Source organism: Actinoplanes sp. NPDC004185, assembly GCF_053603475.1.
The window spans coordinates 1-55,314 of record NZ_JBSGFR010000029.1; the positions used below are offsets into that span (position 1 = coordinate 1).

Annotated in this window: 55 protein-coding genes and 5 pseudogenes (1 of these 60 only partly in view); 34 read left to right on the forward strand and 26 right to left on the reverse strand. The window is 72.0% G+C overall.

The features are described from left to right. Positions 1-91: 91 nt before the first annotated feature. The 3 genes from ACWEOZ_RS27325 to ACWEOZ_RS27335 all read right to left on the reverse strand — a co-directional run bounded on the left by ACWEOZ_RS27325 (position 92) and on the right by ACWEOZ_RS27335 (position 4,571). The gene (locus tag ACWEOZ_RS27325) at positions 92-1,273 is read right to left on the reverse strand and encodes a S8 family peptidase (protein WP_451913520.1); all 1,182 of its coding nucleotides are present in this window, start codon (positions 1,271-1,273) and stop codon (positions 92-94) included. Between the two features lie 72 nt (positions 1,274-1,345). Next, positions 1,346-2,932: a diguanylate cyclase gene (locus tag ACWEOZ_RS27330; RefSeq protein WP_451913521.1), complete on the reverse strand. Its 1,587-nt coding sequence runs from the start codon at positions 2,930-2,932 to the stop codon at positions 1,346-1,348. A gap of 139 nt (positions 2,933-3,071) precedes the next feature. After that, positions 3,072-4,571 carry a S8 family serine peptidase gene (locus ACWEOZ_RS27335; RefSeq protein ID WP_451913522.1) on the reverse strand — a complete coding sequence of 500 codons (1,500 nt, stop codon included), beginning with the start codon at positions 4,569-4,571 and terminating at the stop codon, positions 3,072-3,074. A 194-nt stretch (positions 4,572-4,765) separates the two neighbouring features. Here ACWEOZ_RS27335 and ACWEOZ_RS27340 point away from each other — a divergent pair, with 194 nt between their 5' ends. Both ACWEOZ_RS27340 and ACWEOZ_RS27345 read left to right on the forward strand, forming a co-directional pair. Then, on the forward strand, positions 4,766-5,092 hold the full coding sequence (locus ACWEOZ_RS27340; protein WP_451913523.1) for a hypothetical protein: 327 nt from the start codon (positions 4,766-4,768) through the stop codon (positions 5,090-5,092). 4 nt (positions 5,093-5,096) lie between these two features. Beyond that, positions 5,097-5,390: a hypothetical protein gene (locus tag ACWEOZ_RS27345; RefSeq protein WP_451913524.1), complete on the forward strand. Its 294-nt coding sequence runs from the start codon at positions 5,097-5,099 to the stop codon at positions 5,388-5,390. A gap of 13 nt (positions 5,391-5,403) precedes the next feature. On the opposite strand, the gene ACWEOZ_RS27350 is transcribed toward ACWEOZ_RS27345, so the two are convergent. The 3 genes from ACWEOZ_RS27350 to ACWEOZ_RS27360 all read right to left on the reverse strand — a co-directional run bounded on the left by ACWEOZ_RS27350 (position 5,404) and on the right by ACWEOZ_RS27360 (position 7,902). After that, positions 5,404-6,360 (reverse strand): anti-sigma factor RsbA family regulatory protein, encoded by a 957-nt coding sequence (locus ACWEOZ_RS27350; protein WP_451913525.1) that lies wholly within the window; start codon positions 6,358-6,360, stop codon positions 5,404-5,406. Further along, positions 6,357-7,169 (reverse strand): MEDS domain-containing protein, encoded by an 813-nt coding sequence (locus ACWEOZ_RS27355; RefSeq protein WP_451913526.1) that lies wholly within the window; start codon positions 7,167-7,169, stop codon positions 6,357-6,359. Before ACWEOZ_RS27355 ends, ACWEOZ_RS27350 begins: the two co-directional genes overlap by 4 nt. Positions 7,170-7,260: 91 nt before the next feature. Then, entirely contained in the window at positions 7,261-7,902 is a 642-nt protein-coding gene (locus tag ACWEOZ_RS27360) for an isochorismatase family protein (RefSeq protein WP_451913527.1), read from the reverse strand. A 110-nt stretch (positions 7,903-8,012) separates the two neighbouring features. Between ACWEOZ_RS27360 and ACWEOZ_RS27365 the strand changes: the two genes are divergently transcribed. Continuing rightward, positions 8,013-9,005, forward strand: coding sequence for a GlxA family transcriptional regulator (locus ACWEOZ_RS27365; RefSeq protein ID WP_451913528.1), 993 nt, complete (start codon positions 8,013-8,015; stop codon positions 9,003-9,005). Here the strand turns inward: ACWEOZ_RS27365 and ACWEOZ_RS27370 are convergent, their stop codons facing one another. Together ACWEOZ_RS27370 and ACWEOZ_RS27375 are read right to left on the reverse strand one after the other, a co-directional pair. Next, a complete protein-coding gene (locus tag ACWEOZ_RS27370) occupies positions 9,006-10,100 on the reverse strand; it encodes a tartrate dehydrogenase (RefSeq protein WP_451913529.1) in 1,095 nt (364 codons plus the stop codon). After that, the gene (locus ACWEOZ_RS27375; RefSeq protein WP_451913530.1) at positions 10,097-10,786 is read right to left on the reverse strand and encodes a GntR family transcriptional regulator; all 690 of its coding nucleotides are present in this window, start codon (positions 10,784-10,786) and stop codon (positions 10,097-10,099) included. The genes ACWEOZ_RS27370 and ACWEOZ_RS27375 overlap by 4 nt, the downstream gene beginning before the upstream one ends. Positions 10,787-10,881: 95 nt before the next feature. Between ACWEOZ_RS27375 and ACWEOZ_RS27380 the strand changes: the two genes are divergently transcribed. The 8 genes and pseudogenes from ACWEOZ_RS27380 to ACWEOZ_RS27415 all read left to right on the forward strand — a co-directional run bounded on the left by ACWEOZ_RS27380 (position 10,882) and on the right by ACWEOZ_RS27415 (position 19,731). Further along, a complete protein-coding gene (locus ACWEOZ_RS27380) occupies positions 10,882-12,150 on the forward strand; it encodes an MFS transporter (protein ID WP_451913531.1) in 1,269 nt (422 codons plus the stop codon). A gap of 11 nt (positions 12,151-12,161) precedes the next feature. Continuing rightward, positions 12,162-13,103 (forward strand): NAD(P)-dependent oxidoreductase, encoded by a 942-nt coding sequence (locus ACWEOZ_RS27385; protein WP_451913532.1) that lies wholly within the window; start codon positions 12,162-12,164, stop codon positions 13,101-13,103. A gap of 5 nt (positions 13,104-13,108) precedes the next feature. Further along, entirely contained in the window at positions 13,109-14,488 is a 1,380-nt protein-coding gene (locus ACWEOZ_RS27390; RefSeq protein WP_451913533.1) for an acyclic terpene utilization AtuA family protein, read from the forward strand. After that, positions 14,481-14,819 carry a DUF4387 domain-containing protein gene (locus tag ACWEOZ_RS27395; protein WP_451913534.1) on the forward strand — a complete coding sequence of 113 codons (339 nt, stop codon included), beginning with the start codon at positions 14,481-14,483 and terminating at the stop codon, positions 14,817-14,819. The genes ACWEOZ_RS27390 and ACWEOZ_RS27395 overlap by 8 nt, the downstream gene beginning before the upstream one ends. A gap of 201 nt (positions 14,820-15,020) precedes the next feature. Beyond that, the gene (locus ACWEOZ_RS27400; protein WP_451913535.1) at positions 15,021-16,244 is read left to right on the forward strand and encodes a low temperature requirement protein A; all 1,224 of its coding nucleotides are present in this window, start codon (positions 15,021-15,023) and stop codon (positions 16,242-16,244) included. A gap of 67 nt (positions 16,245-16,311) precedes the next feature. Beyond that, positions 16,312-17,358, forward strand: a pseudogene (locus tag ACWEOZ_RS27405) (serine hydrolase domain-containing protein); the annotation flags it as partial. A 652-nt stretch (positions 17,359-18,010) separates the two neighbouring features. After that, positions 18,011-18,679: a response regulator transcription factor gene (locus ACWEOZ_RS27410; RefSeq protein ID WP_451913536.1), complete on the forward strand. Its 669-nt coding sequence runs from the start codon at positions 18,011-18,013 to the stop codon at positions 18,677-18,679. Then, a complete protein-coding gene (locus ACWEOZ_RS27415) occupies positions 18,676-19,731 on the forward strand; it encodes a HAMP domain-containing sensor histidine kinase (protein WP_451913537.1) in 1,056 nt (351 codons plus the stop codon). Before ACWEOZ_RS27410 ends, ACWEOZ_RS27415 begins: the two co-directional genes overlap by 4 nt. A gap of 45 nt (positions 19,732-19,776) precedes the next feature. On the opposite strand, the gene ACWEOZ_RS27420 is transcribed toward ACWEOZ_RS27415, so the two are convergent. From ACWEOZ_RS27420 to ACWEOZ_RS27430, 3 genes are all read right to left on the reverse strand, one after another. Beyond that, positions 19,777-20,367: a TIGR03086 family metal-binding protein gene (locus ACWEOZ_RS27420; protein ID WP_451913538.1), complete on the reverse strand. Its 591-nt coding sequence runs from the start codon at positions 20,365-20,367 to the stop codon at positions 19,777-19,779. 46 nt (positions 20,368-20,413) lie between these two features. Next, positions 20,414-21,568, reverse strand: a complete 1,155-nt coding sequence (locus ACWEOZ_RS27425; RefSeq protein WP_451913539.1) for an epoxide hydrolase family protein — start codon at positions 21,566-21,568, stop codon at positions 20,414-20,416. A 372-nt stretch (positions 21,569-21,940) separates the two neighbouring features. Further along, on the reverse strand, positions 21,941-22,594 hold the full coding sequence (locus ACWEOZ_RS27430) for a TetR/AcrR family transcriptional regulator (protein ID WP_451913540.1): 654 nt from the start codon (positions 22,592-22,594) through the stop codon (positions 21,941-21,943). 93 nt (positions 22,595-22,687) lie between these two features. Between ACWEOZ_RS27430 and ACWEOZ_RS27435 the strand changes: the two genes are divergently transcribed. From ACWEOZ_RS27435 to ACWEOZ_RS27450, 4 genes are all read left to right on the forward strand, one after another. Further along, on the forward strand, positions 22,688-23,176 hold the full coding sequence (locus tag ACWEOZ_RS27435; protein WP_451913541.1) for a nucleoside deaminase: 489 nt from the start codon (positions 22,688-22,690) through the stop codon (positions 23,174-23,176). Next, positions 23,173-23,580, forward strand: a complete 408-nt coding sequence (locus tag ACWEOZ_RS27440) for a VOC family protein (protein WP_451913542.1) — start codon at positions 23,173-23,175, stop codon at positions 23,578-23,580. Before ACWEOZ_RS27435 ends, ACWEOZ_RS27440 begins: the two co-directional genes overlap by 4 nt. Positions 23,581-23,589: 9 nt before the next feature. Beyond that, positions 23,590-26,520, forward strand: a complete 2,931-nt coding sequence (locus tag ACWEOZ_RS27445) for a BTAD domain-containing putative transcriptional regulator (protein WP_451913543.1) — start codon at positions 23,590-23,592, stop codon at positions 26,518-26,520. A 368-nt stretch (positions 26,521-26,888) separates the two neighbouring features. Beyond that, positions 26,889-27,026 carry a hypothetical protein gene (locus ACWEOZ_RS27450; protein ID WP_451913626.1) on the forward strand — a complete coding sequence of 46 codons (138 nt, stop codon included), beginning with the start codon at positions 26,889-26,891 and terminating at the stop codon, positions 27,024-27,026. Positions 27,027-27,160: 134 nt separating this feature from the next. On the opposite strand, the pseudogene ACWEOZ_RS27455 reads toward ACWEOZ_RS27450, so the two are convergent. After that, a pseudogene (locus tag ACWEOZ_RS27455) lies at positions 27,161-27,673 on the reverse strand (epoxide hydrolase family protein); the annotation flags it as partial. Here ACWEOZ_RS27455 and ACWEOZ_RS27460 point away from each other — a divergent pair. Then, a pseudogene (locus tag ACWEOZ_RS27460) lies at positions 27,606-27,764 on the forward strand (hypothetical protein); the annotation flags it as partial. The pseudogenes ACWEOZ_RS27455 and ACWEOZ_RS27460 sit on opposite strands and share 68 nt — an antisense overlap. A 53-nt stretch (positions 27,765-27,817) precedes the next feature. On the opposite strand, the gene ACWEOZ_RS27465 reads toward ACWEOZ_RS27460, so the two are convergent. Then, entirely contained in the window at positions 27,818-28,066 is a 249-nt protein-coding gene (locus ACWEOZ_RS27465; protein ID WP_451913544.1) for a hypothetical protein, read from the reverse strand. 43 nt (positions 28,067-28,109) lie between these two features. Here ACWEOZ_RS27465 and ACWEOZ_RS27470 point away from each other — a divergent pair. After that, a pseudogene (locus tag ACWEOZ_RS27470) lies at positions 28,110-28,184 on the forward strand (WYL domain-containing protein); the annotation flags it as partial. Positions 28,185-28,359: 175 nt separating this feature from the next. Continuing rightward, positions 28,360-28,593: a hypothetical protein gene (locus ACWEOZ_RS27475; protein WP_451913545.1), complete on the forward strand. Its 234-nt coding sequence runs from the start codon at positions 28,360-28,362 to the stop codon at positions 28,591-28,593. Here ACWEOZ_RS27475 and ACWEOZ_RS27480 read toward each other — a convergent pair. From ACWEOZ_RS27480 to ACWEOZ_RS27495, 4 genes are read right to left on the reverse strand one after another with little or no spacing between them, the layout of a single operon-like run. Then, a complete protein-coding gene (locus tag ACWEOZ_RS27480; protein WP_451913546.1) occupies positions 28,590-30,287 on the reverse strand; it encodes an amylo-alpha-1,6-glucosidase in 1,698 nt (565 codons plus the stop codon). The two genes, ACWEOZ_RS27475 and ACWEOZ_RS27480, sit on opposite strands and share 4 nt — an antisense overlap. A 23-nt stretch (positions 30,288-30,310) precedes the next feature. Continuing rightward, on the reverse strand, positions 30,311-31,120 hold the full coding sequence (locus tag ACWEOZ_RS27485) for a carbohydrate ABC transporter permease (RefSeq protein WP_451913547.1): 810 nt from the start codon (positions 31,118-31,120) through the stop codon (positions 30,311-30,313). Beyond that, positions 31,117-32,010, reverse strand: coding sequence for a carbohydrate ABC transporter permease (locus tag ACWEOZ_RS27490; protein ID WP_451913548.1), 894 nt, complete (start codon positions 32,008-32,010; stop codon positions 31,117-31,119). The genes ACWEOZ_RS27485 and ACWEOZ_RS27490 overlap by 4 nt, the downstream gene beginning before the upstream one ends. Continuing rightward, on the reverse strand, positions 32,007-33,260 hold the full coding sequence (locus ACWEOZ_RS27495; protein ID WP_451913549.1) for a sugar ABC transporter substrate-binding protein: 1,254 nt from the start codon (positions 33,258-33,260) through the stop codon (positions 32,007-32,009). Before ACWEOZ_RS27495 ends, ACWEOZ_RS27490 begins: the two co-directional genes overlap by 4 nt. Positions 33,261-33,492: 232 nt before the next feature. On the opposite strand from ACWEOZ_RS27495, the gene ACWEOZ_RS27500 reads away from it, so the two are divergent. Together ACWEOZ_RS27500 and ACWEOZ_RS27505 are read left to right on the forward strand one after the other, a co-directional pair. Further along, on the forward strand, positions 33,493-34,506 hold the full coding sequence (locus ACWEOZ_RS27500; protein WP_451913550.1) for a LacI family DNA-binding transcriptional regulator: 1,014 nt from the start codon (positions 33,493-33,495) through the stop codon (positions 34,504-34,506). Between the two features lie 73 nt (positions 34,507-34,579). Next, positions 34,580-36,400: an RICIN domain-containing protein gene (locus ACWEOZ_RS27505; RefSeq protein WP_451913551.1), complete on the forward strand. Its 1,821-nt coding sequence runs from the start codon at positions 34,580-34,582 to the stop codon at positions 36,398-36,400. Positions 36,401-36,475: 75 nt separating this feature from the next. Here ACWEOZ_RS27505 and ACWEOZ_RS27510 read toward each other — a convergent pair whose 3' ends face one another. Next, positions 36,476-37,012: a hypothetical protein gene (locus ACWEOZ_RS27510; RefSeq protein ID WP_451913552.1), complete on the reverse strand. Its 537-nt coding sequence runs from the start codon at positions 37,010-37,012 to the stop codon at positions 36,476-36,478. 40 nt (positions 37,013-37,052) lie between these two features. Between ACWEOZ_RS27510 and ACWEOZ_RS27515 the strand changes: the two genes are divergently transcribed. Further along, the gene (locus ACWEOZ_RS27515; RefSeq protein WP_451913553.1) at positions 37,053-37,394 is read left to right on the forward strand and encodes a DUF5984 family protein; all 342 of its coding nucleotides are present in this window, start codon (positions 37,053-37,055) and stop codon (positions 37,392-37,394) included. A gap of 1 nt (position 37,395) precedes the next feature. Here ACWEOZ_RS27515 and ACWEOZ_RS27520 read toward each other — a convergent pair whose 3' ends face one another. Further along, positions 37,396-38,562 carry an outer membrane protein assembly factor BamB family protein gene (locus ACWEOZ_RS27520; protein ID WP_451913554.1) on the reverse strand — a complete coding sequence of 389 codons (1,167 nt, stop codon included), beginning with the start codon at positions 38,560-38,562 and terminating at the stop codon, positions 37,396-37,398. Positions 38,563-38,813: 251 nt separating this feature from the next. On the opposite strand from ACWEOZ_RS27520, the gene ACWEOZ_RS27525 reads away from it, so the two are divergent. Next, positions 38,814-40,277, forward strand: coding sequence for an endo-1,4-beta-xylanase (locus ACWEOZ_RS27525; RefSeq protein WP_451913555.1), 1,464 nt, complete (start codon positions 38,814-38,816; stop codon positions 40,275-40,277). A gap of 190 nt (positions 40,278-40,467) precedes the next feature. Continuing rightward, a complete protein-coding gene (locus ACWEOZ_RS27530; RefSeq protein ID WP_451913556.1) occupies positions 40,468-41,352 on the forward strand; it encodes a sigma-70 family RNA polymerase sigma factor in 885 nt (294 codons plus the stop codon). Here ACWEOZ_RS27530 and ACWEOZ_RS27535 read toward each other — a convergent pair. Next, positions 41,294-42,208, reverse strand: a complete 915-nt coding sequence (locus tag ACWEOZ_RS27535) for a sigma-70 family RNA polymerase sigma factor (protein ID WP_451913557.1) — start codon at positions 42,206-42,208, stop codon at positions 41,294-41,296. The two genes, ACWEOZ_RS27530 and ACWEOZ_RS27535, sit on opposite strands and share 59 nt — an antisense overlap. 84 nt (positions 42,209-42,292) lie before the next feature. Beyond that, positions 42,293-43,042, reverse strand: coding sequence for an SDR family oxidoreductase (locus tag ACWEOZ_RS27540; RefSeq protein ID WP_451913558.1), 750 nt, complete (start codon positions 43,040-43,042; stop codon positions 42,293-42,295). 137 nt (positions 43,043-43,179) lie between these two features. On the opposite strand from ACWEOZ_RS27540, the gene ACWEOZ_RS27545 reads away from it, so the two are divergent. From ACWEOZ_RS27545 to ACWEOZ_RS27560, 4 genes are all read left to right on the forward strand, one after another. Next, positions 43,180-44,070, forward strand: a complete 891-nt coding sequence (locus ACWEOZ_RS27545; RefSeq protein WP_451913559.1) for an NAD-dependent epimerase/dehydratase family protein — start codon at positions 43,180-43,182, stop codon at positions 44,068-44,070. Positions 44,071-44,084: 14 nt separating this feature from the next. Beyond that, positions 44,085-44,591, forward strand: coding sequence for a hypothetical protein (locus tag ACWEOZ_RS27550; protein WP_451913560.1), 507 nt, complete (start codon positions 44,085-44,087; stop codon positions 44,589-44,591). A 75-nt stretch (positions 44,592-44,666) separates the two neighbouring features. Next, positions 44,667-45,386, forward strand: a complete 720-nt coding sequence (locus ACWEOZ_RS27555) for an SDR family NAD(P)-dependent oxidoreductase (protein ID WP_451913561.1) — start codon at positions 44,667-44,669, stop codon at positions 45,384-45,386. Positions 45,387-45,427: 41 nt separating this feature from the next. Continuing rightward, positions 45,428-46,270: an SDR family NAD(P)-dependent oxidoreductase gene (locus tag ACWEOZ_RS27560; protein ID WP_451913562.1), complete on the forward strand. Its 843-nt coding sequence runs from the start codon at positions 45,428-45,430 to the stop codon at positions 46,268-46,270. Positions 46,271-46,316: 46 nt separating this feature from the next. Here the strand turns inward: ACWEOZ_RS27560 and ACWEOZ_RS27565 are convergent, their stop codons facing one another. The 3 genes from ACWEOZ_RS27565 to ACWEOZ_RS27575 all read right to left on the reverse strand — a co-directional run bounded on the left by ACWEOZ_RS27565 (position 46,317) and on the right by ACWEOZ_RS27575 (position 48,369). After that, positions 46,317-47,162 carry a PHP domain-containing protein gene (locus tag ACWEOZ_RS27565; RefSeq protein WP_451913563.1) on the reverse strand — a complete coding sequence of 282 codons (846 nt, stop codon included), beginning with the start codon at positions 47,160-47,162 and terminating at the stop codon, positions 46,317-46,319. A 4-nt stretch (positions 47,163-47,166) separates the two neighbouring features. Further along, positions 47,167-47,991, reverse strand: a complete 825-nt coding sequence (locus ACWEOZ_RS27570; RefSeq protein WP_451913564.1) for a class I SAM-dependent methyltransferase — start codon at positions 47,989-47,991, stop codon at positions 47,167-47,169. A 171-nt stretch (positions 47,992-48,162) separates the two neighbouring features. Next, the gene (locus tag ACWEOZ_RS27575; RefSeq protein WP_451913565.1) at positions 48,163-48,369 is read right to left on the reverse strand and encodes a hypothetical protein; all 207 of its coding nucleotides are present in this window, start codon (positions 48,367-48,369) and stop codon (positions 48,163-48,165) included. A gap of 47 nt (positions 48,370-48,416) precedes the next feature. On the opposite strand from ACWEOZ_RS27575, the pseudogene ACWEOZ_RS27580 reads away from it, so the two are divergent. Then, a pseudogene (locus ACWEOZ_RS27580) lies at positions 48,417-48,590 on the forward strand (response regulator transcription factor); the annotation flags it as partial. Between the two features lie 11 nt (positions 48,591-48,601). Here the strand turns inward: ACWEOZ_RS27580 and ACWEOZ_RS27585 are convergent. Further along, positions 48,602-49,618: an NADPH:quinone reductase gene (locus tag ACWEOZ_RS27585; protein WP_451913566.1), complete on the reverse strand. Its 1,017-nt coding sequence runs from the start codon at positions 49,616-49,618 to the stop codon at positions 48,602-48,604. Positions 49,619-49,695: 77 nt separating this feature from the next. On the opposite strand from ACWEOZ_RS27585, the gene ACWEOZ_RS27590 reads away from it, so the two are divergent. From ACWEOZ_RS27590 to ACWEOZ_RS27610, 5 genes are all read left to right on the forward strand, one after another. After that, positions 49,696-50,046 (forward strand): ArsR/SmtB family transcription factor, encoded by a 351-nt coding sequence (locus tag ACWEOZ_RS27590; RefSeq protein WP_451913567.1) that lies wholly within the window; start codon positions 49,696-49,698, stop codon positions 50,044-50,046. 117 nt (positions 50,047-50,163) lie between these two features. Then, positions 50,164-52,392, forward strand: a complete 2,229-nt coding sequence (locus tag ACWEOZ_RS27595; RefSeq protein WP_451913568.1) for an MMPL family transporter — start codon at positions 50,164-50,166, stop codon at positions 52,390-52,392. A gap of 22 nt (positions 52,393-52,414) precedes the next feature. Continuing rightward, the gene (locus tag ACWEOZ_RS27600; protein WP_451913569.1) at positions 52,415-53,560 is read left to right on the forward strand and encodes a sensor histidine kinase; all 1,146 of its coding nucleotides are present in this window, start codon (positions 52,415-52,417) and stop codon (positions 53,558-53,560) included. Next, positions 53,557-54,219, forward strand: coding sequence for a response regulator (locus ACWEOZ_RS27605; RefSeq protein WP_451913570.1), 663 nt, complete (start codon positions 53,557-53,559; stop codon positions 54,217-54,219). Before ACWEOZ_RS27600 ends, ACWEOZ_RS27605 begins: the two co-directional genes overlap by 4 nt. Positions 54,220-54,330: 111 nt before the next feature. Further along, positions 54,331-54,918 carry a hypothetical protein gene (locus ACWEOZ_RS27610; protein ID WP_451913571.1) on the forward strand — a complete coding sequence of 196 codons (588 nt, stop codon included), beginning with the start codon at positions 54,331-54,333 and terminating at the stop codon, positions 54,916-54,918. Between the two features lie 93 nt (positions 54,919-55,011). Here ACWEOZ_RS27610 and ACWEOZ_RS27615 read toward each other — a convergent pair whose 3' ends face one another. Then, positions 55,012-55,161: a hypothetical protein gene (locus ACWEOZ_RS27615; protein ID WP_451913572.1), complete on the reverse strand. Its 150-nt coding sequence runs from the start codon at positions 55,159-55,161 to the stop codon at positions 55,012-55,014. A 10-nt stretch (positions 55,162-55,171) separates the two neighbouring features. Here ACWEOZ_RS27615 and ACWEOZ_RS27620 point away from each other — a divergent pair, with 10 nt between their 5' ends. Beyond that, positions 55,172-55,314: the start of a hypothetical protein gene (locus ACWEOZ_RS27620; protein WP_451913573.1), read on the forward strand. The gene runs 262 nt beyond the window's last position; 143 of the gene's 405 nt are visible here — the first part of the coding sequence; it begins with the start codon at positions 55,172-55,174; its stop codon lies beyond the right edge, outside the window.

The window sequence follows — 55,314 nt, forward strand, 5'->3', positions numbered from 1 at the left end:
CCACCAGGTTCGACAAACTCGCCGTCCGCTACGAAGCCACCCTGCACATCACCGCCATCAACGAATGGCTACACGCACTTCGAGACGCGCCCTAGAAGGCGCCCGTGTAGAGCAGCCGGTTCGGTGAGCCCGACCCCGGACTCGTCACCACGCCCGTGGTCGCGTTGCTGACGATCGCGCTCTGCACCTGCGCCGGCGAGTCGCTCGGGTGCCCGGCCAGGTACAACGCGGCCGCGCCGGTCACGTGCGGGGTCGCCATCGACGTGCCGCTGATCGTGTTGGTGGCGGTGTCGCCGGTGCCCCACGCTGATGTGATGTTGATGCCGGGGGCGAACACGTCGACGCAGGTGCCGCGGTTGGCCCAGGACGGCTTGGCGTCGCTGCTGTTGGTCGCCGAGACGGTGATCGCGGTCGGCACCCGGGCCGGGGACTGGGTGCAGGCGTCCAGGGCGAACAGTCCGAACAGGCCGTTGCCGGCGGCGATCGAGTAGCTGACGCCGGACGCGATCGACGCGCTCACCGCGGTGTCCAGGGCGGTGTCGGCGCTGCCGCCGAGGCTCATGTTGGCGACGGCGGGCTTGACCGCGTTGGCGGTGACCCAGTCGATGCCGGCCGCCACCTGCGCGGTGGTGCCGCTGCCCTCGCAGTCGAGCACCCGTACGGCGACGAGCTGCACGCCCTTGGCGACGCCGTACGCGCTGCCGCCGACGGTGCCGGCCACGTGCGTACCGTGGCCGTTGCAGTCGTCGGCGGCACCGCCGTCGACCGCGTCGTGTCCGCTGACCGCGCGCCCGCCGAAGTCCTGGTGGGTGGTGCGGATGCCGGTGTCGATGATGTAGGCGTGCACGGTGGCCGCGGTCGTGCTGTAGGTGTACGCCTGGTTCAGCGGGCGGTTGCGCTGGTCGATGCGGTCCAGGCTGTAGGACGGCGGGTTGGCCTGCGTCTCGGAGATCCGGTGGATCACGTTGGGCTGCACGAACGCGACGTCCGGGTCGGCGGCCACCTGCCGCGCCTGGCGCGCCGACATCGTCGCCGCGAAACCTTTGAAGACCTTGGTGTACGTGTGGAGCACGGTCGCGTCGTGCTCGGCGGCGACTGTACGAGCGGTGCCCGACTTGAGGACGACGATGTAGCTGTCCGGCACCACGTCGGCTCCGGCTACCGGGATGACGTCCGCCTCGGCCGGTGCCGCCTGCGCACCGGTGGACAATCCGAGGATCGACAGGACAACGACGCCTGCTGCGGCGGCGCCTCGACGGATGGCTGTTCTCACCTGAACCTCCCCACGATGGGTGGTCACGCAACCACGCCATGTGACGCTAGCAGGCGGATCGACACATGTGAATCAGGTCGCGGACGGTGACACGATCACGCGGTTGCGGCCGGCGGCCTTCGCGGCGTACAGCATCCGATCGGCCTCGGCGAGCAGCGCGGCCGGCGCGTCATGGCCCTGGGTCGAGGTGGCCCCGACGCTGACCGTCACCGGCAGGTCGCCGGTCACCGGCCGCCACGGGTGCCCGTCGACCGCCTCCCGCAGCTCCTCCAGCCGGCCGGCGGCCTGTCCGGTGCCGACGCCGGGCAGCACGACCAGGAACTCCTCGCCACCCATCCGGGCCACGAAGCCGGTGTCCGACACCGTCTGCTGCACCGAGCGCAGCACCTGGGCGACGGCCACCAGGACCTCGTCGCCCGCCTCGTGCGACAGGGTGTCGTTGATGCGCTTGAAATGGTCGATGTCCACGACCGCGATCGTCAATGATGAACGGGTCTCGGCGGCCAGGGCGACAGCGGCCGGCAGGTGGTCGTCCACATAGCGCCGGTTGCGCAGCCCGGTGAGCGGATCCCGGAGCGCCTGCTCGCGGTACCGCTCGGCGTCGTTGCGGGCCTGCGCGGTCTCGAACATCACCTGCCGGGTGTGCGCCCGCGACTCCTGCTGGGCCGAGCGCAGCTGTTCCCGGGCGGCGTCGTACCGCTTGTACTCGAAGAACGCCTGCTCGAACGCGCCGGCCGCCGCGTACAGCTCGGCCTGCTCGGCCATGACGGCCACCCGGATCCCGGTGAGCTCCCGCTCCTCGCCGAGGGTACGGCTGTGATCGAGACTCTGCTGGGCCCGATCGAGCGCGCCGAGACAGCGCTGGGCCCGGGCCAGGGTGAGGGTGGCCTCGGCCAGGTCGTGCACCTCGTACCAGAGCGGCGAGTCCAGCACCGTCAGCAGCGTCTGCTCGGCCGCCGCGTACTCCCCCAGCCCGATCTGGATGCTGGCGACGGTGTCGCGTTCGATGATCAGGAACTCCCGGCCCAGGGCGGCCGCCACCACCCGCATGCGCTCGACCACCGTCGCGGCGGCGGCCAGCTCACCGGCCTGGAACTCGGTGTACGCGCGGTTGTTGAGCACCAGCAGCCGCCGGGTCAGGTCGTTGATCGCGATCGCCAGCTGCTCGGCCTGCAGGTAGCGTTCCCGCGCCGCGTCGATCATCCCGACGTCGCCGAGGGAGTTGGCCAGCCGGTTCAGATACATCAGCCGCAGCCCCGGCGGGGCGTGCTCGTCGAGCACCTCGACGGCGCTGATCGCGTTCTCCAGGCTCGCCGCGTGGTCACCGAGGTAGTTGTAGATCAGCGCCAGGTGGAAGTGACTGCGGGCCAGCAGCGCAGGCGACTCCAGGTCCTGCGCCAGCCGGTGGATCTCCAGGAACACCTGCGCGGCCCCGCTGCGGTCGCCGTTGCGCTGGGCCATGTCGGCCTGGACCAGCCGGGCCCGCAGCTGCAGGGTGGTTTCGCCGCACTCCCCGGCCGCCCGCTCGATCGCCGCCGCGGACGCCAGGTTGGCCTCGATGTCACGGCCCTGATAGGTCTCGAGATCGTCCAGCAGGCGGGCGAGCTCAGACGCCGGCGACGTACGTCGCCGATCAGCGCCCGGACCCGTTGTGCTCACGGGAGCCGTATCGACAACCGCCGGGCGACCGGCAGGGGAACCGGATTGCACTTCGGGTGCTTTTTCACCGGTACGGCGACAGCGGACGGCGGGCGCCCGCCACGCGGACACCCGCCGTCCCACCGGGGTGCGATGCCGCTCAGGACATCCAGCCCTTGTCGCCGGCGGTGAGCCAACCGGTCGACGACCAGGCCGCCCCGCTCCAGTTCGGCGCCGTGCCGCCGCTGCCGGACCACGCCTTGCCGGACCAGGTCTGCCCCGACCAGGCCAGGTCGGACCACGCCTTGCCGGACCAGGCCTTGCCCGACCACGCCTTGCCGGACCAGTTGCCCTGCCCGTCCGTGGAGCCCGCCCAGCCGGTCCCCGTCCACGGCCGGCCCATCCAGTCCCCGCCGTTCCAGGAGGTCCGGGCAGCGCTCGCGGCGGCCCAGGCCGAGGAGCTCAGCGGCCCGAAGATGTCCCGCTCCCCGGTCAGCACGACCCCGTCACCCATGGTCACCTGCGACGAGCCGCGGTCCTTCTGGATGCTGCCCGTACCGGTGATGGTGCTGCCGCTCTGGCCGCAACTGGTCAGCGTGGACCTGATCGCCGTCTGCAGGTTGATCTGCGGGGCGTAGGAACCGGTGACCGGCGTACCGGTGGCCCGCAGGTAGCACATGACCTGCATCGGCGACAGGGTCGGGTACTTCTGCAGCAGGACGGCGGTGGCGCCGCTGACCACCGCGGCGGCCTGCGAGGTGCCACTGCCCTTGAAGAACCGGTCCCCGACCCGCGCCGAGGAGTAGTTCACGTCGGCGTAGCTGCCCGGGTCGCGCAGCGAGACGATCGACCGGCCCGGGGCCAGCACGTCCGGTGCGTCGTCCTGGGTGGTGCCCTTGCTGCTGAAGGTCGCCATCGTGTCATCGGCGGTGCTGGTGGTCCCCCGCGGGTCGGTCGCGCCGACGGTGATGATGTACGGGTTCGAGCCCGGGTTCAGGATGTTGCCGCCGGTGTTGCCCGAGGCGATGATCACGCTGATGCCGGCCAGGTAGGCGTTCTCCACGGCCTCGCTGAGCGGGCTGCTCACCCAGCTCTGCGTGCTGTCCGTGCCGTACGACAGGTTCAGCACCTTGATCGGGTTGGCCGGGTCGTCGTTGCGGTGCGCCACCACCCAGTCGACCGCGGCCATCACCTGCGTGACGTCGACCGCGCCGTTGGCCGCGCCCACCTTGAGGGAGATCAGCTTGGCGTCGGGCGCCACCCCCTGGAAGGTGCCGCCCACGGCGTCACGCCCGGCGATGATGCCGGCCAGGTGGGTGCCGTGGCCGTACGTGTCCCGGCGCAACAGTCCCGGCACCTGCGACTCCAGCGACAGGTCGGGCCCGTTGGCCACGTTCCCGCTGGTGAGCCCGGCCACCGGCACGACGCCGGTGTCGATGAGGGCGATCCCGACGCCCTTACCGGTGTAGCCGGCGGCCGCCGCCACGTCGTCCCGTACGATCCGGCGCACGTCGGGCAGCGTCGCCGCCGTGGCGGTGTAGGTGTAGTCCGTGAACGAGGTCGTCGTGATCGCGGCCTCCGCGGTGCCCGGGTAGAGCAGGGCGGCGGCTGTGACAACAGCAGCCGCCCCGGCGGCCCTGAGGCGGACTGTGTTCCTCAACTGCGGCTCCTTCGACGTTCCGACGATGTGATCCACCTGCTCGGCAGGGTCACGCCGGTTGTGAACAAGGTGCGGCAAAGGTGGCCGGTCGGTCGCTCTCATCGTCCGATCGGCCGGTGGAACGACGCGATTACCGGACTGCGGAGCGGGCAAGCCGAGATCGTGACGCTGCTGTACACCGCCCTGGGTGACTCATGTCGATCGACGTCTACGCCGGCGGGCCCGGCCGGGGCGCGACGAGTCTGCTGCACCGCAACCGCGACACCGACTTCCCGGACCGGGCCGGGCGGGACCTCGGTACGCACGGCTACGACCTGCTGGACCTGACCTACGACGGGGCCACCACCGCCGGGGTGCTCGGACAGCAGCTCCCCCGGCTCGACCGGCGGCCCGACCTGGTCACGATCACCATCGGCGGCGTCATCGAGCCGAACGCCTGGGGCGCCCACGAGATCCGCCGCACCTGGTGGCGCACCCTGCAACGGGCGGGATGGCTGCCGGGAAGGAGCATGCGAGGATGAGGTCATGGGCAGCGACGCCAACCCCGACGTGAACGCTCTCGCGATCAATGTGTCGATACCGGAAGAGCTCCGCTGGACCGACACCCGCCGTGGTCAGGAGTTCGAGCTGACCACGCTGAACGTCCGGTTGCTGAAGGACGGGCACCTCGCCGCCAAGGCGTACGGCCGTCCCGTCGCCGGCGGACGCGGCACGTACGTCTCGTTTCCGCTGCCGGACAGTCCCGAGCTGGCCGCGCTCGTCGCCGAGGCGGCCGGCCGGGCCAGTGCGCTCTGGGCCGGGCACCGCGGTCTCGGCTGATCCCCGTACGGCCTCAGTGGTGCGGGTTTCCGGCGGTCAGCCGGATGGTGAAGCCGTCAGGATGCCGGTGCAGGGCGACGTGGTTGCACGACTGGTGGGCGATCCACAGACCGAGGCCACCGGCGCTGCCGTCGCCCGCGGCGAGCAGCCCGGCGAACGGGTCCTTGGGCCCGGCCCCGGCGTCGGTGACCGTGACCACGATCCGGTCGGCGCCGCTCCACAGCCGCATCCGCACCGGCCCGCGGCCGTGCCGGTTCGCATTGGCCACCGTCTCACTGACCGCCACGATCAGGTCGTCGACGTCCTGGGCCGGCAGGTGGCCCCGGTCGGCGTCGCGGACGGCCCGGCGCGCCTCGGACAGCCCGGGATCGTGCAGGTCGGCCTGCGGCGCGGTCTCCTGGACCGGGTCGGGGACCGGCGGGCGGGGCTCGCTGAGGTACGGCACCGGGTCGGTGTACTGGCTGTTGGGAACGTGCCGGCCGTCCGGCAGTGCCGTGCGCGGATGGGTGCGCAGCACGTCGGCGAGCACCCCGGTCGGGGTGACCCGGGTGTCGTAGGCGCACATGCTCCACAGCGGGAACTCGTCGTAGGCGTGGTTGATGGCCGACTCGTAGCGCGCCCACCAGTCCCAGGTCACGCCGAGCGCTTCCACCGGCAGCTGGCCGATGATCCGGATCTGGGCGGCCCCGCCGGCGACGTGGTCGGCCAGCAGCCGGCGGTACGACCGGATGGCCCCGGCCGGCCGGGCGTAGACCGAGCCACCCTCCAGGAACGTGACCGGGCAGCCGGCCGGCAGCGCCGCGCGCACCAGCTCCGCGTTGCGGCCGCCCAGCCCGACCAGGGTGGGCTCGCCGGCCGCGACGCCGCCCAGCAGGAACGGGACGGCCACGGCCAGCAGATCCTCGTCGGAGTCGTAGCAGACCGCCTCGTGGAAGTAGCCGGTGTGCCCGGCGGCGGCGCCGGTCCTCATCGGGTCACCTCCACCCGCACGTGCGCCAGCTCCAGCAATCCGGCGAGGCGCTCGGCGGCACCGAGGCGGGTCCGGACCACGGCGGTCATCCGCTGCGTTTCGGCGTACTGCTGCAGGGCGAGCAGCGACCGGTGGTCGATGAAGTCGAGGTCATCGGCGTCCACCACGACCTCACCACCGGCCGGGGCCAGATCGGTGTGCCGCAGGGCACCGGCGAACAGGTCCTCCACCGACATGTCGACCTCGCCGTCGAGCACCGCGACGGCGGTGGTCGCCCCCGGATGCAGCTGGAACATGACGCCTTCGGCGTGGCTGGACTCGTGCATGCACGCCAGTTCGGCGACGGCGTGATCGCCGAGCTCACGTCGGTCGTAGGCGCAGACGGCGCGCATCGGTGCGGTGCGCATGTAGCGCCCGATCGCGTACTCGTACCGGGCGAAGGCGTGCCGCTGCTCCTCGGTGCGCACGAACGCCGTCGCGTCGGCCACCACGCGCAGGCCGGTGAAGCCGGCGGCCAGCGCGTCCTCGGTGGCGGCCGTGTAGGCGGCGACCTGAGCGACCGGATCGACGACCAGGACGCCGGGATACGCCTGCTCGGACGCGACGACCCGGACAGCGTCGCCGGACGCGGCCCGGGCCGCCTGGTCCGCGAGCCAGCCGGCGGTCTCCGCGGAGTGCCGGCCCGGGACGTACCAGACCTGCTCGCCGGCCTCCAGCCCCGTCCGCAGGAACTCCCGCGCGTAGGCGTCGAACGGCTGATAGTCGTCGTATGACCAGCACACGTGCCCGGCCGTGCTCACCCGGCTCACGGGCCGGACACCGAGGCAGTGGTCATCGCCCAACAGTAGCCAGTCGGGCCGCCGGCGGCGACATCGCGGCCCGGGCTGAGGATGACCTTGATCAGGCCTGTCCGGCGTGCTGCGCACCGGTCACGGCGGACGCGCCGAGGTCGGGACCGGGCAGCGCCCGGCCGGCGCCGGCGGCGTCCGACCAGGTCGCGGTGTCGGCGACGGCGGCGAAGTTCGAGTTGAACAAGGTCATGAGGGTGGTGTGGACGGTCTTCGCGTCGGCGAACCCGGCGTCGTTGGCGATGTTGATCGCCCCGGTGGCGTCGGAGAGCACCTCGGCGGTCAGGCCGTGGGTCTCGGCCTCGGCGGCGGAGGCCAGCACGCAGTTGTTGGTCATGTAGCCGACGAGCGTGACGGTGTCGATGTCGCGTTCCCGCAGCCAGGACAGCAGGTCGGTGCCGGCGAACACGGTGCCGTACCGCTTGACGACCGACTTCCATGTGCCGGTGCGGCGGCTCTCGACCTCCGGGTGCAGCTGGAAGCCGGGCCGGGTGGGATTGAACAGCGGCGCGCTGTCGCCCATCGTGTGCTGCACCGCCACGACGGGGATGCCCGCGGCGGTGGCGGCGTCGATCGCCCGGGTGATCTGCGGCAGCGAGTCGGCGTGCGGCGGGTACCGGATCTCCAGCGGGCCGCCGAAGTAGTCCTGCTGCACGTCGATGACGATGAGGGCGCGACGCGGTGCGGTGGTCATGGCTGGGCACTCCTTGCTGTCGGTGCCGCCGTTCCCGGCGGCGACACTTCGAGTCTCCGCTCCCCGGCCACCTCAGGCCATTGGCACAGGTGCGGCGTTACGATGAATTCGTGCCATCTCCCCCGGACGCCCTGCGGATCGCCGTCTACGCCTTCGACGGCATCACGATGTTCCACCTCTCCGTGCCGCAGCTGGTCTTCGACGAGGTCACCCGGCAGGGCCTGGGCGACTGGACGACAGTCCTCTTCGCCGACCGGGCCGGATCGATCCGCACCGCCGAGGGCTACCCCATCGGCGAGATGCGGGGACTCCCGGCAGCCCAGGAGGCCGACGTCGTGGTCGTCCCCTCCTGGTTCGAGGACGGCCGCACGCCCGGTCCGGCGCTGCGGCGCGCTCTGACCAAGGCCCACAGCCGCGGCGCGACGATCGCCGGCCTGTGCCTGGGAGCGGTCGCCGTGGCCGACACCGGTCTGCTGGCCCGGCGTACGGCGGTGACCCATTGGCAGGCCGTCGACATGCTCGCCGCCCGCCACCGCGACATCGACGTCGACGCGTCCGTGCTGTACATCGACCACGGCGACGTCCTGACGTCCGCCGGCACCGCCTCGGCGATCGACGCCTGCCTGCACCTCGTCCGCAGCCGGCTGGGCGCCGCGGCCGCCAACCGGGTGGCCCGCAGCCTGGTGGTGGCCCCGCACCGCGAGGGCGGCCAGGCGCAGTACATCGAACGGCCGCTGCCCGCGCACCCGGTGAACGACCCGATCGCCGCGGTGCTCGAGTGGGCGCTGCGTCACCTGGCCGAACCCCTGCCGGTCGAACGGCTCGCCGAGGTCGCCCACCTGAGCCGGCGCACCTTCATCCGGGCGTTCCAGGCCGCCACCGGGGTCACCCCGGCGGTGTGGGTCCGGCGTCAACGCCTCGACGAGGCTCGCCGGCTGCTGGAGTCGACGGACCTGGCGATCGACCAGATCGCCGCGGCCTGCGGCTTCGGCAGCACGGTCACCATGCGGCAGCGCTTCGCGGCGGCCTTCGACACCTCCCCGTCGGAATACCGCCGAAGGTTCGACGCCCGCACCACAGCCGGAGCAGCTGTCGCTTCCTGATCACGCGGTCCGGGGGCGCTCGCGGACCCGCTCGGCGATCGCCCGGCCGAGCTCGGCTGTCGTGCCGGTGCCGTGCAGGTCGGGGGTCAGCGGCGCGCCTTGCGGCCCGTACGCCAGGACGTCCTCGACCGCGCCCAGCAGCTGCGCCGCCGCTTCGGGATGGCCCAGATGGTCCAGCATCATCGACCCGCACCAGATCTGCCCGACCGGGTTGGCGATGCCCCGGCCGGCGATGTCCGGGGCGGAGCCGTGCACCGGCTCGAACAGGCTCGGGTGCTCGCGCTCGGGGTTGATGTTGGCGCTCGGGGCGATGCCCAGCGTGCCGGTGCAGGCCGGCCCGAGGTCGGACAGGATGTCGCCGAACAGGTTGCTGGCCACCACGACGTCGAACCAGTCGGGGTGCAGCACGAACTGGGCCGCCAGGGAATCGATGTGGAACTTGTCGAGCCGTACGTCCGGGAACTGCTCGCCCATCTCCGCCACCCGCTCGTCCCAGTACGGCATGGTGATGGCGATGCCGTTGCTCTTGGTGGCTGACGTGAGGTGCCGCTTCGGGCGGCGGCGGGCCTGCTCGAAGGCGAAGCGCAGGACGCGGTCGACGCCGACGCGGGTCATCACCGTCTCCTGGAGCACGGTCTCGCGTGCGGTGCCTTCGAAGATGCGCCCGCCGACGCTGGAGTACTCGCCCTCGGTGTTCTCCCGCACGACGACGAAGTCGATGTCGCCGGGCTCCCGATCGGCCAGGGGGCTGCGGACGCCGGGCATGAGCCGGCAGGGGCGCAGGTTCACGTACTGGTCGAAGACCCGCCGGATCTGCAGCAGGCTGCCCCAGAGGGACACGTGATCGGGGACGACCGACGGCCGGCCGACCGCGCCGAAGTAGATGGCGTCGTATCCGCGCAGCGTCTCCTCCCAGCCGGGCGGCAGCATCGTCCCGTGCCGTTGCCAATGGTCGGCGCTGGCGAAGTCGAAGTGGTCGAAGTCGAGCCGCAGCCCGAAGTGATCGGCGGTGGCCCGCAACGCTTCGATCCCGGCCGGTACGACCTCCTGGCCGATGCCGTCGCCGGGGATGACGGCGATGCGATGCGCGGTCATCGGGTCTCCCGCAGCGCCGCCAGGCCGCCCTGGGAGTCCTCGATGGCGATGCGTTCCGCGGCGGTGGAGTCGCCGGCGCGCAGAGCCCGGACCAGGGCGCGGTGGCTGGTGTAGCGCTCCAGGCCGAAGGTCTGGTCCTCGGCCACCCGCCGCAGCAGCAGCTCGCGGCGTTGCGGCCGGGAGAAGACCCGGCTCTGCTCGAGCATCCGGATGAGGACCGGGTTGTGGGCGCAGGCGTCCACGGTGTCGTTGAACTCCTGCATGGTGTCGAGGAGCGCGGTGAGGTGCCGTTCCGACGGCTGTCCCGGTTGACCGCGTTCCTTGAGCAGGATCAGCAGGTCGTCGGCCCGGTCGAGGATCGCGTCCAGGGCGTCGAGCTGGGCGGCGGTGGCGTGCCGGGCGGCGAAGCGGGCCACCAGGCCGCGCAGGCCGATCTCCACCTCGGCGAGGTCGTCGACGGCGGCGTCGCGGATCGCGGCGACCCGCACCGTGCGCGGGCCGATCCGCTCGATGAGGCCGTCGAGCTCCAGGCGGCGCAGCGCCTCGCGGACCGGGGTCGGGCTGATCGCCAGCCGCTCGGCCATGCCGCGCTCGGTGACCTTGTCCCCCGGAGCGAGCTCGCCGCTGGCTATCGCACTGCGAAGCTGACGGTACGCCTGGTCGGACAGCGTCTGGGTGGCAGTCATGAGCGCACTGTACCGCCTGCCATGGCAAGTTTGCATGCAACTGTTGACGAGTTTGCCATAGCAAATTAGCGTGACGGCCGACACGTGGAGGCAACATGGCCATTACGCTGCGGGACAGCACGGTGTCCCACCGGAAGATCACGTTCTTCATCGCCCTGACGCTGTTCGCGCAGGAGTCGACGTGGAACTTCTACGACAACCAGGTGCCGGTGCTGCTGCGCGAGCACGTCACGAGCGCGGCGGTCGTCGGCCTGCTGATGGGCATGGACAACCTGCTGGGCATCTTCATCCAGCCCTGGATCGGCAACCGGTCGGACAACACCCGGACCCGGTGGGGGCGGCGGGTGCCGTACCTCGCGGTGGGCATGCCCCTGGCGGCGGTGCTCTTCGCGTTCCTGCCGTGGACCACGTCGCTGGTCACGCTGGTCGCCGTGATGTTCCTGTACGCGCTGGTCGTCAACACCATCCGGCCGCTGGCCGAGTCGATGATCCCGGACTTCCTCCCGCCCGAGCGGCGCAGCCGGGCCAACGCCGCCGTGAAGATCGCGGCCGCGCTGACCATCATCGTGGCCGCGCTGATCAGCCTCTTCGTCATCGACGAGCATCCCCGGGGCGCGTTCGTGATCCCGGCGGTGATCCTGCTGCTCGTCTCGGTGGTGCTGATCACGAAGGTCCGCGACAACCGGTCGACCGCCTACCGGGCCGCGCTGGCCGAGGACGCGGACGCCGCTCAGGACGAAGCGCGGGTGCCGTTCCGCCGGGTCATCACCGACCTGGTCACCGACAGCGACCGCCGCCGGCTCCTGCTGCTGCTGACCGTCCTGCTCTTCGGCGGAGCGTGGTTCGCCTCCCGGTCGCTGGTCACCCCGTACGGGATGGAGGCCCTGGGCCTGACCCGCGGTGAGGCCGGCGGGCTCACCCTGCCCAGCGGCATCGCCTTCCTGCTGGCCGCCTACCCGGCCGCGCTGTGCGCCGAGCGCTACGGCCGGCTGCGCACCATGGGGGTCGGCATCATCGTCTTCGCCGCCGCGATGGCGGCCGGCGCGGCCGTGCAGACCGCCACCGGGACGGTCGTCGCCTTCTGCGTCGCGGCCGTCGGCGCCGCCGGATTCATGATCAACGCGGCGGTCGCCCTGTGGAACCTGGCGCCGTCCAGCCGGGTGCTCGGCGCCTACACCGGCCTGTACGCGGTCACCTGGTACCTCGGCGGCTTCGGCGGCCCGGCCCTCGTCGGCGCCGTCGTCGACCTCACCGGCTGGGACTGGATGCTGCTGGACATCGCGATCCTCGCCGCTGTGGCCGTCCTCGTCGTCGTCCGCCTCGGTCGCCTGCACCGCGACCGCGGCACCTCCATCCTCACCTGACACGGAGTCCGATGCCCACCGTTCTGATCACCACCGATTACCTCACCCCGGGCGACGAGGTGGACTCCTACCTCACCGGGCAGGGCTTCACGACCCGGCACGACCCGATGCGGGGACCGCGCCGGCCCGAGCAGCTGATCGCCGCCCTGGCCGGCGCCGTGGGCGCGCTGATCGCCAACGAGCCGATGTCGGAGCGGGTGCTGCGGGCAGCGCCGGAGCTGCGCGCCGTCGTCCGCACCGGCGTCGGCTACGACTCCGTCGACGTCGCGGCGGCCACCCGGCTCGGCATCAGCGTGAGCAACCTGCCGGGCATCAACAGCAACGCGGTCGCCGAGTACACCATCGGGCTGCTCCTGGCCCAGGCCCGGAACCTGGTGCCGACGGCGACCGGAGTGGCCGCCGGCGCGTGGCCCCGCCGCGACGGGCACGAGCTGCGCGGCAAGACCCTCGGGCTGATCGGCCGGGGCGCGGTGGCCCGTCGCGTGGTGCCGCTCGCCCGGGCGTTCGGCATGACGGTGCTGGGCATCGGCGAGCTGCCCGCGCCCGCCGTCCTGGTCACGCTGGACGAGCTGCTGCAGCGGTCCGACTTCGTCTCGGTCCACACCGCGCTGACCCCGCGTACCCGGCACCTCATCGACGCGGCCGCGCTGAGCCGGATGAAGCCGGGCGCGCACCTGATCAACACCGCGCGCGGGCCCATCGTGGACACCGCGGCCCTCGCCGCGGCGGTCCGATCCGGGCGGCTCGCCGGCGCAGTTCTCGACGTCGTGGACGTCGAACCGCTGCCGGCCGACAGCGTGCTGCGCGGCGTCGACGGCATCACCGTCTATCCGCACATGGCCGGGCAGACCGCCGAGGCCCGCCTGGCCGCCGGGCTGGAGGGTGCCGAGGAACTCGTCGCCGCCCTGGCCGGCCACCCCCGGTCAGCCGTCAACCCCGTGACCCCGAGATGAGGACCATGACTGAAACCCGTGATTCCGTACGCGTGCTCGCGCCCAGCGGCATGCTCGGCGGCGGCTTCCCGCCCGAGACCATCACCCGTGGCCTCGACCTCGGCGCCGACGTCATCACCGTTGACGGCGGCTCGACCGACTCCGGCCCGTACTATCTCGGCTCCGGCACCGCCAAGACCGCCGCCGCGGCTGTCGCCCGCGACCTGCGCCTGCTGCTGCGGGCGGCGGCGACCGCCGGCATCCCGCTGATCGTCGGCTCCTGCGGCACCAGCGGCACCGACTCCGGCGTCGACTGGGTCGCCGGCATCGTCCGCGACATCCTGGCCGAGGAGGGGCTGAACCTGCGGGTGGCCACCGTCTACAGCGAACAGCAGGCCGCCGACCTCAAGGAACACCTCGACGCCGGCCGGGTGCACCCGCTGCCACCGGCCGGCGAGCTCGACCCGGCGACCCTCGAGAGCTGCCGGCACATCGTCGCGATGATGGGCCACGAGCCGATCGTCGAGGCGCTGGCCGCCGGCGCCGACGTCGTCCTGGCCGGGCGGGCCACCGACACCGCGGTCGCCGCCGCCTATCCGCTCATGGCGGGCATGCCGGCCGGCCCCACCTGGCACGCGGCCAAGATCGTCGAGTGCGGCGGGCAGTGCACCACCAACCCGCGCTCCGGCGGCGTCCTGGCCACCATCGACGCCGCCGGCTTCACCATCGAGCCGCTCGACCCGGCGGTGGCCTGCACCCCCACCTCGGTGTCGGCGCACATGCTCTACGAGACGGTCAACCCGTACTCGATGCGGGAGCCGGCCGGCACCATCGACGTCGCCGAGGCCACCTACCGGGCCCTGGACGACCGGCGCGTGCGCGTCGAGGGCTCCCGCTTCGAACCCGCCGAGCAGCACACCATCAAGCTGGAGGGGGCCCGGATCACCGGCTACGAGACGATGTCGTTCACCGCCATCCGGGACCCGCACATCCTCGGCCAGATCACCACCTGGGCCGCGCTGCTGCGTCGCATGATCACCGAATGGGTCGGGCAGACCCTCGAGCTAGGCCCCGACGAGTACGCCTTCGACATCCGCCTCTACGGCTACGACGCCATCCTGGAAGGCCTCGACCCGGAGACCGGGCCGCCCCGCGAGGTCGGGGTGATGCTGCTGGTCAACGCCGCGGACCAGCAGACGGCCACGGCGGTCGCGAAGATCGCCAACCCGCTGATGCTGCACCTGCCCACCCCGGACATGGACCACCTGCCCAGCCTCGCGTTCGCCACCTCACCGGCCGAGACCGAGCGCGGCGCGGCGTACGAGTTCGTCCTCAACCACGTCGTGGACGTGGACTCCCCCACCAGCCTGTTCCGCATCAACCCGCCGGAGGACCGCGATGTCTGAGCCCGCCCGCCCCCGGACGATCGCCGACCTGGCCCTGGAGGTCCGTTCGAAGAACGCCGGGCCGTTCTGGGTCACCATGGAGTTGTTCATGCGCGACGCCACGGGTTACGCCACGGTGGCCGACCCCGCCTACCTGGACGCGGCAGTCGTCGCCCGCCTCTACGACGTCGCGGCGGAGACCATCCAGATCTTCCGGATCCCCGAGCTGAACGTCGTGAAGATCTCCTTCCCCCGGCCGGTGGTGCAGGGCAGCCTGCGGGACCGCGACATCCACGCCGGCCAGCACCACGTACCGCTGGCGTTGTACCCGCTGCCGTCCGCCGCGGCCTGATCAGAGCAGAAAGCAGTTCACGGCCGAGGCGAGGATCGCCCGGCCAGGCTCACGATGATGATCCGGCGTATCGGCACGGGCCTTCGACGTCGACCCGGCCCGCCACGTTCTCCCGGCGCGGGGTCTCCTGAACGGCGATTACATGATTACATGTCTGCGGCAGCGACGGCACGCGCCGAGCTGATTCCGAGGAGGGACGCCATGAGCCACGATCAGGACTCTGCCCGCGATCAGACCCGCTCACCGGCCCGTCCCCGCCGGGTCATCCGGCTCGAAGCCGAGACGATGCCGGAGACCGGATCCGTCACTCCGCTCGAGCTCTTCTTCGACCTGGTGTTCGTCTTCGCGCTGACCCAGGTCACCGCCACCATGGCCGTACAGCTGAGCGGAGTGGGCCTGCTCCGCGGCCTGCTCGTCGTCGCCCTGCTGTGGTGGAGCTGGACCGGGTACGCGTGGCTGGCCAATCTGGTCCGCGCCGACCGGGGGATCGCGCGGATCGGCATGTTCGCGGCGATGGCGGCGATGTTCGTCCTGGCCCTGACCATCCCCGAGGCGTTCGACGACGCACCGGGCGGGCTCTCCGGCCCGGTCGTCGTGGCGGTGTGCTACTTCGTCTTCCGGGCACTGCACCTGCTGTTGTTCTATGTGCTGTCCCGAGGCGACGCCGGGCTCCGCCGTCAGCTGATGCGCTTCACCCCCGCGATGCTGGGCGGCACGGCGCTGCTGCTGGCCGCCGCCGCGACCGACGGCACAGCCCGCGTCTGGCTGTGGGTGGCCGCGCTGACCGTCGACTATGCCGGGACGTACTTCGGCGGAGCACGCGGATGGCGGGTCCGTTCCGCCGGTCACTTCGCCGAACGGCACGGGCTCATCGTCATCATCGCGCTGGGCGAGTCGATCGTGGCGATCGGCGTCGGGGTGGCCCGTCTGCCGATCTCCGGACCGATCGTGGTCGCCTCCACCTTGGGCCTGGCCCTGGCCGGCGCGCTCTGGTGGGCGTACTTCGACATCAGCTCGGCCGCCGGCGAGCACGCGCTGGGCACGGCCGCCGAGGATCGGCGTGCCGGCCTGGCCCGGGACGCCTACAGCTTCCTGCACCTGCCCCTCGTGGCCGGGATCGTGCTGCTCGCGCTGGGTCTGAAGAAGGCCCTCGAATACGTGGGGGACGAGGAGGCCCACTCCCTGAGCGACCCCCTCAAGGGCGTTGCGCTGGCCGCGCTCGTGGGCGGTGTGGTCCTGCACCTGCTGGCCCAGGCGGCCTTCCGGTGGCGCACCACGGGAAAGCTGGATCCGGGACTGCCGACGGCGGCCGTACTCGTGGCCCCGCTGGCCTGGCTGGGCGCCGGATTGCCCGCTCTGGCCACGCTCGCCGCCGTCACCGTCATCACCGTGGCCGTGGTCGCGGTCCAGACCAGACGCCGCTAGCTCCCGGTCGCCGACGGGTGCCTGGCCGTTTACATCACGTTCTCAGCCCCGCTCCTACCGTCGCGGCATGAACAGGCGATGGCTTTGCTCGTTGGTGCTGGTGCTGGCTGTGACGGTGGGCTGCACCGCTGAGGACCCGGCTCCGGACCCGCAGTGCGACAGCAAGCTGGAGGCGGCGTTCGGCGCCTGGGCGCGGGCCGGCTTCAGCGGTGCCGTCGCCGTCTCGACCGGCGGCCGGTTCGACTGCCTCGCCGGTTACGGCACGGCCGACGACGCCACCGGCGCCCGGAACACCGCCGACACGGTGTACAGCATCGGATCGGTCAGCAAGGCGTTCACCGCGACCGCGATCCTCAAGCTCGCCGAGAGCGGGAAGCTGTCCCTCGACGACCGGGCCGGCGAGCTGGTGCCGGCGATCGTCGGGCCGGTGGCCGCGGCAACGGTACGCCAACTGCTCCTGCACACCAGCGGGATCAGCGGCTCGATCGGCGCCGACGACCAGCCGCTGGACCGGGCCGGCGCCATCGCCGCGATCAACAAGCTGAAGCCCGCCTTCCCGCCCGGCACGAGCGACGCCTACTCCAACGCCGGGTACACGCTGCTGGCGATCATCATCGACACTGTGTCGGGCATGTCCTACCGCGACTACACCCGTACGCAGATTCTCACTCTGCCCGGCGGCGCGGTCACCGGCGGCTTCTGGCAGGGCCGGCCGGCCGCCACCGGGCCCCTCGCCGCCGGGTACCTCGATGACGGCGAACCGAGCCGGTCCCGCGAGTTCGCCGGTCCCTACTGGACGACGGAGGGCAACGGCTCGCTGGCGATGACCACCAGGGAACTGGCCACCTGGGCCCGCGCGCTGTTCCGGGGCGGGCTCGTCACGCCGAGATCAGCCGCGCTCGCCGGGGATCCGGCGTACCCGGTGGGTGACGGCCGGTCGTACACGCTGGGCGGCTGGATGGCGTTCGACGCCACCGTGTACGGCAAGCCGATCGTGGCCGTCGCCGGCGGTGGCGGCGACGTCGGCCACAACGTGGCGGTCCTCTGGATCCCCGAGCGGGACCAGGTGATCGTCATGTCGTCCAACCGACCGGTGCTCACGGCCGAGAAGCTGCTGGCCGCGACGGTACGGTCGCTGGTGGCCGGCAGTCCTCTGCCGACGCCGACCGCGCCGGCCGGAGGGGCTGACCCGGCCGCGATCGCCGGGACGTACCGGCTGGCGACGGGGGGATCGGTCGAAGTGACCGTGGCCGGCAACCGCCCGAGGATCTCGGCCTCCGGCGCCCGCGCGGTCGGTGCGCTGTTCCCGCCGCGCGGCCGCTTCTCCGCCGGCGACCTGCGCGAGCACGAGAAGCGCGTGCTGTCCGTGCTCGCCGGCCGGACCGACGAGGGGCGGGAGGAGCGCAAAGGTCTGGAGGCCGAATACGGAGCGATCTCCGCGGTAGCCTCCGGTGGCACCGTCGTCGCCGATGGCGAGATGCGCACGTACGTCACCCTGACCACGCGCGACGGTCCGCGGCTCGGCTGGTACGCGGTCGACGAGCACAGCGGCATCGCGGGAGCGGAACTCCCGGCCGAGCCGCCCGCACTGCCACTGCTACCGGTCGGCCCGAACAGGTACCGCCCGGACGACCCGACCGGAACCGGCCCGGACGTGACCCTCGACTTCACCGGCGACAAGGTGACCGTCTCCGGGCCGGCCGGGACGACGACCGCGCGCCGGTCCCGGTGGCATCGCCACGCTGCCTGCGGAAGGGGAATGTGTCATGCGCGTCCTGCTGGTCGAGGACGATCCGGACCTGGCCGAGATCGTCGCGCTGGGCCTGCGCAACGAGGCGTACGCGGTGGACGTGGCCGGGACCTGCGCGGCCGCCGAGGAGCTGCTCGGCACCACGGCGTACGACGTGGTGTGCCTCGATCTGGGCCTGCCGGACGGCGACGGGCTCGCTCTCGTCCGGCACGCCGCGGCTGACCCGTCCCTGCGCCGGCCCCGGCGTCATCTCGTGCTGACCGCCCGCGACGCGGTGGCCGACCGCGTCGCCGGGCTCGACGCGGGCGCCGACGACTACCTGGTCAAGCCGTTCCACTTCGCCGAACTGCTGGCCCGGCTGCGGGCGCTGGGCCGGCGCGAGGACAGCACCGGATCGACCCTGCGGGTGGGTGAGCTGACGCTCGATCTGGCCGCCCACCGGGCCTGGCGGGCCACGACGCCGCTCGACCTCACCGCGCGGGAGTACTCGTTGCTGCGGTACTTCATGCACCACCCGGGCGAGGTGCTGTCGGCCGAGACGCTGCTGGAGCACGTCTGGGACGCCAACGCCAACCCGTTCACCTCGTCGGTACGGGTGATCCTCAGCCGGCTCCGCCGCAAGCTCGGCGACCCGCCGCTGATCGTCACGGTCACCGGCACCGGCTACCGGTTGCTGCTGCCGTGACGGGCCGGGGCTCGCGGTCGCTGCGTACGCGGATCGCGGTGCTGGGGTTCCTGGCCGGCTACGTGCCCGCGCTCCTGCTGTTCGGCGTGGTCGTGGTGAGTGACGTCGAGACCGAGGCGGCCGCCGGTGCCGCGCTGGTGACCAGCACCTCCGGGCAGCGATCGGCCTGGGTGACGGGGACGGTGCTCGCCCTCGCGCCGGTGGCCGCCGCCCTCGCCTGGGGCCTGGCCGGGCGGGCGGTGCGCGACCTCGACCGGGTCCGGGCCGTCGCCGAGGACATCGAGGCCGTCGATCTGAGCCGGCGCGTCGGGCTCGACCGCGGCCCGAGCGAGGTGGTCCGGCTCGCGGCGAGCATCGACGACATGCTCGCCCGTCTGGAGCAGGCGGCCGAGACGCAGCGCCGGTTGATCGAGGAGACCAGCCACGAGTTGCGGACGCCGCTGTCGGTGCTGATGGCCAACGCCGAGGTGCTCCTGGCCCATCCCGAACCGTCGATCGAGGTGTACCGGAACGGGCTGCGGAAGACCGCGACGGTGGCCGCCCGCCTCCAGGCGACCATCGACGAGCTGCTGGCGGACGCCCGGGGCCGGGCACGCACGATCGCGCGCCGCCCGGCCGACCTCATGGCCGTGGTCCGTGCGGTCGCCGCCGACCTCGGCGTCCTCGCCGCGGCGAGAACCATCGATGTCTCGGTCACCGGTCCGGAGGCGGCGGAGTGCGCATGCGACGAGCCCACCGTACGGCGCGCAGTGACGAACCTGGTCGACAACGCCGTCCGGTACGCCCCGGCCGGCAGCACGGTCGAGATCAGCGTGGAGGTGGCGGCGTACGAGGTCGCGGTGGTGGTGACCGACCACGGCGCCGGCATCCCGCCCGCCGAGCGGGAGGAGGTCTTCCGGCGCTTCTGGCGCAGCCGGACCGACGTCGCGGGCACCGGCCTCGGCCTGCCGATCGCCCACCAGGTGGCGCTGGCCCACGGCGGCGAGCTCACCCTCGTCTCGCCCGGCCCGGCCGGCGACGGCTGCGCGTTCCGGCTGACGTTGCGCCGCTGACCGCGTCCCGGGGCCACCGGCCGGGGCGGCCCCGGTGGTGCCCGGTCAGTGGCCGGCCGGTGTCCAGAGCGGGTCGCGGCCGAGGTAGCGCACCAGGGTGGCGGCCGGGCCGTCGCCGGCCTGCCCGGGCAGGGCGGGTGCGTAGGCGAAGCCGCGCAGCGGTTCGGCCGTCGCTCGCGCGGCCGGCAACAGCTCCTCGGCCAGTGCGTCGGTCAGCGGTGCCGGCCGGCCAATTGCCACAGCGACGTCCCAGGCGTGCACGGCGGCGTCGAGGGCGCAGGCGGCAGCCGCGAGAGCCGGCGTCAGCTCCGGTACGGGAGGCAGCGGGGTGCGCACCGATGACGCCGCCGGGTCGACGCCGGCCCAGGCGCCGGTGGCCGCCTCGATCGCCTTGGTGACCGTGTCCCGGACGCCGGCGTCGAGCCGGCGCGGCGGATCGAACGGGTCGTAGGCCGGCAACGAGCCGGCTCCGACGACGGACGCCCAGGCGTGCTGATCGCCGGCGGCGTGGAACAGCACCTGGGCCACTGTCCATTCCGAGCAGGGAGTCGGGTCGTCGAGCCGGTCGGCGTCGACAGCCCCGGCGGTGACCTGGCGCAGGGCGTCCAGAGCGGTGCTGAGTACGGTGAAAGTCACGGATGGTCCCTCTCGATGGGTTCTTCCCGGCTGTCGGGCCGGACGGTCAGGTGAGTGCCGCGAAGAACTGGCGGATGTCCTCGACGAGCAGGTCGGGGGCGTCATGGGTGGCCCAGTGCCCGCCGCGGTCGTAGGTGTTCCAGGCGACGATGTTGTGGTGGTCGCGTTCGGCGAACCGGCGTACGGCGTGGAAGTCGAAGGCGAAGGCAGCCAGGCCGATCGGCACGGTGGTGGGCTCGGCGGTGCGGGCGGCACGGTGGTTCTCGTAGTAGAACCGGGCCGACGAGGCGGCGGTGTTGGTGAACCAGTACAGCGCCACATTGGTCAGGATGTCCTCGGGGCTGAGCGCGGTGCCGAACAGCTGACCGCTCCAGGCCAGCTGCCCCGCCGGGGAGTCGGCGAGCGCGTGGGCCAGGGTCTGTGGCTGGGCCTGCTGGGAGCGGTCGTGGATGGCGTGCTCCGAGAACGCCTGGCCGAACCGCAGGGCGCCGAAGTCCTCCCCGGTGAGCCCGTCGAACTCGCCCGCGTCGCCGCGCGGGAAGGAGAAGATCTGCGTGACGTGCACCCCGCTGACGTGCTCGCGGTCCAGCTCACCGAGCAACGGGGAGACGATGGCGCCGGCGTCGTTGCCGTGCGCGCCGTAGCGGTCGTAGCCCAGCCGCCGCATCAGCTCCGCCCACGCGGCGGCGGTCCGCCACGCGCTCCAGCCGTGCTCGCTCGTGGGCCCGGAGAAGGTGAAGCCGGGCAGCGACGGGATGACCACGTGGAAAGCCGGCGCCCCCGCCCGGCCGTACGTGGCCGGATCGGTCAACGGGCCCACCAGGCCCAGATACTCCACGAAGCTGTTGGGCCACCCGTGGGTCAGGATGAGCGGGACGGCGTCCGGCTGGGCCGAGCGGACGTGCACGAAGTGGATCCGCTGCCCGTCGATCTCGGTCGTGAACTGCGGGTACTCGTTCAGCTCGGCCTCCCGGGCCCGCCAGTCGAACGAGGTGCGCCAGCGCTCGACCAGGTCCCGGACGTACGAGCCCGGGACGCCGTACTCCCATCCGGCCGGGGCGGGGGTGCCCGAGCCACCGGCGACGACCTCCTGCTCGGGCAGCTCCTCGGCCCAGCGGGTACGGGCGAGCCGGTCGGCCAGGTCGTCGAGACCCGCTTGCGGTATCGCGATGCGGAACGGGGTGATGGTCGGATCGGGCACGGCGGTCGCCTCCCTGGGAACGTCTTCAGGCTGCATGAACGGTCACGTCGCGCTCGCTCAGCGGGTTGCCCGGCCATGTCCAGGGCCGCGAACGCCGGCTGCGGGTCGAGGACCCGGCCCCCGCCGGCCACCGTGCGCACGGCGGCGACCAGGTCCTCCGGCGAGGCGTCCGGACGCCGTCGCTCATGTCGGACCGCGGAAGCATACGAGCGCCCGCTGTCGCCGCGCTGACGTCCCGCTCACGCGGGTCGGCGGAAAATCCGATGGAACAGTGCCGGAGCGACAGACATGTACGGGGTGCCGGGCAGGACCTGACCGGGCCCACGCCGGCGCGTCAGCGCGGCGGAGCCGGGAGCCCTCGGGCGTCGCCGATCAGACGGTCCCCGCGGTTCGCCAGCGGGCGGCCAGGTCGGCCTGGCGGGCGGGGCGGCCCGGCAGGGTCGCCTCGGCGGGGGCGTGCAGAGCCTGCAGGAGCAGAGCGAGGTAACGATGACGCAGCGCGGCACCACCATCGGCGCCGGGGAGCTCGAGGACAGCGATCATCTCCAGCAGCAGCGTGACGTCGGCCTCGGAGATGTCGGCGCGGAGTTCACCCGAACGACGGACCCGCTGGAAGAGCGTCTCGGCCAGCTTGCCGGCCCGCACGGCGAGCGCCGTGAGCTCGGCCGTCGGGGTGAACGTGCCGGCCAGCCGCTGCGCCAGGGCCTGGCTCTGGCCGTCGACGACGCGTTCCAGGCAGGCGACGTAGGTGTCCCACGGCGCGCCGGTGGAGGCCAGGGCCGTCTCGAGATCGGCGATGTAGCGGTTGAGGCCGTCCTCGGCCAGTGCTCGCAGGAGGTGCTCCTTGCTGGGGTAGCGCCGGTACAGAGCGCTGATCCCCACCCCGGCGTGCACGGCGACCTTGGCGATCGGCGCTTCCGGGTCGGCCAGGAACACCGCCCGGGCGGCGTCGAGGATGCGCCCGTTGTTGCGCTGCGCCTCGGCCCGGCGGCCGCTCAGGGAGCTGCGGTTTTGTTCCTCGGCCATCAGCCGAGGCTAGCAGTGGATCAAGTGGCGCCGCTCTGCTAGCGTGCCGGGGGAGCAATACGTTCCGTTCCGTTTAACCGACGGGGGCCAGAATTGCTGACCGACATCGATCTGGCGCATCTGCGCCGCTGCGTCGAGCTGGCGCGCGAGGCGCTCGACGCGGGCGACGACCCGTTCGGGTCCGTGCTGGTCGGACCCGAGGGAGAGGTGCTGCGCGAGGAACGCAACCGCGCCGGCGCCGGGGACGAGACCCGGCACCCGGAGTTCGACCTGGCCCGGTGGGCAGCCACGGAGGTGCCCGCGGCGACCCGGCCCGGCTGCACCGTCTACACCTCGGGTGAGCACTGCCCGATGTGCGCGGCGGCCCACGCGTGGGTCGGGCTCGGCCGCATCGTCTATGCGGTCTCGTCGGCTCAGCTCACCGAGTGGCGCACCGGCTGGGGGCTCGCTCCCGGACCCGTACGCGTGCTCCCCGTCGAAGCGGTCACCACGGGCGTCCTGGTCGCCGGGCCGGCCGACGACCTGCTCGACGTCATGCGCGAGCTGCACCACCGGGCCGCGATGAGGAGTGCGACGGCATGACGGTCCGCCAGCTCCGCCTCGTGGTGCACGCGGAGGACTACGAGCAGGCGGTGACCTTCTTCCGCGACGCACTCGGGATGCCGGTCGCGGAGTCCTACTCCGGTGGCGGCGGCGCCGAGGTGACCATCCTGGACGCGGGCCGGGCCACCCTGGAGCTGTCGAACACCGCGCAGATCGAGCTCATCGACCGGGTCGAGGTCGGGCGACGGGTCGCACCCCGGTTCCGGCTGGCGCTCGAGGTCGAGGACTGCGAGTCGGCCACCCGCACCGCCGTCGCCGCCGGGGCCACGCCGGTCGCGCCACCGACGCGTACGCCGTGGGACTCGCTCAATGCCCGGATGGACGCGCCCGGGACGATCCACCTGACCCTGTTCGAGGAGCCGACGGACCCGGGTCCCGCTTGAGGGGGGCCGGTGACAGCTGTCATCCATGTCCGCGTCCTGGGCACCCTGGAGATCCGGCGGGACGGCGCGCTCGTCGTCGTCTCCGCGGCGAAGCTCCGGATCATCCTGGCCTCGCTGGTGCTGCACGCGGGCCGCGTCGTGCCGGTCAGCGCCCTGATCGACCGGCTGTGGGACCACGAGCCACCGGCTGAGGCGCGCGCGGCCCTGCAGACGTACGTCGCCCGGCTGCGCCGGCAGTTGGGCGCGGACGTCGCCATCCACACGCGCAGCGGCGGGTACGTCATCGAACTGCCACCGGGCTCCTGCGACCGGCAAGAGCTCGACGAGTTGCTGGAGAGCGCACGGACGGCCCTGGATCGCGGCGACCGGGCCGCCGCGCTCGAGTCGTTGCGGGCGGCGAACGCGCTGTGGTGTGGTCCGATCCTGTCCGACGTGGAGTCGGCGGTCCTGCATCGCGAGGAGGTGCCGCAGCTTCAGGAGCGGTGCCTCGAGGTGGCCGAACGCCGGTTCGCGCTGGAACTGGCACTCGGGCATCACCGGGCGGTCGTCGAGGAGCTGCGAGCGCTCGTCGGGGCGTACCCGTTCCAGGAAGGTTTGCGGGCCCTGCTGATGCAGGCGCTCTACCGGTCGGGCCGGCAGGCCGAGGCCCTGAAGGTCTACCGCGACGTCGCGGCGCTGCTGCGCACCGAGCTGGGTCTGGATCCGGGCCCCGAGCTGCGCGCTGTGCACCAGGCGATCCTGCTCGGTGAATCGGTCGACGCCTCCGACCGGGCCGCGCCGGGCCCGGCAACACTGTGCCAGCTGCCGCCGGCGATCGGCGACTTCGTCGGCCGGGCCGACCAGGCGGCGACGATCGCCGGCTCGCTGGCCACCGGCGGCGAGCCGGCCCGGATGCCGATCGTGGTGGTGTGCGGGGTGGCCGGTGTGGGCAAGTCCGCGCTCGCCGTGCAGGTAGCGCACCGCGTACGGGACCGTTTCCCGGACGGTCAGCTCTATGTCAACCTCGGCGGTGGCGGCGCGGCCCCCCGGGATGTCTGCGAGGTTCTCGGCGAGCTGCTGTACGCGCTCGGACTGTTCCCGGACGCTCAGCCGCGCTCGGCACCGGCGCGGGCGGCGACGTTCCGGGCGCGGGTGGCCGACCGCCGGGTCCTGATCGTGCTCGACGACGCCGCCGGGGCCGGACAGGTGGCACCGCTGCTGCCCGGAACCGCCGGCTCAGCCGTCCTCATCACCAGCCGGCGGTCACTGCACGAGCTGCCCGCCGCCGAGCACCACCGCCTGCGGCCGTTCTCGGTGGCGGAAGGGGTGTCGCTGCTCGCCGAGATCCTCGATCCGGACCGCGTCGCCGCCGAGCGGCCGGCAGCGGAGGAACTGGTGGATCTGTGCGGCCGCCTCCCCCTCGCGGTGCGCATCATCGGCGCCCGGCTGCAGCCCCGGCCCACCCTGCACCTGAGCGCGCTGGCGGATCGGCTGCGCGACGAGCGCCGGCGCCTCGACGAGCTGACCGTGGGCGAGCTGGCGGTCCGCTCCGAACTGGCGGTCGGCTACGGCGGGCTGGCCGCCCCCGTCCAGCTGGCGCTGCGCCGGATGGGTCTGCTGCCCGCCGAGCCCTTCGCCGCCTGGACCCTCGGCGCGGTCCTCGACGGCGGCGACGGCGAACGCGCCGCCGAGCAGCTCATGGCGGCCGGGCTGCTGGACCCGGTCGGCCTGGACCCGACCGGCCAGCTGCGGTACCGGCCGCACGACCTGGTCGCACTGTTCGCCCGGGAGCTGGCCTGCGGCGAGGACCGGGAGGTGACCCGGGACGCGTACCGGCGGCTGCTGGACACGTTCCTGGTTCTGGCGCACGACGTGCACGTGCGGGTGGACCGCAAGGACGGGCTGCCGCCCGACCCGCTGCCGGACAGCATCGCCGCGGCACCGGTGGACCTCGCCGCCCTCACCGCCGACCCGGGCGCGTGGCTGCAGACCGAGCGGGCTCAACTGCTGTACGCCATCACGCAGGCGTGCGTGCTGGGCAGCTACGACAAGGCAGCGCTGCTGGCCGACCTGACCATCCCGCCGCTGTCCGTCCGCGGCGGCTACGACCAGATCGTCCAGGCCCGGGCGGCCGTCCGGGACGCCGCCCGGGCGGCCGGGGACGAGCGGGTGGCCAGCCGCCAGGCCAGCAGCCGGGCGGATGTCCTGCTGTCGCTCTGCCTCGACGAGGCCGCCGCGGAGTTCGAGGGATCGGTCGCCGTGTTCCGCCGCCTGGGACTGCGCCACGAACTCGTCCACAGCCTCACCGGCCTCGCGTTCGCCCGGATGTTCCAGGGGCGGCCGGCCCTCGCGCACGCGGAGGAGGCGACCGCGATCGCGTACGCGACCGGCGACCCGGACGACATCGTGCTGGCGCTGCGCACCCACGCCGACACACTGGTCCTGCAGGACCGGCCGGCCGAGGCGCTGCCGCTGCTGGAGCGGGCGCTGGCCCACACGCAGGCTCTGTGGAACAACGACAGCCATCGCGCCCTGCTGGTCCGCAAGCTGGACTGCGCGATCACCCTCGGGCGGCTGGACCTGGCCGACGCGACGTACGCCCAGGCCCGCGAGGTGACCGACGCGGTCAACAACGCCCACGGCATCGGGTGGCTGCTCGTGCACCACAGCCGGTTGCGGCGCGCGCGCGGCGACCTGCCCGCCGCCATGAGGGAGGCGCGCGAGGCGTTACGGCGCATGGTCGAGGCGGGCGACCCCCGCGGGGTGTTCCTGGCCAATCTGCGGTTGGCCGAAGCACTGCTGGCCGGCGGGGACTCCCCCGGCGCCGCCGCCGTGCTGCGCACTCTGCTGTCCACGTCGGACGTGGCGTCGGTTCCCCTGCTCCGGGCGAAGGCGGAGGCCCTGCTCGGGCAGGCGTCGTCAGCCGGCCCCGACGACGATGTCGCAGGTGGCGCCGGGTGACAGGAACGCGGTGAGGCATTCGGCCTCGGCCAGCAGGGACTCGCGCTCGGCGTACGGGATCGGGATGAAGGGGTTGATCCGCAGAACCCGGCGGTGGAGCTGCCAGGTCCCCTGCCACCGGCCGTCGATGAGGACCGTGCCGGTGGAGCCGGCACGTCCCCATCGGGAAGTGCCGGCCGCGCTCGTGCTCGGTCCAGTGCGCGCCGGCCGGCGCCGGGATCAGCTTGCGGACCGTCTCGTCCGAGCCGAAGACCGCGAACCCCTGCGGTACGCCGGGCGGACTGCCCCACTCCGACGAGTGCGCCTGGTCGTAGAGGGTGTGCGCGGCACCGGCCCCGGAGCCGGTGAACCAGTACAGGCTGACCGTGGTGAGCAGCTGGTCCCGGTCGATCGGCAGGTCGGTCCACTCCTCGAACTTCTCGGCGATCCAGGCGAGCTGGAGCACCGGTGAGTCGGTCAGGCCGTACCCGATGGTCTGCGGGCGGCTGTTCATGATCGAGAGATAGCCGGAGCCCTCCGTCGGGAACGCGTCCATCCGGTCCTTGATGAGCTTGTCGGCCGGGTCGTCCGGGTCGAGCCGCCCGGCCATACCCGGGATGAACGTCGCGGTCGCGGCGGCCGTCCACGGGTCCGTCACGACGTGCAGGCCGAGCACGTGCTCGCCGACGAGGCCGGCCAGCAGGCCCGAGATGCCGGCCCCGACATCACCGCCGTGGACGCCGTAGCGCGGGTAGCCGAGCCGCCGCATCAGCTCGGCCCAGGCCCGGGCGGTGCGGGCCATGGTCCAGCCGGTGCCGGCCAGCGGGGTGGAGAACGCGTAGCCCGGCAGCGACGGGATCACCAGGTGGAAGTCCTCCGCGAGCGGCCCGATCAGCGCGAGGAACGCGGCGACGCTGCTCGGGTAGCCGTGCGTGATCAGCAGTGGGGTGGCGTCGGCCCGCTCCGACCGGACGTGCAGGAAGTGGATGCGCTGGCCGTCGATCTCCGTGGTGAACTGCGGGAACGCGTTGAGCCGGGCCTCCTGGGCCCGCCAGTCGAACCCGCCGCGCCAGTGGTCGGCGAGCTCGCGGAGGCGGCCCAGGGGGATGCCGCGGGTCCACCCGGTACCGGGGAGCTCGGCGGGCCAGCGCGCGGCGGCCAGCCGGCGGTGCAGTTCGTCGAGGTCGGCGTCAGGGATCGCGACCAGCGCCGAGCTGGCCGGCCGGCTCGGCGTCACCACCCGTACGGTGCGCAACGACGTGGAACGACTGCGGGCGCTGGGATATCCGGTGAACGCCCGGCCGGGAGTGGCCGGCGGTCACCGGCTGGGTTCCGGTGGGGCGCTGCCCCCGCTGCTGCTCGACGACGACGAGGTGGTCGCGGTCGCGGTGGGGTTGCGTACGGCCGCGAGCGTCACCGGGATCGGGGAGACGTCGGTGCGCGCCCTGGCCAAGCTCCACCAGATCCTGCCGTCGCGGCTCCGGCACCGGATCAGCGCCTTCCAGGCCGCGACGGTGGCGATGCCGTCCTCGGGTCCCGTTGTCGACCCGGACGTGCTGACCACCATCGCCGGCGCCTGCCGGGACCATCACCGGCTGGCCTTCGACTACCGGACGCACGCGGGGTCCGCGGCGCGGCGGTCGGTGGAGCCCTATCGGCTGGTCCACCACCGGGGCCGGTGGTATCTGGTGGCCTGGGATTTGGACCGCGACGACTGGCGCACGTTCCGGGTGGACCGGATGGACCCCCGTACGCCGGCCGGGCCACGCTTCACGCCGCGGTCGCTGCCGCCCGACCAGGTGCTCATGGGCCCGGATCTCCCGCGGGGTGGGCGAGGCGACCTGGCGGTACCGCGCTCGCGTGGTCGTCGAGGCGTCGGCGGAGCACGTCCGCAGCCGCCTGCCCATCCCGGTGGACGTGGAGGAGCTCGGCGTCCAGCGGTGCGCCTTCTCCCCGGGCGCGGACAACCCCGAGATGCTCGCGCTGTATCTGGGCCTGCTCGACGCCGACTTCACGGTGACCGACGCGCCCGAACTGGTGGCTGTCCTGAGCAAGCCGGCCGGGCGCTACCAGCGTGCCGCGGCCGCCGGCTAGGTCATCCGGGCGGCGAGGATCAGGTACACAGCCGCGGTCCACGTGTACGCCCGATCGCGCAGCCCGGCCCCCGTACCGGCGTCGAAGTTCTCCGCGAAGCCCGACGTCTCGCACAGCGCGCGGAAGCGGCTGCTGATGTCGTCGGCCAGCTCGTCGTGCCCCGCCCGCCGCAGGCCGTCCTCGATCAGCATGGTGGCGGGAGCCCAGATGGGGCCGCGCCAGTATCCGTCCGCGGCGTACCGGGGCGAGTCGAGCGGCTCGGTGGCCAGTCCGTGCGGAGTGAGGTGGGCCTTGAGGCCCGCGGCCAGGGCCGCGCGGATCTCCGCCGGCAGGTCGGCGCCGAGGGCGATGGGCATGAGCGCGAGCAGGCTGGTGCTGCTGGAGGTTTCACCGGTACGGGGATCACGGGCCAGGAACCGGCTGCCGTCCCACAGGGTCGACAGCAACGCGGTCTGCAGCTGCTCCGCGGTGGCCGTCCAGTGCTCCGCCGCCCCGGCGTCATCGAGCTCGGTGGCGAGGGTGCTCAGCTCCCGCAACTGGATGATCAGGAACGCCGTGAGGTCGGCGGTCTCCAGCACGCGGCCCGCGTCGAACGTGGTCGCGTTGTCCCAGCCGCTGTCGTTGCCGTGCTGGTAGTGCGGCAGCGGATGGCCGGGCACCCGGCGCTGGGTGAGCCAGAACGTGGTCCAGTGGCTCAGCCGCCGGTAGGTCTGCGCCAGCTGCTCCCGGTCGAGCGGCTCGGGCAGCTCCTGCCGCAGGCGGCGCAACGCCCAGCCGTGGATGGGCGGTTTGACGAAGTTGTACAGCACCTCGGAGTGGGTCACCGAGTCCGGCAGCGCACCGGTCGGATCCTGGTGGTCGAACGGGATGTGGAACTGGTCCCAGGCCAGCCCGGGGTCGCCGGCAGCCAGCGCGAGCGCGGTGAAGCAGTGGTCCCAGCTCCACACCTTGTCCATCCAGTGCTTCGACATCAGCACGGCCGGGCGGCCGAGGAACCCGCCGGGCGCCACGGTGGCCGACCACAACACGTACGTCGCGAGTTCGGCGGCCGGGGTGCGGGCGTCGCGCCACGGGGCGACGGCCTCGACGTACCGGCCGAACCTGTCAGCGGTGTCGCGGGCCACCTCGTCGAAGGTCGCGGCCGGGCGGTAGGGGTCGCGGCTGGTCGCGTACTCCTCGATGGCCAGCTCCCAGGCCGGGCCGCCGGGCAGGTCCAGGTGCCGGTCGCCGGTGCCGAGCAGCTCGGCGCCGGCGACGGCCGGGTCGCCGGAGAGCACCGTGATCCGGTACCGGTGGCCGGTGGCATAGGAGGTGAACACGTACGCGCCGTCCCGCGGATCGCGGTACAGGTAGGTGCCGGAGAACGGCGTCAGGGACGCTGCCGCGACCGCGATGCGCAGGCCCAGCCCGGTGCCGCGCACCCTGATCGTGTCGGCGTTCTCGTAGACCAGGTCGACGTGGCCGGACGGATGTTCCCAGCGCAGCCGGGACGGGGTGGCCGAGACCGGCGCGTCGACGCGCTCCCCCGCGCTCATGGCCTCGAACCGCAGCACCGCGTGCATCCCGGACCGGTGGGAGACCAGGTGCAGGTCTTCGGCGTATGTCGTCTCGGCGATGACCGGGGAGATGTCGAACCAGGACTCCCGGTGGCTGAACGGGATGTCCCGGACGGAAAAGGTGGTGACCACGGACATAAGAGCCTTTCGCCGGTGTTCGCTCAGTCTTTGACCGCACCGGCGGTGACGCCGGCGGCCACATAACGCTGAGCCAGGATGAGCAGCACGGTGGCGGGAACGGAGGCGACCACCGCGGTGGCCATGATCGCGTTCCATTGCTGGTTGTTGTTGCCGATGTAGTGGTAGATGCCGAGCGTGATGGGCTGATGGGTGCCGCCGCCGTCGAGGGTCGCGGCGAACACGAAGTCCGACCAGGCCCACAGGAAGGCGAACAGGCTCACGGTGACGGTCGCGTTGCGGCTGACCGGCAGGATCACCGAGCGGAACGTGCGCCACCGGGAGGCCCCGTCGATCATCGCGGCGTCGGTGAGCTCGGCCGGGATGCCGGCCATGAAGGCGGCGAAGATGAGCACCCCGAACGGGACGGCGATGGTCGAGTCGGCCAGGATCAGCCCCGCGACCGAGTTCAGCACGCCGGCGCGCAGGTAGATGGCGTAGAAGCCCATCGCCATGATGATGCCGGGGATCATCTGGGCGATCAGCAGGACGAAGCTGAGCGCACCGCCGCCCCGGGGACGCAGCTTGGCCAGCGAGTATCCGGCCGGCGCGGACAACGCGAGCGTCACGGCCACCGTGCCCGACCCGATCAGCAGGCTGGTGCCCAGGTACGGCAGCTGCTGGTCCAGGACCGCGCGGTAGCCCTCCAGAGTGCCGCCGAACGGGAACAGGTGCGGCGGGTCGGCGCGCATGTCGATGTCCCGGGTGAAGGACACGTTGATCATCCAGTAGACCGGGAACAGCATGACGGCGGTCAGCCCGAGGCCGGCGACCGTCTTCAGTGCTCTGCTCATGCCGCCTGCCTGCGTTGCATCCGGATGTGAATCAGGCCGCACACCAGCGCCATCACGATCAGCAGGTTGCCGACCGCCGCGCCCGGGCCGAACCGGGGCAGCGCGCTGCCGAAGCCCAGCCGGTACGACCAGGTGGCGAAGGTGGCGGAGGCGTCGGCCGGACCACCCCGGGTCATGATCCAGATGATGTCGAAGACCTTCAGCGTGTAGACGAGGCCGAGCAGGATCGTGATGGCCGAGACGGGACGCAGCAGCGGGAACGTGACCCGCCAGAAGCGCTGCCAGCCGGAGGCGCCGTCCAGCGCGGCGGCCTCGTGGATCTCGGCCGGGACCGCCTGCAGACCGCTGTAGAGCACCACCAGGTTGAACGGGACACCGATCCAGATGTTGGCGATGATCACGCTGACCAGCGCCCACCGCGGGTCGGTCAGCCAGTTCACCGGTTCGGCCCCGGCCACCCCCAGGGCGGCGTTGACGATCCCGGAATCGCTGTTGAGCATCCAGGACCAGCTCGAGGCCGAGACGATCAACGGCAACAGCCACGGTACGAGGAACAGGGCGCGCAGCGTCGCGGAAAGCGGGAAGTGCTGGCGGAAGAACAGGGCCAGCGCCATGCCGATCGAGAACTGGAACACCAGGCACACGACGGTGAAGACGACAGTGTGCGTCAGCGCGGGCAGGAACGTCGGGTCGGCCGCCACCGTGCGGTAGTTGTCCAGCCCGCTGAAGGGCGCCCCGCCCTGCACGAAGGACCGCACGGTGTAGGCGCGCAGGCTCAGATCGAGGTTGCGGTAGAGCGGGTAGGCGTAGAACGCCCCGAGGTAGATCACGACCGGCGCGGCGAACGCCCACGCCCACCACTGCTCCGCCCTGCCCCGGCGCCATGTCACTTGGTGGCCGTGGTAGCGGTGGCCTGGGCCGCCTTCAGCGCGTCCTGCGGGGACTTGCTCCCGCTCAGTGCGGCCTGGAACGCGCCCCACATCGGCTCGGAGATCTTCGGGTACTTCGTGCCGAGGTTGTCGCTCGTGCGGCCCTTGGCCGCGTTGACCGCCTCGACCCAGACCTTCAGCTGCGGGGTCTGGCTGACCTGCTTGTCCTGCACGGCGCTGGTGGCCCCGATGTAGGACAGCGTGGTGTCCGTGGTGTACGCGTTCTCGGCGCTGGTCAGGCAGGCGATGAGCTTGGCCGCGACGGCGTACCGGCCGGTGTCGTTCTGCACGGGTGCGGTGACGAACTCGCCGCCGGTGGGCGCCGGTGCGGTTCCGCCCGCGCTGGACGGGATGGGGATGATCCCGTACGCGAAGCCGGCCTTCTCGGCGTTGGCCAGCTGCCACGTGCCGTTCTCGGCGAAGGCGTAGTCGCCACTGGCGAACTCCTGCCAGCTGGTGGTCTGGGTGTTGTTGATGACGGAGTTGGGGGCGTAGCCCTGCTTCAGCCAGCCGGTCCAGAGGGTGAGGGCGGCGACGGCCTGCGGCGAGTCCAGCTGGGTCAGGTTCGCGCCGGAGCCCCAGAACCAGGGCAGGAACTGGAAGCTGCCCTCCTCGGTGCCGATGGCCGAGAACGTGATGCCCTTCTTGCCGGCCGCCTTGACCTTCTGCAGCGCCGCGGTCAGTCCGGCCCAGTCCTTGATCGTGGCCGGGTCGACCTTCGCCGCGTCCAGGACCTTCTTGTTGTAGTACAGGGCGAGGGTGTTGGCCCCGATCGGCATCCCGTACGTCTGGCCGCCGACCTGCCCGGCGGCCAGCAGATTGGGCTCGGCCGCCGAAGTGTCGATCCTGGTGTCCGCCGTGGTGGTCAGCACGCCCGCCTCGGCCAGCGTCGACACCACCGGGTTGTCGACGATCAGGACGTCCGGCGAGTTGCCCTGCTGCGCGGCCAGCAGCGCCTTGTTGGTCAGGTCGGTGGTGTCCAGACCGGTGCGCTTGATCGTCACGCCGGCGCCGGTGCCGCAGGCCGTCAGCAGCTTCACCCAGTCCGACGCGGTGTCGAACTGCGGGTAGGGGTCCCAGATCGTGTACTCCTTCGCCGACGCGCCGGACGACGGGGAGCCGGAGTCGGAGCAGGCGCCGGCGAGCGCGGTCAGGGTCAGGGCGAGCAACGCGCAGCCGGCGGCCCGGCGGCTGAGGGGCGAGGTTCTCATGTCGGACAACTCCTGAATGCGGCAACGGGAAGCGACAGGCATTCGAATCGGTTCGACTACTCGGTTCGCCGAACAGTAGGACTCCGTTGCGGCACGGTCAACACCTCCGCGGGGCGGTATTGTCGCTTTCTGAACCATCCAGGCCATCGCCTCGGCATCCTATTGACATCGCTGGATGTCGCTGCCTAGCGTCAGCCGCGAACCGATTCGACAGCGATAGGATCAAGTGCTCATGAACATCGGGGAGATCGCGCGACGGGCCGGGGTGTCCCGCAGCACCGTGTCGTACGCGCTGAGCGGGCGCCGATCGGTGAGCACGGAGACCAAGCAGCGGATCCAGGCCGTCATCGACGAGCTCGGTTACCGGCCCAACGCCGCCGCCCGGGCCCTCAAGGAGGGCCGGACCCGTACCCTCGGGCTGGTCATCCCGCCGGCCAGCCTGCGCCTGACCGACATGCAGCTCGGCTTCGTCGCCAGCGTCGTCGAGGCCGCGGCCCACGCCGACCTGGACGTGCTGCTGTCGCCGTCCGGCGGCGACCACGACCGCTCGTTCGAACGCCTGATCTCCGGCCGCCGGGTCGACGGGGTCATCCTCATGGAGATCCGGCTGGAGGACGAACGCGTCACCACGCTCCAGCAGCGAGGGCTCCCGTTCGTCACCATCGGCCACACCGCCCACCCGCACGGCACCTGCTGGGTCGACGTCGACTACGCCGCGCTCGTGGCCCGCTGCGTGCACCACCTGGCCGACCTCGGCCACCGCACCATCGCCCTGCTCAACCGGTCGGCCGAACTGGTCGCCGCCGGGTACGGCCCGGCCCACCGGGCCCAGGCGGGCTTCGCCGAGGCCGTCCGGCAGCGCGGCCTGACCGGGATCGAGCAGCCGTGCGCCGACGACCCGGCCGCCGGCGAGGAATGGTTCGAGCAGCTGCGCGAACGCCACCCGGAAGTCACCGCCGTCACGACCATCAACGAGGCGGCCCTGCCCGGCCTCCAGCGCGGCATCGAGCGACTGAACGTCGCCGTCCCGCGGGATCTGTCCATCGCCGGGGTCGCCGCCCGGCACTGGGCCGAGGGCTTCCGCCCCCAGCTCACCGCCGCTGACGTCCCCACCCTCGAGATGGGCTCGCACGCCGTCGAACTGCTGCTCGAACGGATCGCCGCGCCCGGCAGCCCGCCGCGTCACCTGCTGCTCGCGCCGCCCATCTCGCTGCGTGACAGCACCGGACCCGCCCGCACCAGCTGAACCGTCCGCTCCCCCGGGACGAGCCGCCGGCTCCTCCCGTGATCCCTGCTGCCCTTCTCCCCTCGGAGGCACCGTGAGACCCGCATCCCCTGCGCGTACCCGCATCGGCCGGATCCTGGCCGGTGCGCTGGCCGCCGCCGGCGTTCTCGCCGCACCGGCCCCGGCCCGCGCCGACGACCAGAGCATCAGCGTGAACTTCGCCGCCACCGGGAGCGCGCCGACCTACCGGGCGTCCGGCTGGATCTACGGCATGACCGAGAACGGCGCCGCACCCCCCGACCACTTCTTCACCGACATCAAGTACCAGGCCATGCGGGCCGGCGGCGCTCAGCTGCCGGGCAGCGGATGGGTCGGCGGCGCGTACGACCGCCGGTGGAACGCCACCCGGGCACAGATGCTGCGCACCCGGGCCCTGGGCGGCACGTTCGTCCTGCTCCCGCACGACCTGTGGGGTGCCGACGGCGCCGCCATCTCCCGCTTCCCCGGCGACAACGGTGACTGGTCCGACTACAACGCCTTCCTCACCCGGGTGATCAACGACGTGAAGGCCACCGGCGTCCCGGTCGAGTGGGACATCTGGAACGAACCCAACATCACCCTGTTCTGGAACCGGCCGCAGGCGCAGTACCTGGAGCTGTGGCGGCGCACCTACCAGCGGCTGCGGGCCGAGATGCCGGGCACCCTGATCGTCGGCCCGAGCCTGGCCGGGGTCCCCACGACCAACGGCGCCTGGTGGAACCAGTACCTGGACTACGTCAAGGCCAACAACGCGGTGCCGGACATCATCAGCTGGCACGCCCTGCCCAGCGACCCGGTGGCCAACGTCGCCGCGGCCGACACCACTCTCGGCTCGCGCGGCATACCGCACAGCCGGCCGTACCAGATCAACGAGTACGGCGCGTCGGACGAACAGAACCCCGGCGACGGCGCCTGGTACATCACCCGGCTCGAACGCGCGGGGGCCGACGGCCTGCGGGCCAACTGGGCCAGCGGCGGCAACCTGCACAACGACCTGGGCAACCTGCTCGTCCACAACTCCGCCGGCCAGTACCAGCCCAAGGGCGAGTGGTGGGTCTACCGCTTCTACGCCGCGCAGACCGGCACCGCCGTCGCCACCACACCGTCCGCCGGCTACGACGCGTACGCCACCAAGGCGGGCGGCAACGCCAAGGTGCTCGTCGGCGGCGGCCGGACGACCGGAGCCGTCACCGTGAACCTGCAGAGCCTGAACGCCACCAGCGGCGTCGTGGTCAACAACCAGGTCCGCGTCCAGGTCCAGCGCATCCCGCACAACAACGGCGGCGCGGTCGCCGGCCCGACCACCGTGCAGGACCGGGTCGTCACCCTCACCAACAACGCGACGGCGGTGACGATCGCCAACAACACCGTCACCGACGCGTACACGATCACCGTGCTGCCGCCGACCGACACCACGTTCCGGACTGTCGCCGTGGCGCAACACAGCGGGCAGTGCCTGGACAACACCGACCTGCGTACCACCGACGGCAACCAGCAGCAGCAGTTTCCGTGCGAGGGAGGCGACCAGCAGCAGTGGGTCTTCACCCCGGTGGCCGGCGTCGCGGACACGTACACCGTCGTCAACCAGCAGAGCGGCAAATGCCTTGACGTCAGCGGCGTGTCAACCGCCGACGGGGCCGCCGTGCAGCAGTGGACCTGCCTCAGCGGCGGGCTGAACCAGCAGTTCACCCTGCGGCGGGTGAGCTACGCGGGCAACGACGCGCACGACTATCAGCTCGTGGTCCGGCACAGCGGCAAGTGCGTGGACGTCAGCGGTGTGTCCACCGCGGCGCGTGCCGTCGTCCACCAGTGGACCTGCAAGCCCGTGGGGCAGGCGAGCCCGCTCAACCAGACCTGGCGGCTGCTCGGCCGGTAGCCCCGTCGCTCGTCGCCGCCGGGCCGGCGGACGCTCCCCGGAGCGGTCCGCGCGGGCCGGCGGCACAGGCGCGCCTCAGGAACGTGCGGCTCCATCCAGGAGGTCGGGGAAGGTTCCGAACGGCCCGACCGGGCCGCTGGACATCGTCAGCTGGAGGACCCCGGTGGGGATCTTCGGGAACGGCGGTTGCGAAGGTGGTCCGGCGGTCATGCCCAGGGTGATGTGCGGGCGGTAGTCCCGGTCCACCAAGCCCAACGGCGGATGGCCGAGGCCCAGGAACTCCTGGTGCAAGGCGTCCAGCTCCGGACTCCGCACCATCTCCAGGCCGAAGTAGTAGCCGCCGGCCGGGACGTAGTAGTCGCCGGGAGGAACCACCGAGTACAGCAGGCCGATGATGGTCGCCGGGAAGATCCGGCCCCGATGGGATGCGGTCGCCGCGACGACCCCGTCCGTCTGGTCTTCGGCGCAGTCCATGTGCAGGACCGAGAGATGCGGGGGTGCTTCCTCCCCGAGCAGCATGAGCGGCTCGTGACCGTCCCCGATCAGGTGCGACAGCTCGATCAGCGACCGCGAGGTTTCCGCGTCCGGCCGCAGCACCACTCCGTAAGCCACAAGATCACGCCCTTCCCCTCTGGGCACCGAAACGACCATTGTGACAGCGGTACGGGAGGCCACGATCAACCTCGTGGACTGGCAGCACGCCAACGACGGCAGAATCGGCTTCACTGCCGGTCCGGCCCTGCGGTGCAGTGTTTCGACGGAGGCCTACGTCGAGGCGGTGCACACGCTCGACCGCGAGCTGATGACCGCCATGCACCAGCGGATCCAGGAGCTTCGACGCCGCGGCGGACCACCCGGCGTCGATCTTGACCTCGACACGCTGTCGCAGGAACACCAGGACCGTGCACAGTGGCTCACCAGGGCCCTCGACCGCACACCGGCGACCGACTGGGCCGCTGTTCGTCAAGGCGCCCGCCACCTCGTCGGTCGTTGACTCAGGGCGCGTACGCGGTCACCGTCGACCCGGTCCGGCCGTACAGCCGGCCGTTGGCCACCATCGGTGCGTCCTGCAGTGCCGAGGTTGTCGCGTCCAGCGTGATCGGTTTTCCGGTACGCGTCTCGAACGCCGCCAGCGGGTGACCGGTGTCCCGCCAGCCGTACACCACTCCCCCGCCGATCGCGAACGTGATGGGGGCGTCCTCGGCGAAGGTGGCGGTCCAGACCCTGTGGCCGTCCTTCGCGTCGACGGCGATCAGCTCGTTCGCGAAGGTGTGCAGGTAGATCCGCTCGCCGTCGGTGGCGAAGCCGGAGGTCGCGCCGTGGCTCGGGAAGGTCTTCCGCACGACGCCGGTGGCCGCGTCGACGCTGCGGATCAGCCCGTCCGGGTCGCACCGCATGTAGAACGTCGCGCCGTCGGGTGACGCGCCGATCGGGGTGTGACAACCCGCGCCGGCCGGCCACACCGCTTTGCCGGTCGTGATGTCGATCGCGGTGGTCGAGTCGTCGCCGGCCACCAGGATCCTGCCGCCGGCGGCCACCGTCTCGCCGGCGATCGAGCCCTGCCGCGCCCACACCCGCGAGCCGTCGGCGATGCGGTACGCCCGGATGCCGTACTTGCTGATCGGCGCGTCCCACACGCCTCCGACCACGATGCCCTTGTCGACGAGCACGCCGTACATGGTCTCCGGGATCCGCTTGTTGTAGAGGACCTTGCCGGTGGTCACGTCGTGGGCGGTCAGGAAGGTCTTGCCGGACCGGCAGTCCCGGGACTGGGCGACGAGCCTGCTCCCCACGATCGCGGCGAGGCTGATGCTCGTCTTCCGGGTGGTGGCCGGCGTCCGCCAGACCAGTGCGCCCGTGGTCGCGTCATGACCGCTGATCCGGTACGCCGCCGCGGTGATCAGCCGATTCGCGCCGACCAGGGGCGCGGCCGGGGCAGCGCACTTCGCGGTGGCCAGCGGGACGTTCCAGCGCGGCTTGACCTTGCCCGCGGTGGCCGGAGTCAGCCGGGTCTCGCCCGGGTTGTAGTAGTCGCCGGTCGCGTGGGCCGCGGCCTGTCCCCAGGCGTCGGGGGTCGTCGCGGCGGCCGGATCCGATACCGGGAGCTGGCCGGCGGCGCTGATCGCGGCGATCACAGCGACCGCCAGGTAACGACGTTTCACGACATCTCCTCGGCCCGGGACAAGAAGATCACCGTAGGAGAAATGTCCCGGATGGACGGCTTCCCGGCGCCTCGCTCACCCGGTCGAGCGACCTCCGACTCTCCGGAAGTTTCGGGACATCAAGATCCACCATCAGCAACTTCTGATTGACAGCTCCCGATATTTGACTGAGGCTTACCGGGTCGAAACAAGGAGGAAACCTCGTGAGTAGCGTATCTGGACGGGCCGGAAGTAGACCGAAACTTGCGGCGATGGGCGCGGCGGTTCTTCTGGTCGGTGGCGTCGTGACCGTGCAGTCCACCGGCACTGCTGAGGCAGCCGCCGGCACCCTGCGGGCCGCCGCCGCCGAGGCCGGCCTGTTCTTCGGCGCCGCCGCGGGTCCCGGCAAACTGAACTCCTTCTTCTCCAGCGAGTTCGGCCAGCTCACCCCCGAGAACGACATGAAGCCGGACGCCATCGCCAACGCGAACGGCACGCTGCGCAACACCGGCAACGCGGACACGCTGGTCAACTTCGCGCAGTCCAACAACATGGTGGTACGCGGCCACACCATGGTCTGGTACTCGCAGGCCGGGCAGTTGCAGGGCGCCAACCAGTCGACGCTGAACACGTACATCGGCAACGCGCTGACCCGCTGGGGCAGCAAGATCGCCTACTGGGACGTCGTGAACGAGTCGCTGGCCGACAACAACGCCGGGACGCGCCGCGGCCAGTGGCCGCACACCCTGGACCGCGACGCCAACGGCGACGGCGACTACTTCGACGCGACCGACACCGACTACATCCGGGACTCCTTCACCCGGGCCAAGCAGGTCGTCCAGCAGAACGGGCTGAGCACGAAGCTCTGCATCAACGACTACGACGTCGAGGGCCTGACGGTCCAGGGCGGCGGGCGCAACAGGAAGTCCGACGCGCTGTACGACATCGTCCGGGCGTACACCCAGGGGTCGAGCAAGCTGATCGACTGCGTCGGGTTCCAGAGCCACTTCAACGACAACCCGAACAGCATCATCACCGCCGACCTGCAGGCCAACATCCAGCGCTTCGCCGACCTCGGCGTCGAGGTGCACCTCAGCGAGCTGGACATCGACGACGACCTCAGCAACAACGACATCGGCCAGGGACAGGCGGAGAACTACCGCAAAGTCGTGCGGGCCTGCCTGAACGTCGCGCGGTGCACGGGCATCACGGTCTGGGGCATCTCCGACAGCGAGTCGTGGCGCGCCTCCGAGCGTGGCCTGCTGTTCACCGGGAGCAACGGCAACTACCAGAAGAAGGCCGCCTACACGGCCGTCCTCGAAGAGCTCAACAAGGGCCGGGGCACCACCACCCCGCCGAGCTCACCGCCGGTCTCCTCACCGCCGGTCTCGCCGTCGGTGCCCCCGGTCTCGCCGTCGGCCTCGGCCAGCTCGCCCCCGGTCCCGGCCGGATGCACGGCCGCGGTGTCGCTCAACTCCTGGAACGGCGGGTTCGTCGCCACCGTGCGCGTCACCGCCGGATCCGCGCCGATCAACGGCTGGACCGTCGGCCTGACCCTGCCCAGCGGCGCGACCGTGACCAGCGGCTGGAACGCGACCACGGCCGGCACCACCGGCGCCGTGCAGTTCTCCAACGTCGGTTACAACGGGCAGGTCGCCGCCGGACAGTCGGTGGAATTCGGCTTCCAGGGCACCGGCAGCGCCGTCGGCGCCTCGCCCACCTGCACCGCCTCGTGAGCTGATCCGACGCCCGGGCCGCCCTCGAACGGGCCGGCCCGGGCGTCGGCGATCGGGTCGAGCTCGCCCGCGCGACCGGTGACCGCCGGCGTGTCCGGCGGCACGACCCGGCGGGCCCGCTCCACCGGTTACCTCGGTCCTCCGAAAATCGTCATGTCCATGACGGAACGCGCCGGGGGAAGGTATGGACATGACCGGATCGAACGCGCACGAAGCCGTCGCGCGGGCCTTCGAAGCGCAGCGCGAGCGACTGGTCGCCGTGGCCTACCGCATGCTCGGATCCCGGGCCGACGCCGAGGACGCGGTACAGGAGGCCTGGCTGCGGCTGGCCCGCCAGGAGCCGGCCGCGATCGACAACCTCCCCGGCTGGCTGACCACCGTGGTCGGCCGGGTCTGCATCGACGTCCTGCGCTCCCGCAGAGCTCGGCCCGAGGCGCCCTCCGACCAGTTGCCCGAGCTGATCGTGGCCGCGGATCCGGGCGACACGCCCGAGGACACCGCGCTGCTCACCGATTCGGTCGGGTCGGCGCTGATGGTGGTGCTCGACACGCTCCGCCCGGCCGAGCGGCTCGCCTTCGTCCTGCACCACATGTTCGCGGTGCCGTTCCAGGACATCGCCCCGATCGTCGGCCGGTCCCCCGACGCCACGAAGATGCTCGCCCATCGGGCCCGTCGCAAGCTGCAGGACAGGCCCCGTGCCGCCGACGCGCCGAGGAGACAGCGTGCGGTGGTCGACGCGTTCATCGCGGCATCCCGGGACGGCGATTTCGACGGGCTGCTGCGGGTGCTGGACCCCGACGTGACGTGGCGCGCGTACACCGGGCGCGGGGTTGTCGTCAGACGGGGCGCGACCGAGGTCGCGGCCCGGGCCCGGCACGGGGTCAAGGCACAGGTGAGCACCTACCCGGTGCTGGTCAACGGCGAGCCGGGCTTCGTGGTGTCGGACCGCACAGGAAGGCCGCTGGGCGTCATGGCGTGCACGGTGGCCGGCGGTCGCATCATCGAGATGGTGTCCGTCACCGACCCTGAGCGTCTTGCGTCCATGGACCTGCCGGGGTCGGCCGGGGCAGGTTGACGCCGGCGAGCCGGACCGGGTCCGTCACCGACTCCATCTCGGCGATCCGCCCGCCGACGACCGTGCAGGCCATGACGGTGCGCAGCCGGCCGCCGGGCGTCCAGGCCGCGACCCCGAATCCGTCGTTCACCCGCACCCGGCGTGCGGTGCCGCGGGCCCGTCCGGCCCGCTGCACCCTGGCGGCCACCTCCGTGGAACCGCTTCTGACGACCAGGCCGCGTGCCGTGTGCTCCCGCCAGGTCACGTCCGGGTCGAGCACGTGGAGCAGACCCTCGAAGTCGCCCCGGCTCGTCGCGGCCATGAAGGCGTCGACCACGGCGCGCTGCTCCCGGGGATCGGCGGCCGGCCGGGGCGGCGCCTGCACCTTGCGGCGGGCCCGCCAGGCGAGCATCTTGGCGGCGTCACCCGACGTACCGACGATCTCCCCGATCTCCTCGAACGGCACCGCGAAAACGTCGTGCAGCACGAAGGCCAAGCGCTCAGCCGGGCCGAGGGTGTCCAGGACCACCATCAGCGCCAGACCGACCGACTCGGCCACCAGCGCGTCCTGCTCCGGTCCGGCGCCGGGATCCTCGGTCACGACCAGCTCGGGCAGTTCGTCGTCGTAGGGGGCCTCCGGCCGGATCCGGCGTGAGCGCAGCATGTCGACGCAGACCCGGCCGACGACCGTGGTCAGCCAGCCGGCGAGGTTGTCGATGGCGTCCGGTCCCTGGCGGGCCAGCCGCAGCCAGGCCTCCTGCACCGCGTCCTCGGCATCCGTACGGGATCCGAGGATCCGGTGCGCCACGGCCACCAACCGTCCGCGCTGCTGCTCGAACGCGCGGGCCAGGGGCCCGTCCGGACCCGTACCGGTCATGGTCCTCGCCTTCCTCTCGACGGTTCGCGTCATGGACATGACGCGAACCGGGAGGCAGAAGTAACCGACGGAAAAGCCCCCGGGTCACGCACCCGGTGCGGCGAGCCAGTCCTCGAAGGTGGTGGGGGTGATCTCGGCGTCCGGGCCGGGCAGCAGGACATCACCCGCCATCGACTGGTCGAACACGCCGTTGTGCCAGGTCGGCACGAGACGGACCGCCTTGCCCTGGGCCGTGTGCGTGCGCCGGGCCATGTCGACCAGGTCCTGGGTGTCGGGGCCGGCGATGTCACGGTGCCTTCCCTGCGGCTGTCCGACGGCGACCCGCGCCAGCACGTCGGCCACGTCCTCGGGCGCGATCGGCTGCAGCAGCAGGGGCGGGATCATGGCCACCCCGTCCTGCTCGAACCAGGACGCGAGCATGGCCGGGAAATCGTGGAACTGGGTCGCGGGGACGATGGTGAACGGGATCGGACCGGCCTCCACGGCGGCCTCCTGCGCCCGCTTGCCCGCGTAGTGCGCGTTGCCCTCGACCTTGTGCACGCCCACGATGCTCAGCGTCACGTGATGCCGTACGCCGGCCCGTTCTTCGGCCTCCAGCAGGTTCCTGGTGGTCGCCGTGAAGAAGCCGACCGTCTCGGCCCGGTCAGGGGCGGTGCTGCTCAAGGTGTCGACCACCGCGTCCACGCCGGCCAAGGCCGAGTCCAGTCCGCTCCCGGTCCGGACGTCCACCCCTTCCGTGCGGCTGATCCGCCGGACCTCGTGCCCGTCGCGTTCGAGGGCGGCCACCGTCAGCGAACCGATCCGGCCGGTTGCTCCGGCCACTGCTACACGCATCGTTCTTCCCTCCGCTGGTGTTGTGACCACTGGTCGATTCCGGTCGAGGAAACGTGACAGCTGGTGACCGGCGACACATCCTGGTCGGCCTGTGACGATTCTTCCGGACGCCTCGTCAACCGGTCATGCCAAACATCGTGATTACCGGAGCCACCGGCGTTGCCGGGCGGCGTGCCGTACGGGTTCTGCTGGCCCGGGGCCACCGAGTCGCGGGCGTCACGCGATCGGTCCGCGGCCGATCGCTGCTCGAGGATCTCGGGGCCCGCGCCGTGGAGGCAGAGGTCTTCGACCAGCCCGCACTGCAGTCCGCGTTCGCCGGCGCGGACATCGTCATCAACCTCCTCACCCACGTTCCGACGGCCGACCGGATGGCGCTGCCCGGTGCCTGGGACGAGAACGACCGCCTGCGCCGGGAGGCGTCGGCCGTGATCGCCCGCGCGGCGCAGGCGGCGGGGGCCGGACGCCTGGTCCAGGAGTCGCTCGCGTTCCTCTATGCCGATGCCGGCGACGCCTGGGTGGACGAGGACGCGCCGGTGACCGGTGGCGGCACCACCACGGCGGCACTGACGGCCGAGAACAACGCCACGCGGCTCTTCGCCGGGGACACCGTCGTCCTGCGATTCGGCATGTTCATCGGGCCGGACAGTCACCTGTCCCGGACCAACGTCGACAACGCGCGCCGGGGAATCTCTCCCAGCGTCGGCCGGCGGGACGCGTACCAGCCGACCGTCTGGCTCGACGACGCCGGCAGCGCGGTCGCCGCAGCGGTCGTCGCGCCGGCCGGCACCTACAACGTGGCCGACGACGATCCGCCCACCCGGGCGGAGATCGACGCCGCGCTGGCCGCCGTGGTGGGGCGCGACGGGCTGCGGCCACCGGTGGACGAGATCCCGGCCGAACTGGAACCCCTGAGCCGATCCCAGCGCGTCCGCAACCGGAAGCTGCGGGAGGCCGGCTGGACTCCCCGGGTCCGGGGCGGCACCGACGGATGGCGTCTGATCACGACCGCACCGGGCCGGACCAGATGACTCCAAGAATGCCCGTGAGCCGCACTGCCGTGATCCTCGCTCACCTCGTACCGCTCACCGTCCTGCCGTCGGGGGTGTGGCGGACCCTGCTGGGTTTCGGTTTCGGGATGGGATTCAGCCCGGCCGCGCTGGAGGCGGGTGACATCCCCGGCCGGGGCTCGGTCTGGGTCTTCTTCCTCACCGTGCTCACCGAGGCGCTGGCGCTGCTGACCATCGGCCTGGTACGCCCCTGGGGAGAAATCGTGCCCGACCGGGTGCCGCGGTTCGGTGGCCGCCGGATCCCACCGGCGGCTGTGATGGTGCCGGCGACCGTCGGCGGCATCCTGCTGATCGTCATCTGGACCTTCGCGGTGGGACGGCTGTTCGTCGCCCCGGTCGAGGGGTTCACCGGCGGAACCGGATGGTGGGTGCTGCTGGTGAGCTGCTACCTGCCGGCGCTGTTGTGGGGTCCCCTGCTCCTCTCCGTCGCGTACCTCTACCACCGGCGGCGCTCAGGAACCGGATCTGCCCGCGCCACGTGAGGCGGCCCACACCTTGTTACCACCCGGCGACCGCCTCTCGTCACGGATGGCATGACAGCCAAAGGAAAGACTTCGGTGCTGATCACCGGAGGCAACAAAGGACTGGGTTACGAAGCGGCCCGGCGGCTCGGCGAGCAAGGCTGGAGGGTCTTCCTCGGCTCGCGTGACCCGGGGCGCGGACGAGCGGCCACCGACGAGCTGACCGCCGGCGGCGCCGATGTGGTCATGGTGCCGCTGGACGTCACGTCGGACGAGTCGGTGGCCGACGCCGTACGGGTCCTCCGCGAGCACACCGACCGGCTGGACGTGCTCATCAACAACGCGGGCGCGCCGGGGCACGTGGTCGCGCCCGCGGACGCAACTGTCAAGGAGGTCCACCCGGTGTACGAGACCAATGTGTACGGGCCCGTCAGGGTCACGCACGCCGTTCTTCCGCTGCTGCTGGCGGCGGACAACCCGCGCGTGGTGATGGTGGGCAGCGGCGGCGGTTCCTTCGCCGTCGTCACCGACCCGGATCAGCCGGTCTCGACGATGCATGAGCTCGCCTACAGCTCGTCGAAGGCGGCGCTGCACATGATCACCCTCCGGTACGCCCAGGCGCTGCCGGCCATCAAGTTCAACGTCGCCACCCCGGGCGAGATCGCCGACCACAAGTTCGCCGCCACTGACATGAACCGGCACACCGGCCAGCTGACCGTCACCGAGGGCACCGACTCGATCATCCGGCTCGCGGCCGTCGACGCCGACGGGCCGACCGGGATCTTCGTCGACCGCCTCGGCCCCGTCGCCTGGTGAACCCCCGCAATCCGTAGCCGTGCCAGAAGGAGAGGAACACCATGAGCAAGGTCTGGTTCGTCACCGGCTCGTCCCGCGGCCTCGGCCGCGAGTTCGTCGCGGCCGCGCTGGCCCGCGGCGACCGGGTGGCCGCCACCGCCCGGAGCACCGCAAGCCTGACCGACCTGGTCGCCGCCTACGGCGACGCGGTCCTGCCGCTGGAGATGGACGTGACCGACAGGGCGGCCGTCTCAGCGACCGTACGGCGGGCCGAAGAGCACTTCGGCCGGCTCGACGTCATTGTCAACAACGCCGGCTACGCCCAGGTCGGCGCCGTCGAAGAGCTGTCTGGGCAAGAACTGCGGGAGCAGCTGGAGACCAATCTGTTCGGGGCGGTGTGGGTGATCCAGGCAGTGCTGCCGTACCTGCGTGAGCAGCGCTCGGGGCACATCATCCAGCTGTCCTCGGCGGCCGGAGTCATCGCCATGCCGCTCGGCGGCGCTTACCACGCGTCCAAGTGGGCCCTCGAGGGCTTGAACGAGGCGCTCGCCGGCGAGGTCGCGGACTTCGGCGTCAAGGTGACCATCGTCGAGCCCGGCGGCTTCGCCACCCGGGGTGGCAGGAACCCGGATCCACTGGCCAACGGGCATCTCGCCCGGACCCACCCGGCTTACGACGATCTTCGCCGGCGCCTGGCCGCGCTGGTGGGCCGGCAGCCCGCCGGCGACCCGGCCGCCGCGGCCCAGGCCCTGCTCAAGATCGTCGATGCCGATCAGCCGCCGCTGCGGGTGCTGTTCGGCCAGGGCTTCTACCCGCTGGTGCAGCAGGTGTATGCCGACCGGCTCAAGACCTGGGCCGACTGGCAAGACCTCTCGGCCGAGGCCCAGGGACACCTGGCGGCCTGAGCGGCGTCGCTTCGCACCGCCCCGGCCGGGTGGCCCCCCATGTCGCTCAATCGATCCGTCCCCACAGGCTGTGGGGGCCCTCGCCGGGTTTGAAGCCGTGCGCCTCGGCCATCTGCGCCGCCTCCGCGAAGCCGTGCCCGACCCGGGCCGGCAAGTGGGCGTCGCTGCCGAAGGTGATCGCGTCGCCGCCCTCCTCGTGCCACCACGTCAGCACCGTCGCGTGCAGTGGCAGCCGGGTGTTGACCTCCAGCGCCCGGCCGGACCGGGCGGTCAGCCGCAGCGCATGCCGGAACTCGTCCTCGAAGGCCGCGGGGTCGAAGGGGCCGGCGTGCTCGGCCGGCCAGAAGCGCACCGGATAGTCGATGTGGGCCAGCACGGAGAACGTCCCGGCGGTCGACACCATCGCGGCGACCTCGGCCAGATAGGCCCGCACCACCTCGTAGGGGTCCCGATGCGGGAAGATTCCCCAGGGCTCGGCGAAGGTCCCCTGATCCGGCAGGGTGTGCAGCGAACCGAGCAACCGGTCGAACGAGCCGGCCGACAGCACCCGCGCGATCGGCTCGGCGTGCCGATGCGGCTCCCCCAGCTCCAGACCACTGAGGATGCGCAACCGCGGGAACTTCTCCCGGCAGCGCTCGATCGCCTGCAGGTAACCGGCGGCGTCGAAAGCGGGCGGCGTCAACAGCCCGTCAGCGTCGGCGAGCCGGGTGAGGTTGTCCATGGCGTACGGGCCTTGCAGTGCCACACGCCACACAGTGTGGTCCAGGTGCTCGGTGAAAGCGATCGCCGGAAGGTCGAGCTCCACGGCGCGGGCGCACGACTGTTCCATGTCGCCCACCGCCGTGTCCCACGACCACTCACTGTGCACGTGATTGTCAGAAGGTAAGGGCACCGGATCACCTCCGTGCTGGGAATCTGAACCGCACGATCCTCGTCGAGCGTTTCAGGCCCGGCAGCAGGGTGAGCAGCCGGTAGGCGCGGCGGACGTTCGCAGGCGCCTTGGCCCTCAGCAGTGCGGCGTCGTACATCGGCGCCTCGTCGACGAACTCGAGCCGCGGATGCCACTCGGCCGGCGTCGCCGGGTCGTCGAATCCGCAGTGGAACTGGGCGTCGTACCGGCGCAGTGAGGGATCCCAGCGCGAAGTGCGCCACGCCCAGACCGGCACGGTGTCGAACTGGAGCTGCCCGCTGGGGAAGGCGTCGACGACGGTGGTCAGCAGCCGCCGGACGTCGGCCTCGGTCAGGTACGGCACCAGCCCTTCGGCGATCACGAGCACCGGACGGTCGCGGGGTACGCGGTCCAGCCAGGTCAGGTCGGTGACATCGGAGCCGAGCTGGACGTAGTGCTCGCGCGGCGGCAGCAACTGTTTCCGCAACTCGATGACGGCCGGGTAGTCCACGTCGTACCAGTCGACGGTGGCGGGCGGATCGATCCGGTGGACCCGGGCGTCGAGGCCGCAGCCCAGGTGCAGCACGACCGCGTCACGATGATCGGCGAGGAAGCTCCGGGCCCAGGTGTCGTGGGCCAGACTGCGGATCACGGCGACGAGGCCCATCTGCGTGGCGCCGCGGCCCTGGTCGTAGCCGGGATCGAGCCGGCGCATCACCCGCTCGGCGTACCGGTCACCGAGAATCCGGTCCGGCAGCTGGTTGTCCAGGGCTTTGGCCTTGAGCACCGGCGTGAGCGTCTTCTGCACGCCGACAAGTTCAGCGCCATCCACGAACCGACCCTACGGCGCGGGATACGACGACGGAAGCGGGTCGCCGGGTGTTGACGGCACTCGTCACCATCGAACGGATTCGACGACGGCCCAGGGTGCCTAGCGGGCGATTCGGCTGAACCGGTCCCTGCAGCCGTTCCTCGAGTCGGCCGAGACCATCCCGCTGCCCGGCTACGCCGAGATCCTGATCTTCAATGCGCTCCTGGGCGCGGTCCTCGGCGGGATGATCCGCCGCCGTAGTCCGACCTCGTGCGCGTGAGGATCGGTCTGCTGACCGCGGTGGTCGTCGCCGCCGACGTGCGCGGTGACGGCGTCCACCCGGTCGCCTATCTGTTCGCGGCCGGGTTCGGCGCGCTCATGCTGGTGGGCGCTCGTCATCCGGTGGGCGTGCTGGTGGCGACGGGAGCCGGGCTTACGCGCTGGGGCGCGAGGTGCTCGCCGAGGTCGCAGCCGGACTCTCCAACAAAGAGATCGCGGCGGCTCTGCATCTGAGTCCGGCGACCGTGCGCACCTCCGTGAGCCGGCTGTTGACGAAGCTGGGTGCACGCGATCGTGCCCAACTCGTCGTCCAGGCGTACCGCGCCGGCCTGGGCCGCTGAGAGCGATTGCTCTACATGAGGTCCACCAGGACTTTGCCGATCGCGCCGTTCTGCACCGCTCGGTGGGCGTCGGCGGTGCGGTGCAGCGGGAAGCGCAGCAGTGGCAAACCGTGCTCCTCGCCGACCGGCAGGGCGTCTTCCCGGATCGCGGCGGCGACGTCCTCGACGGCTGCGGCGCGGGCCTGCGGCCCGGCTGTGTAGAGCACCAGGAACTGCAAGCGCGTGTTCAGCACCATGTTCCGGCCCACGTTCAGCTCGACCGGGCCTCCGCCCTCGTTGGCGTACGTCGCGATCGTGCCGCGGGTGCGCAGGACGGCCAGGTCCAGAGTCAAGTTCGCGCCCAGCGCCACCTCGGCGACGATGTCGACGCCGTCCGGGGCGATCGCACGGATCGCCGCGGCCGGGTCGCCCTCGCGATAGTTGATGGTGTGGTGCGCTCCCGCCGCGGTGGCCAGCTTCGCCTTCTCCGGACCGCTGACCGTGCTGATCACCGTGGCGCCGGCCCAGCGGGCGAGCTGGATCACCGCGTGCCCGACCGCGCCGGCTCCGCCCGCGGCGAGGACCACCTTGCCGGTGAGGGCACCGGGGTGCAGGCGGCGTGGCCCGTCCTCGGCCACGGTGAGCGCGCGGTGGGCGGTGAGCGCGGGTACGCCCAGTGCGGCGCCGACGTCGAAACTGACCGTGTCGGGCAGGGGCACAGCCTGGTCGGCGGGTACGACGGTGAACTCGGCGGCGGTGCCCGTGGGCCGTCCGGCCGCGGCCATGAACAGCCACACGCGCTCACCGATCCGGCCCGGGTCGACGCCGTCACCGACGGCGTCGACCGCCCCGGCGCCGTCGAGGTGCGGGGTCATCTCGGCGAACAGCTTGCGGTGGGCGTTGCCGGCGCGGGCCTGCCAGTCGGTCGGGTTGACCCCGGAAACGGCGACTCTGACGCGGACCTCGCCGGGCCCGGGCGCGGGCCGGTCACGCTCGACGAGCTGAAGGACGTCGGGGCCGCCGTTGTCGCGGTAGATGATCGTCTTCATGATCCCCTCCTGTTCGATCTGCATCGAACAGTACGACGACGGTCGAACTTTACACAAGATCCAGTTAGGCTGGTCTCGTGACCGAGGTGATCGAACCCGCCATCGAGACCGTGACGATCGACGTGGTGCTCAGCGCGCTCGCCGACCCGGTACGGCTGACGTTCGTCCGGGCTCTCGATGCCGCCGGGGACTGGACGTGCGGCAGTGACGTCCTCAAGCAGACCGGCGTCACCATCGGCAAATCCACGCTGTCGCACCACATCAAGGTGCTGCGCGACGCCGGGCTGATCCGCACCCGCGTCGACGGCATCCGCAGGCTGGTCACCCTCCGCTACGACGACGTGGAGCGGCGTTTCCCCGGGCTGCTGACCATGCTGCGCCCGCCCGGCCCGGCTCCCGCCGCCACGGAGGCGCCCGCTGAGGCGTGAGCCGTACTGCGATCTTCGTATGCGGAGCCTGCACCTGCACGACGACGCGACCGGGGCCCGGCCGAGAGGCTGAGGGCAACGTTCGACAACGAAGTGGAGTGTCGTGCCATGGCAGGCATGCTCAGTCGTCTTGGTCGCTTTTCCTATCGCCGCCGCTGGTTGGTCGTCGCGGTGTGGCTGCTCGCGCTCAGCGGGGTGGTCCTGCTCGCCGTCAAGTCGGAAGGCCCGGTCAGCACCAGGGCGACGATGCCGGGAATCGAGTCTCAGCAGGCGTTCGACCTCATCGCGGAGCGCTTTCCTGGAGCCGCCGCGGACGGCGCGTCGGCGACGCTCGTGTTCGTTGCCCCACCGGGCCAGGCGTTGACGTCCGCGGAGAACGCAGAAGTCATCAACACGGCGCTGGCCGCGGTGTCCGGTGGTCCCCAGGTGGCGCGGGTCGTCCCGCCCTCGGCCGGCGGGAGCATCAGCGCCGACGGTACGACCGGGTTCGCGTCGGTCTCGTACGGGGTGCCGTCGTCCGAGGTGACCGACGAGTCGCGCACGGCGCTGGCCGGCGCGGTGGAGCGAGCACGGGACGCCGGCTTGACGGCCGAGATGTCCGGCTCCGCTCTCAAGACCGGCACCCGGATGAGTCCGATGGAGCTCGCCGGGGTGGCGATCGCCGCGGTCGTGTTGCTGATGACGTTCGGTTCGATGGTGGCGGCGGGTCTGCCGCTCCTCACGGCGGTCATCGGGGTGGCCGTCTCGTTCCTCGGCGTCTGGGCGGTGGCCGGCCCGCTGGAGATGGCGATCACCAGCGGCATGCTCGCCCTGATGCTGGGGCTGGCCGTCGGCATCGACTACGCGATGTTCGTGGTGTCCCGCTTCCGGGAGGAGCGCCACGGCGGGGACGACGAGGGGCGTCACGGCGGGGACGACGAGGAGCGTCCCGGCCGGGACGACGCCGAGCGGGCGGCCGGCCGCGCGGTGGGAACGGCCGGCGCCGCGGTGGCCTTCGCCGGGACGACGGTGGTCATCGCCCTCGCCGGCCTGTCGGTCGTCGGGATCCCGTCGCTGGCGAAGATGGGTCTGGCCGCCGCCGGCGCGGTGGTGGTGGCCGTCCTGGTGGCGCTGACCCTGGTCCCGGCGTTGCTGGGCTTCGCCCCGAACCGGGTCCTCGCCCGGGCGCAACGCCGTGGCGGTGCCCCCACCACCACTCGCCGGTCGGCGGCACGCCCCTGGATGCGGCTGGTGCTGCGTCGTCCGCTCGTGATCACGCTGGCCGGTGCCGCGCTGTTGACCGTGATCGCCGTTCCGGCCTTGTCACTGCAGCTCGGCACCCCCGGAGATGCCTCGCTGCCGGTCACCGAGACCCAGCGGCGGGCGTACGACCTCCGGGCCGCGGCGTTCGGGCCCGGGTTCAACGGTCCGCTGACGGTGGTGGTCGACGCGCGGGGAGCGGTGGATCCGGCGGCGGCGGTGGCGGCCGTGGCGGACAGCCTCAGGACGACCAGCGGCGTGGTGTCGGTGTCCAAGGCGAGCTTCAACCAGCAGGGCGACACCGCGATCCTGACCGCCGTACCGTCGAGCGGTCCGACCGACGCACGCACCGAGACCCTGGTCGAAACGCTGCGGGCGGCACGCCCGGGCGTGGCGGCCGCGGCCGACGTGAGCTACGAGATCACCGGCACCACCGCCCTGGACATCGACATGGCGCGCAAGACCCAGTCGGCGCTGGTGCCGTACGTGTCGATCGTGATCGGTCTGGCCGTGCTGCTCCTGCTGGTGGTGTTCCGATCGGTCTGGATTCCCGTCAAGGCGGCGCTCGGCTTCCTGCTGTCGCTGTTCGCCGCGCTCGGCGTGATCGTCGCGGTGTTCCAGTGGGGGTGGGCGGCCGGCGTGCTCGGCGTCGAGCAGACCGGGCCGGTCATGAGCCTGATGCCGATCCTGCTGGTGGGCATCGTGTTCGGGCTGGCGATGGACTACGAGGTCTTCCTGGTGTCGCGGATGCGCGAGGCCCACGCGCAGGGCCGGCCGGCCCACGACGCGATCGTCACCGGCTTCGAGCAGAGCTCCAAGGTGGTGGTGGCGGCCGCGGTGATCATGATCGCGGTGTTCGGCGGGTTCGCGGCGGCCGACGAACCGCTGATCAAAATGGTGGGCCTCGGGCTGGCCTGCGCGGTGTTCTTCGATGCCTTCGTGGTTCGCCTGACGCTGGTGCCCGCCGTCCTGCGGCTGCTCGGCGAGCGGGCCTGGTGGCTGCCGCGACGGCTCGACCGGGTGCTGCCGCACGTCGACGTGGAGGGCGGGTCGCTGAGCGACGAGCAGCCGGAACCGGAACCGGCTCATGCGCTGAGCGCGCGTTGATCACCCGGGTAGTGTCAGCCCGATGAACGTGTTGGCCGCGCTGGTCGCGTTCATCTTCGCGGTCCTCGGGGCCAGCCTCAGCACCGAGGGCATCTTCCGGCCGGACGCGCTGCTGCCCGGTGCGGTGCTGAGCCTGGTCGCGAGCGCGGCCCTGTTCGCGGCCGCCCGCCGTCCCCGAGCGGCGACCGCGGTCGCGATCTGCTGCGAAGCCGCTGCCTGCGCGGCCGGCTACCTGCCGACGCCGTTGCTGCTGGCCCCGCTGATCGGATGCCTGTACCGGCTGACGGTGCTGCTCGGTCCCCGGCCGGCCGCCTGGTGGACCGGGATCGCGGTGAGCGCGGTGATCCTGGGCGGGACGACAACCGACGCGACCCCGACGGGAGGATCCGTGCTGCTGCGGACCGTCGGCGTCGCCCTGTGGCTGCTGCCGGCCGTGTTCGCCGGGCGCATGACCCACGCGTACCTGCAGATGGTGGCGGCCCGCGCCGAGGAGGCCGAACGCCGGCGGGACGACGACGTACGCCGCCGGGTGAGCGCGGAACGCCTGCGCATCGCCCGGGACCTGCACGATGTGGTCGCGCACCACCTGGCCGTCGCCAACGCGCAGGCCGGGACGGCGGCCCACCTGCTGGCCAAGCGTCCCGAGCAGGCACGCGAGCTGCTCGCCGGGCTGAGCGGCTCCACGTCGGCCGCCCTGCGGGAGCTCAAGGCGACCGTCGGGCTGCTCCGTGAGCCCGGCGACGACTCCTCGGCGGGCACCACCCCGGCGCCCGGCCTCGGCCAGCTCCCGGAGCTGGTCGAATCCTGCCGGGACGCCGGGATCGACGTCCGGGTCTCCAGCGACGGGACGCCGCGGCGACTGCCGCCACTGGTCGAGCTCACCGCGTTCCGGATCGTCCAGGAGGCCCTGACCAACGTCACCAAACACGCGGTCCACCCCGTCGTCACGATCTCCCTGACCTACGACGAGGACACGTTCTGCGTCCAGGTGGTGAACACCTCGGCCCGTCCCGGTCCGGCCGGAACCGGAGGCTACGGGCTGATCGGCATGCGGGAGCGCGCGCTCGCGGTGGGCGGGTCGGTCCGGGCGGGCCCGGACGGCGACCGGTACGCGGTCACGCTCACCATCCCGCTGGCCCCATGGCAGGAAGACCAGGTGGACCGATGATCCGGATTCTCCTCGCCGACGACCAGGCGTTGCTGCGCTCGACGTTCCGCATGCTGATCGACTCCTGCGACGACATGACCGTCGTGGCCGAGGCCGCGAACGGCGACGAAGCGGTCGAGCTGGCCCGGCGCCACCGCCCCGACCTGGTGCTGATGGACATCCGGATGCCGGTCGTCGACGGCCTGGCCGCAACCGGCCGCATCTGTGCCGCGCCCGAACTGGCCGGCACCCGCGTGCTGATCCTCACGACGTTCGAGACCGACGAGTACGTGGCCCGCGCCCTCGAGGCCGGGGCCAGCGGGTTCCTCGGCAAGGACGTCACGGCGGAGGGGCTGCTGGCCGGGATCCGTACCGTGGTCGGCGGGGAGGCCCTGCTCTCGCCGGCGGCGACCCGCACGCTCATCGACCGCTTCCTGTCCGGTCCGGGCAGCGCCGGCGAGCGGCCCCGGGGCTCGCTGGCCGGCCTGACCGGCCGGGAACGCGAGATCACCGCCCTGGCCGCGCACGGCCTGTCCAACCAGGAGATCGCCGAGCGGCTGGTCGTGAGCCCGTTGACGGTCCGGACCCACATCCACCGGGCCATGATGAAGGCGGGGGCGCGCGATCGGGCCCAGCTGGTGGTCATCGCCTACCAGGAGGGGCTGGTCCGGGTGCGGTGATCCGGGGCACTCGTCCGGGCGACAAGTGGTCACCCGCCCGAGTGACAAGGGGACAAATCGCCCCCGGGTCGCGTCATGGGCGGTCGCTTGCGGGCTCTTCTCGGTATGGCAATGTTTCCGAACTTCCTCCGCAAGGCGGCGATGGTCGGCCTGGCCGTCTCCGCGATCTCTCTGCCGGTCCTCGGCGGTACCGCCTCCGCGGCACCGGTGAGCCCGGCCGCTCCGGCGGCTGTCGTCAAGGCGCCGGCGCTGAGCCCGGCCGCCAAGATGTTCATGTGGCGTGACCGCAACGCCGTGTGCCTCAACGCGCACGTCCAGAACATCGGCTGGCAGGGCTGGCGTTGTTCCAGCGACCGCCGTCCCGCGATGGCCGGCACCGTGGGCCAGTCCCTGCGGCTCGAGGCGCTGTCCATCTCGACCCGCCGTACCGGTGGGGTGTGCGCCCAGGCGCACGTGCAGAACCAGGGCTGGCAGCGCACCCGCTGCACGGGTCGCAACGACACGGTGACCGTCGGGACCGAGGGGATGTCCCTGCGGCTCGAGGCGCTGCGCCTGAGCACCCGTACGGGCATCTGCGCCCAGGGCCACGTCCAGAACATCGGCTGGCAGAACTGGCAGTGCACGCGCCGCAGCGGACAGGTCGAGATCGGCACCGTCGGCCGGTCGCTGAGCCTCGAGGCCGTGCGCGTCCGCGTCTGACCCCCTTCCCCCCGATAGTGGATACGCCTGCGGAGGCCCTCCGACCTCCGCAGGCGTATCCGCCTTTTTGCTGACCTGCGATTCAGTCGTGCCTCACGGACGGTTGTAGAGACACCATTGGTGCAGCTCCAGGAGGGCCCGGGCATAGGCCCGCACCCTGGTCCGCGCGGTCAGCCCCGCTATTGCCACGTGTTCGAGCGCCAGCCGCTCGGCGTCCGCCAGGTCCGTGGGAGGCCGGGGCACCGTGAAACCGTTGGCCAGTCCGATCGTGGTCGGGGCGGCGCCGTACCGCTCCGGTGCCCAGCAACTCCAGCTCAGGGTGGGAGAAGCCGGGCAGGCGACGCAGTTCGGCATCGATGTCGGCGGCCCGGGCCCAGGCGATCAGGTCGCTCGGGC

Excerpts from the sequence above, each read along its gene's own strand:
- ACWEOZ_RS27340 (WP_451913523.1), top strand. The coding sequence starts at position 4,766 with ATGTCGATCGACGTCTACGCCGGCGGGCCCGGCCGGGGCGCGACGAGT.
- ACWEOZ_RS27345 (WP_451913524.1), top strand. The coding sequence starts at position 5,097 with ATGGGCAGCGACGCCAACCCCGACGTGAACGCTCTCGCGATCAATGTG.
- ACWEOZ_RS27350 (WP_451913525.1), bottom strand. The coding sequence starts at position 6,360 with ATGAGGACCGGCGCCGCCGCCGGGCACACCGGCTACTTCCACGAGGCG.
- ACWEOZ_RS27360 (WP_451913527.1), bottom strand. The coding sequence starts at position 7,902 with ATGACCACCGCACCGCGTCGCGCCCTCATCGTCATCGACGTGCAGCAG.
- ACWEOZ_RS27370 (WP_451913529.1), bottom strand. The coding sequence starts at position 10,100 with ATGACCGCGCATCGCATCGCCGTCATCCCCGGCGACGGCATCGGCCAG.
- ACWEOZ_RS27375 (WP_451913530.1), bottom strand. The coding sequence starts at position 10,786 with ATGACTGCCACCCAGACGCTGTCCGACCAGGCGTACCGTCAGCTTCGC.
- ACWEOZ_RS27380 (WP_451913531.1), top strand. The coding sequence starts at position 10,882 with ATGGCCATTACGCTGCGGGACAGCACGGTGTCCCACCGGAAGATCACG.
- ACWEOZ_RS27385 (WP_451913532.1), top strand. The coding sequence starts at position 12,162 with ATGCCCACCGTTCTGATCACCACCGATTACCTCACCCCGGGCGACGAG.
- ACWEOZ_RS27390 (WP_451913533.1), top strand. The coding sequence starts at position 13,109 with ATGACTGAAACCCGTGATTCCGTACGCGTGCTCGCGCCCAGCGGCATG.
- ACWEOZ_RS27395 (WP_451913534.1), top strand. The coding sequence starts at position 14,481 with ATGTCTGAGCCCGCCCGCCCCCGGACGATCGCCGACCTGGCCCTGGAG.
- ACWEOZ_RS27400 (WP_451913535.1), top strand. The coding sequence starts at position 15,021 with ATGAGCCACGATCAGGACTCTGCCCGCGATCAGACCCGCTCACCGGCC.
- ACWEOZ_RS27410 (WP_451913536.1), top strand. The coding sequence starts at position 18,011 with ATGCGCGTCCTGCTGGTCGAGGACGATCCGGACCTGGCCGAGATCGTC.
- ACWEOZ_RS27430 (WP_451913540.1), bottom strand. The coding sequence starts at position 22,594 with ATGGCCGAGGAACAAAACCGCAGCTCCCTGAGCGGCCGCCGGGCCGAG.
- ACWEOZ_RS27440 (WP_451913542.1), top strand. The coding sequence starts at position 23,173 with ATGACGGTCCGCCAGCTCCGCCTCGTGGTGCACGCGGAGGACTACGAG.
- ACWEOZ_RS27465 (WP_451913544.1), bottom strand. The coding sequence starts at position 28,066 with ATGGTGGTCAGCACGTCCGGGTCGACAACGGGACCCGAGGACGGCATC.
- ACWEOZ_RS27480 (WP_451913546.1), bottom strand. The coding sequence starts at position 30,287 with ATGTCCGTGGTCACCACCTTTTCCGTCCGGGACATCCCGTTCAGCCAC.
- ACWEOZ_RS27485 (WP_451913547.1), bottom strand. The coding sequence starts at position 31,120 with ATGAGCAGAGCACTGAAGACGGTCGCCGGCCTCGGGCTGACCGCCGTC.
- ACWEOZ_RS27495 (WP_451913549.1), bottom strand. The coding sequence starts at position 33,260 with ATGAGAACCTCGCCCCTCAGCCGCCGGGCCGCCGGCTGCGCGTTGCTC.
- ACWEOZ_RS27500 (WP_451913550.1), top strand. The coding sequence starts at position 33,493 with ATGAACATCGGGGAGATCGCGCGACGGGCCGGGGTGTCCCGCAGCACC.
- ACWEOZ_RS27525 (WP_451913555.1), top strand. The coding sequence starts at position 38,814 with ATGGGCGCGGCGGTTCTTCTGGTCGGTGGCGTCGTGACCGTGCAGTCC.
- ACWEOZ_RS27530 (WP_451913556.1), top strand. The coding sequence starts at position 40,468 with ATGACCGGATCGAACGCGCACGAAGCCGTCGCGCGGGCCTTCGAAGCG.
- ACWEOZ_RS27535 (WP_451913557.1), bottom strand. The coding sequence starts at position 42,208 with ATGACCGGTACGGGTCCGGACGGGCCCCTGGCCCGCGCGTTCGAGCAG.
- ACWEOZ_RS27540 (WP_451913558.1), bottom strand. The coding sequence starts at position 43,042 with ATGCGTGTAGCAGTGGCCGGAGCAACCGGCCGGATCGGTTCGCTGACG.
- ACWEOZ_RS27560 (WP_451913562.1), top strand. The coding sequence starts at position 45,428 with ATGAGCAAGGTCTGGTTCGTCACCGGCTCGTCCCGCGGCCTCGGCCGC.
- ACWEOZ_RS27575 (WP_451913565.1), bottom strand. The coding sequence starts at position 48,369 with ATGACGAGCGCCCACCAGCATGAGCGCGCCGAACCCGGCCGCGAACAG.
- ACWEOZ_RS27585 (WP_451913566.1), bottom strand. The coding sequence starts at position 49,618 with ATGAAGACGATCATCTACCGCGACAACGGCGGCCCCGACGTCCTTCAG.
- ACWEOZ_RS27595 (WP_451913568.1), top strand. The coding sequence starts at position 50,164 with ATGCTCAGTCGTCTTGGTCGCTTTTCCTATCGCCGCCGCTGGTTGGTC.
- ACWEOZ_RS27600 (WP_451913569.1), top strand. The coding sequence starts at position 52,415 with ATGAACGTGTTGGCCGCGCTGGTCGCGTTCATCTTCGCGGTCCTCGGG.
- ACWEOZ_RS27605 (WP_451913570.1), top strand. The coding sequence starts at position 53,557 with ATGATCCGGATTCTCCTCGCCGACGACCAGGCGTTGCTGCGCTCGACG.
- ACWEOZ_RS27610 (WP_451913571.1), top strand. The coding sequence starts at position 54,331 with ATGTTTCCGAACTTCCTCCGCAAGGCGGCGATGGTCGGCCTGGCCGTC.